This is a genomic window from Nocardia sp. NPDC005978 (genome assembly GCF_040614455.1).
Taxonomy (GTDB): domain Bacteria; phylum Actinomycetota; class Actinomycetes; order Mycobacteriales; family Mycobacteriaceae; genus Nocardia.
In genome coordinates this window covers 1-40,385 of sequence record NZ_JBEXUS010000074.1, presented here as the reverse complement: position 1 = coordinate 40,385, position 40,385 = coordinate 1, and the positions used below count along the sequence as shown (strand labels likewise).

The following is a 40,385-nucleotide window of genomic DNA, read 5'->3' as shown; positions in this document are numbered from 1 at the left end:
GGCTGGTACCGCGGAAGCGGTACCAGCCCCAATGTCGTTTTCGGGTTGGGGGATGCGGAAGGTGGGACTACGCGATCGGGACCGGTAACGGCGACCTGGGCGGCGTGGGCGCTCGGTGGTCGCGCCTCGCCGCGCCGCATGTGGGGAAATGTCGGCGGACGATCGTAACGTGTTCTCGTGCATAGGTGAAGGAGATGCGTAGTGGAACTGTTTCGTGAGCTGACCCACGACGAGCCGTTTCGTCGAGCGCAGCGGGACAATGCATCGGCAGCTAAGGACGCGGGAGATCTGTTCGGGTTGCGACCGAGCCCGCGGAAACTGCGTGTGCTCATCGATGTCGAAGCGATGGGCTCAGGGTCTAGCGGGGACGTCGAGGCACTGCTCATGGGGCTGTTGAAGTATGACAACCTCGACGTGCTCAGCGTCGAGATGAGCGAGGCGCGCAAGCCTGAGTTGGGAGGACGTACCCACCCGGCGCGGAAAGGCTTCGTGCAGGTGCGAGAAACGACAACCCAAAAAGGCAGGTCCGCCTACCCTGGTCGAGAATTTGCTGTGACCATCGAGGGAGAGCGGCGACACTACGACGGCAGTTCCACGATGCGATGGCACGGATCAGTTCGTCCGGACAAGGCGATGGTCGACGCGCTCCAGGCGTTTGCCAACCTGGACGGCGAGGCGAAAGCCGGTATGACGCAGGAGGATGTCGAGCGGGCGGTGATGCTGTCGGAGATCGCGCGCGCGATCGAGTTCGATCTGGTGATCTCGGAAACGGTCACAACAGGTCGTGTCGATCTGCCGCCAAACGATCGCGCCAACGTCGTCAGCCGGTTGACGGCGGTGCCCATCATCGCGCACTACCTCAGGCGTCAGCACCAATACATCATCAACCCACACAGCCGAGTGGTGATGAGCCGTAAGGACTTCTATCAGGAAGCGGTGAGTGTCGTCGCTCCCGGTGTTCGGCACTGGCTGGGCAAGGTACAGCGTGCCGCTATGCAGGACCTGGGTGCCTCCGCTGTGTATCTGGCCGAGGCCGATGCTTTGGTCGGCCGGCTCCTGCGTGCGTTGAAGGCCCGCGACGATCTGATCGCTTCGATCGGTGCCATTCAAACCACCGATGTCGCAGACGATGGAGCCGACGCGCTCGACCGGGTGCTCGTGTCGCTTTGCGGCGCAGTGGATGTCATCGCTCGGTCGTTGCACAAGGCACTTCGATTGCAGGGGTCGGAGCGCAACGCGAAATTTCACGCCGAGGATTGGTATCGGAACAAGTTCCGAGCTGCCTACGTGGGTGTCGAGGGCATCAACGACCTCGACCGCGTGCAGGGCTACCTGGCTGGAATATTCCGTCTGCGCAATACGATCCACAGCATCGCGCTCCAGGCTGTCGGTTCGGTCACCGCCGATCCGCAGGCGTTCGTCCGCGTTAACGTCGGCAGACTGGACATCGTTGTGCCGCAGGACGCTGTGGACATCCTCAAGACGACGGAGGGCGGCGGATTGGAGTACTGGGGCGCACGACCGTTCGGGTCGGTTGTGCTCGCAGACCTGGGCGCATTGATGGACACCGCGGTCCGAACGACCTTGGAGTTCATCGACCGGCTGTGTCTGATCGTTGCTCGGGAATCGATCACTGACAAGGAAGATGTCCTGTCCGAGAACATCATCGGAGTGAAGCCGGGCGGCGCGCCGTACAAGCCCAGAGATGTGCGTCTGTTAATCGGCCTTGCGAGTGACAGGGATTTGACATCATGACGTCACTTGCTGGTGGCCTGACGATCCATCTGAAGGGGCAGCTAGGCAAGCTCGAATGCTGGTTCGGATAGGCAACGCTCCAAAAACAATCCGCAGTTGAGGACCGTCAGATGGATACCCATATTTGACCTGCCGCCACATCGATCTAGCCGATTTGCTAGGCGCGGCGTGGGGCGTGCGGCATTTTCGTGCGTTCGGAGGCCGTCGACTACGAGCGTTCGGTCTCGCGAACGACGATGTCACTAGGCTCAAAGTCTGCCTTTCGAAGCTCACGGAAGATGAGCCTGATAGGTGCCGACTCGTCGTGGCACTGTCCGACCCTGCACGGCATATCTACTCCCACGCACGTGTCCGACGGACCGGGCCGGCCATCAGCGTGGACCACGCTGAGCCGATCACCCACGCTCTCAGTGCCTGACTCGACGTATCCCACGATTGCGGTCCTACGGGCCGTAAGCGTGAATCCGTCCTCAACCGGTAACCGAAACGACTCATCGGGTGGAACCTCATCCGCCATCGCTCGATAATGAACGCTCCCAGGTGAGGACCATCCTCGGCGCTCCGTGACCGTTTCGAACCGCGCGCTATTCGGCCTCACTGCGCGTTCGGACCGGAACCGGCGTGCAAGCCAAGGTCGCCCGAGTATGTCAGTGGATAGCAGTAGCCTGCGGTGCACACATCGGATGAGGGAGACAGGAGCAGGCAAGGATGCGAGGAGCGCCCAAACCCGGAGAATCGCTTGCGGACCTGTTTCCCGAGCAAGCCCGCGAGTGGCATCCACATCGGAACAGCGACTTGACATCCGCAGACCTACGTCCTGGCAGCAACCGAACGGTGTGGTGGCTCTGCTCCGAGTGTGGCGCCGAGTTCGAATCCATCGTTAACAACCGAACCGCCAATAATTCACATGGTTGTCGCTCATGTGCGACGGCGCGACGGACCGCAGCGATAAACGTCGCGAAACCTGGTGAATCACTTCTCGATAGATTTCCTGAAATCGCATCACAGGTACACCCGACCAAGAACATAGCGACGTCTGCAGCGACGATCCGGCCGAGCCTGCACAAAAAGATCTGGTGGCTCTGCACGAGCTGTGGAAACGAATGGGAGATGGCACCTCGAATTCGTACCTCGCCGCCATACAGCGGATGTCCGCCTTGTTCTTGGAGGCAAATGGGCGAGAATCTTCGCCGACCTGCGGAAGGACAATCGCTCCTCGACCTTCGGCCTGCCGTAGCCGCTCAATGGCACCCCACCAAGAATGCCCCACTACTGCCTGGGGCAGTCACGGTCAGCAGCGGAACACGTGCGTGGTGGCTCTGCAACGACCCCGCATGTGGATATGAATGGAAAACCTCCGTTGCCAACAGAACAACCGGAAAGAAGACCGGGTGCCCGAGATGTAGCCGTATCAAAGCAAACTTGCCATCGATCGGAGAGTCGTTAGCAGAGCATCCTTCCCAAGTGGTTGTCGAGTGGCACCCAACCAAGAACGGTGATCTCACGCCGGACAGGATTAGGGCCGGCTCATCGCGGAAGAAGGTCTGGTGGAGGTGCTCAACCTGTCACCACGAATGGGAGGCCACCCCAGCGTCGCGTACAAGTGCAGGAACCGGGTGCTGGCCGTGCAGCTATCGGACGCGCATCCCGCTCCGAGACATACCCAAGCCCGGCCAATCACTCGCCGAGCAGTTCCCCGAGCTCGTCGCCGAGTGGGACAGCGAACGGAATGAACGCCGACCCGAGGAGCTGATGACCGGTAGCGATATCAATGCATGGTGGATATGTATGGCCAAAGGTCACCGATGGCGAGCGCGGGTCTACACGCGAACCGGCCCAATGAAGACCGGGTGCCCACAGTGCGTTCACCTTCCTCGACCAGGTCGGTCGGTGGCACAACTTTATCCCCAATTGGTGGCCCAGTTCCACCCGACCAAGAATACTGGGCGGACGCTTCATGAATATACAGCTGGCAGCGCAGCGAAGATCTGGTGGAAATGCGAAGCGCAAGGCCATGTATGGCAAGCATCGATTTCCAACCGAACGTCGAAGGGTGGCACGGGGTGCCCCAAGTGCACCATGTGGGGCACCTCGGAACAAGAAATCCGACTTCGCTACGAACTCGCCGCGGCAGGCTGCCCCGTTGATCACGATCATCCACGAATCCAGGTGGATGGCCGAGCGCCGGTCAACGCTGACATCGTCATGCCCGAGTGGAAGATTGTAGTCGAATTCGACGGAAGCCTGTACCACGCGGGATCAGAGGCCAAGCAGTGCGACTTAAGGCAGACGAATGCGCTCGTTGCTGCTGGTTGGACGGTCATCCGAGTCAGGAGCGCTCCATTGACCCTGCTTACGTTAAACGATGTCGTTGTGGGTGGTAATGCTGATGCAAAAGAAGCGGCGCTCAGGGTTCTCGCCAAGATAGAATCGCTGGGCTTTCATCCTATTTTTCTCGATGACTATCGCCAGGATCTCGATCTTTGGGGCACCGCCGACGCTGATGCGGTGATATATCGACATCACACGCGAAGTCTCGCCGCCCTGTTTCCGAGTATCGCGACCGAGTGGCATCCCACCGAGAACGGAGACAGGCGACCAGAATTCACCAACCCAGGTAGCAAATCTCGTACATGGTGGATATGCACGAGATGCGCCTACGAATGGATAACTTCGGTGAAGCATCGAACATCCGACGGAACCTCTTGTCCGCGATGTGCTTGCGCAAAACGTTCGGCCGTAAGCCGCGTGCCCAAACCCGGTCAATCGGCAGCGGACGCAAATCCTCGACTTCTCGATATTTTCGATCCAATCCGAAACGGCTCCAGTACACTTTTCGATGTTAAGCCCTCGACATCCATGCAATTCTGGTGGCGTTGCCCTGAATGCGGTCACCGGTGGCAGGCGACCCCCAAGAAGCCAGGGTGTCGCCCATGTGCGGCCCGCATCCGTGGCGTTGCACGGAGCACTCCGCGGCCCGGACAGTCGTTTGCCGATCTATACCCCGAACTCGCCGTTCAGTGGCACCCAACCAGGAATAAGGATCTTGCCCCCACCAACTTTCAACCCGGTAGCGTCGCAGCTGTATGGTGGCTGTGCGAGCGGTGCGGGCGTTCATGGCGACGGTCCATTGCGGGTCGAACGGCCACAGGGTCTGGGTGTCGAGCATGCTCGTCCAAAGAACGCGGCAAACGCACTCGCACCCCGGGGCCGGGGCAGTCCCTGCTGGATACCCATGCCGTGCTAGCCGGTGAATGGGATCACGAACTCAATGGAACACTCTCGCCTTACGATCTCAAAGCCAGCAGTTCCGAGCGAGTGTGGTGGCGATGCGGTGCTTGTAACAACAGCTGGAAAGCTCTCATCAGGTCACGTGCCCGCGAGGGTCATGGTTGTCAGAAGTGCGCTGGACGGCAAACAAGTCTCCGTAGGTCGACGCCCGAACTGGGTGCTTCCCTCGCGGACCTTAAACCAGAACTAATAGAGAACCTTTGGCACAGAGGCAAGAATAAGAACATCGATCCACTCTGCCTTACGCCGAACAGTCACACTCGGGTTTGGTGGCAGTGCCCAGTTTGCGCCCACGAATGGCAAGCTACACCCGGTAACCCAGCGTGCAAGCCGTGCGGTGCGAAGAGAACTGGGGCCAAGCTCAGATCGGCTAAACGAGGAAACTCACTTACTGAGAAGGTGCCTGAAATCGCGGCACAATGGCATCCAACGCGCAATGACGGCCTTACACCAGATGGGATCAACGCCGGTTCCAGCAACGACTACTGGTGGCTTTGCGGCGACTGTGGGCACGAATGGAAAGCTAGACCAACAAACAGAATTCGTCAGGTCTTCCTCTGCCCAGCATGTAAGACTTTGATGTGACGGATCTAGGGGTCAATCTTCGAACATGCTCGCGTGATCGAAATTTCACGGTATACAATAAAGGAACTGAATGAAGCGAACCATAAACAGGCTCACCGTGTGAGTCTGGCTCAAGTGCTGCGGGCGCCCTGAACGTCTTATAATCGGTACGGGCCGATGCCAATAAATCCGACGTGCCGTCCGGCATCAGGAGTTCATCGACTACCGCTCTCAGGACTCTTTATCGTCGAGGTCGAGGTCGAGGTCGATGATGATGTCGTCGTCTGTGGAGGCTGTCTCGTCGTGAAGGTGCATGGCCGCAGCTGGATACGGGCTGGTGGGCTGTGGCTGATTGGTGAGGAACCGGTCGCGGATGGTCGGGTCGTCATGGTCGAAGGCGGCTTCGTTGTAGGGCTGGCCGGTGCTGGCGTGGTGGGAGATGCGTGGGCCGCGTTCGGGTAGCTCGACTAGCCGGAGCCGTTCGGTCGCGATGTCACTATTGGTGGCGGTCAGCAATGCCCAGACCGGGCCTGCGGGGCCGTCGGGGTGGGTGAGGTCGCGGGCGGTGGTCGCGATCACCAGGTCCGGATCGCGTTTGGTGAGGGTGTGGCGTAGGGCGGTGTGTAGCTCGGTTTCGCGGCGGGCTGGAGTGCAGCGAGAAGAGCAGGATTCCGAATCTGTCGGTGGAAAGTTCTGGTAGTCGGAGAGTTCGGCGGCGACGGTGGCCAGGGTTTCGGTGCCGGTGTCGTGTTCGAGGAAGAACCGCACCGTGCGTCCGTTTTCTTCCCAGCAGCCGTACCCGTCCGGGCGGATCGGGGTGGGCTCGATCGGTGAGGTCCAGAATTGGTCGGTGCATTGACGTTCCGACCACCACTGCGTCAACCGCTCCACATCCGCAGTATCGGGGTAACGGGCAGGGTTGCGGTGCGCGGCCAGCGCGGCGAAGAAACCGTTGACACCCAAGCGGTGCTCGAGGGTCGGCGAGCACTCTAGTCGTTCGAGCATCACTGCGTGCGCGGCCGGGGTCGGCGGCTTCTCGGCGCGCGCCGCGGCGATCATGCGTGCGCCGGAGTAGCCGAGAGCATGGCGTGTTTGGCTGGTGTCGCCGCCGTAGAGGGACTCGCGGAAGGCGAACAACATGCCTTCTCGCGCAGCTTGCGTATTCGGTCTTGGGCGCGGCGGATCGAGGTGAAATCCAGCGCCGCGATCTGGTCGGTCGTCAACACCTTGTGCTCGGCCAAAAGGTAGAGAAGACGACGGTCACGATCGAGTAGTCGGAACCAGGGACCGGCGTCGGGATGCCCGCCGCGGCGCACGCCACGACCGCGCCGCCGCCCCTCACGTGATGAACCCTCAGTATTGATACTGAGTCGGGATTTCGACCCCGCCCTCGGATTGTGGTGTTGAGCGGCGCGGATGCCAATGCCGTGTTCGGCGTTTGAGGTGGCGGTTATAGGACGCCGAGCAGACGCCGACCTATCCGCGCTGCCATCCGCCGACCCAAACGCAGCCTGTGTTCGTCGTCGCCGATCATCGGGCATCACCGCCGCGACCGGCCGGGCACCCACAGCCCGTCGACCAGCACCGCCCGGTTCGTATGCTGGTCCGTCAGCTCCACTCCAAAGGTCAGGCCCCGGGTTCCGCCAGGCCTGACCTTTTTCTTATGTCGTAGGCATCTGCCGGCGCTCGGATCGGCTCATGTCGTACCCGCTATCGGCGGTTCGGGGCGGCGACTGACCGTCTGATCCGTTCCGCGCACTCGCGCTGCCCGGCAGTTTTCCGGAAGTCTCGGGAGCCGATGAACAATCTGGTCGCGCGCCCAAATCAATTCCGATCAGCTCCGCCGTAACCCTTCGGGGACCCCGCGCCGCGTGGAACCCTGAAGGGCTGCGGCCGGACCGAGTTCCGCCGGCCCGGTCACGAAGGAGTTTGTCGTATGGGTGATCCGCACTTCCATTGGTATCTGCCGACCTCGGGGGACGGGCGGGAAGTGATCGGGGCTTTGCAGTCGGCGGGGGTTATCGGGACCGCGTCTGCGCATCGGCCGCCGAGCCTGGAGTACCTGACATTGGTGGCCAAGACCGCCGAGCAGCTGGGGTTCGAAGCCGTTTTGACGCCTACGGGGACCTGGTGCGCGGACGCCTGGATCACCACCGCGGCGTTGATTCCGCAGACCTCGCGGCTCAAGTTTCTGGTTGCCTTCCGGCCGGGGTTGATCACCCCGACCCTCGCCGCCCAGCAGGCGGCCACGTTCGCGCAATTGTCCGGCGGGCGAATCGCTTTGAACGTCGTGACCGGGGGCGACGCGGAGGAGCAGGCGCGGTTCGGGGACTACCTCTCCAAGGCCGAGCGGTATGCGCGGACCGACGAATTCATCCAGGTCGTGCGGAAGGCGTGGGTCGGGCAGCCGAGCGACTTCAAGGGCGAGTACTACGACGTGACCGGAACCATGGTGCTGCCCGCGCCCTCACCGGTGCCGGAGGTCTTCTTCGGCGGGGCGAGCGACGCGGCCAGAGAAGTCGCCGCCAAGAACGTCGACACCTATCTCACCTGGACCGAGCCGCCCGCCGCGGTGGGCGCGTTGATCGAAGATGTGCGCGCCCGCGCCGAGAAGTACGGCCGGAAACTGTCTTTCGGCATCCGGGCGCACGTGATCACCCGCGACACCCACGAGCAGGCTTGGGCCGAGGCGCGAAACCTGCTGTCCCGCATGGACCCGGCGATCATCGAACTGGCCCGGGCCCGGCTGAAGCAGGGCGAGTCCGAGGGGCAGCGCAGGCAGCTGGAGCTGAACGCCGACCGGGACAGCCTCGAGGTGTATCCGGGGCTGTGGGCCGGCTACGGCCTGGTGCGCCCGGGCGCGGGCACCGCCCTGGTCGGCAGTCACTCCGAGGTCGCCGACCTCATCGAGCAGTACCGCGCCGTCGGGGTCGACCACTTCATCCTCTCCGGCCAGCCGCACATCGAGGAGGCGTACTGGTTCGGCGAGGGCGTACTGCCGCTGGTCAAGAAGTAGCCGGCCGAGCACATCGAGCAGGCGTATCTGTTGTCCTTCCGCCGGTCGAGAAGTAACCGGCGGAAGGACTTTCGCGATGGTCAGCCGCCGTTGAACGCGGGCGCGTACGCCCGGCACGGCTGACCGCGCAACCCGTCGCAGGCGGGCAGCGGCGCGCCGGCCACGGCCCCGGAGATCACCGGCAGCACGAGGGCCGAGCCGCCCGCCCCGAGCTGAATCGTGTCCACGACGAGTCCGTTCGTGGCGGGGGTGTCGAATCGCCACGACGTGCGGTCACCGCCCGGCGCGGTGAGGGTGACGCGAATGCGGGAGCCGGCGCGGAACGCGTGCGCCATCGGGTCGATCGAGATACGCGCCCCGTTGAATCCGGGTGACAGGTCCGCCGGGTTGCGATAGGACCGGATCGGTTGCAGCTCGGTCGCATTCGCGTCCACGGCGCGGTAGGACGACCGGAGGTAGCCGGAGGCGACATAGGTCTCGCGTCCGTCCGGGCGCACCTCGGTGACGGTCGCCTGGAGATCGGTGACCGGCGCGGTGCTGGACAGCTGGAGATCAAGACTGGCGGGCCCGGCCGTCACCACGTCGTGGTCCAGTACCGGTGAGGTGAAACCGATTCCGGCGTCGCCGGGCAGCGGTGTCCAGTTGTACGGCGGAATCGGCTGCCAGGGAATATCCGACGGACCGACCACATCCAGCGTCCCGGCCGGGCGAGCCGCCGGATCGGGCCGGAACGAGATGCTCTCCACCGCCCCGGGCTCGGTCGACAGAGCGCCGCCCGCACCCAGATGCCAAGTGGTGGGCACGATCCGCGACGACGGCCAGCCGTCCAATCCCAGCGACCAAGGCGCAGCGAGTCCGCCGGCTCCCGCGGCCCCGGCGCCATTGTCATAGAAGACCTCGACCCGAGGTGAGTTCGCAAACGCCGCCTTGGCGGCCGATACCGACGGCGAACCCGCGAGCCGGGTGCTGTCGACCCGAACGGCAGGGGACCGGGTAATGGCCGCGTACATCACGGTACTGAGCGCCTCCAGCGCCGGGGACGGCGGCGGAACCCGTTCCGCCACGAAGATATTCAGGAACTCCCACCACTGACTCAGGATCTGCGGCCCGAGCGAGTCGAAGTGCGCGCCATTGATCATCCGCACCCACACGTCGGGATTCGCGTCGAACCTGTCGATGATGCGGGTCCACTGCGGGCCGACCTGCTCGTCCTGCAGCGCCCCGGTCAACAGGACCGGCACCCGCACCTTCGGCGCCCACGTCGAGGGGGAGCGGTGGTCGAACACCTCGGGATTGCGTTCGGGATTGTCGGCCACCAGCTGCCGCAGACTCGGGGTCTGCAGCCGCAGTGACTGATTCGCCGCGCATTCCTGATCACCACGCTGAATCAGCTGCCGCACATAGGGTTGCCCGCCGTCCGGCCCCGGCGTGGCATCGGCCTGCCGCTCGGTGAGCCAGGTGTCGGCGAAGCCGGTATTGAAGATGCCGCCCGGAAATCCGGTGGAGTGCAGATCCTCGGTCAGGCTCATGGGCGCGATGGCGGCCAGGCTCGGCGGCTCGGTGCCCGCGACGGCGATCTGCGAGATGCCCGAGTACGAGATGCCGACCAGGCCGACCTTGTGCCCCGCGACCCAGGGTTGGGCGGCAACGGTTTCCACGATGTCGTAGCCGTCGTACACGGTCGGGTAGTCGAACAGGTCGTACGCGCCGCCGGAGCATCCGCTGCCGCGCATCTGCACGCTGACCGACGCGAATCCGATATCCGGGGCGAGCTCGGCCCCCAGCACGAGGCCGTTCGCCGGGGCCAGCGGATCGCGCGCCTTGAGCAACCCGGTGGCCGCGCCCAGCACGAGTGGATTCGGCGCCGCGGTCTGATATCCGGAGTACTCGACGACGGTGGGAAAAGGCCCGTCCGCCAATGTTTTCCCGAACGGCAGCCGCACGAACGCCGCGAGCGTGATGCCGTCGCGCATGCGCACATAGTTCATCCCGGGCTGCAACCGCTGCTCGTCATACTGCGACTGCGGTGGCGCGGTCCCGTCCAGCACGCGAAAACTGTTGCCGCGCACGCCCTCGACCCGGAACCGGTAGCCGTCGCCCGGCCGCAGATCCCGCACCAGGAACGAGCCGAGCCGATCCACGCTGCCGCGCCCCACGATTCGCTCGTTCGCGTCGAGGAGTTCCACCCCCGCACCGGGTGTCGCTCCCCGGATGTACGCCGCGGTCACCGAGCCCTGCCCGGTGCCGGTATCGGGTGCCGCGTGCGCCGCGGGCACGGCGCCCAGCGCGATGAGGAGCAGTGCCAGCAGGGGGGTCAGCCGTCGATAGGGGCGCACGGTGCACACGGTAAAGGTCAACTGACCAGGAAGCGTCGCTTTCGGTCAGCCGGGTTCTTATCCGCAGGGCCGTAAGCTGTTTCGAATTGTTCAGGCAATCGAAACAATCAAGCTGAGCGAAACTCGGCCTGTTGGTCACACGTCCGGCATAGAGTTCGGTCTCGGTCGACGCCACCCGGGCGCTCGACGCGTTTCGGTGGGAGCCGCACGATGATCGAACGTCGGCCGAGCCCACCCGCGGGTGGGCTGAGCTGCCCGGATCTCACCGAACCTCTCACCCGTCGCAGGCTCACCACCTACGGCGTCGGCTCGGTCGGCACCGCGGTGTTCGCCACGGTCCCCGGCCTGCTGCTGCTCTACTACCTGACCGATGTGCTCGGCGTGGCCGCGGGATTGGCGGGGCTCGTAGTCGCGCTTCCGAAGCTCTGGGACGTGATCTTCAACCCCATCGTCGGCGCGGTCAGTGATCGCGAGGCGGTCCGCACCGGTCGCCGGACCGTGCTGCTGCTGTGGGGCGCGATATCGCTGCCCGTGCTCTTCACGGCCATGTTCCTCTCGCCGTTCACGGGGGCCGCCGGTGCGGCATGGGTCGCGGTCGTCTTCGTCCTGGCCTCCAGCGCCTACGCGCTGTTCCAGGTGCCCTATGTCGGGCTGCCGGCGGAAATGGCGGCGGGCGCGGACGCCAGGACCCGGGTGACAGCGCGTCGCGTCATTTACCTGACCATCGGCATCCTGCTCGGCGGCGGGATAGCCCCGGTGTTGGCGGCCACGGCAGGTGGTGGCCGCGGCGGCTACGTGGTGATGGGGGTGGTGGTCGGAGTGCTGATGCTGGGCGCGCTGGTCACCGCGGCCCTGGGCACCCGCTGGGTGCGGTCGAGTCCGGGGCAGTCGCTCAGGTTGATCGCCGCGGTGCGCTCGGCGCGGGGCAATCGGCCGTTCTTCGCGCTGCTGACCGTTTACATCACCCAGGCCGTCGCGGTGGCCATCATGTTGGCAGCCGCGCCGTATATCGCCACCTACTGGCTCGGCGGGCACGGCATGACCTCGGTCCTGTTCATCTGCCTGGTCGCCCCGAGCGCACTGGCCATCCCGGTCTGGGAGCGGCTCGCCCGCCGCTTCGGCAGGCTGCGCTGCTATGTCGCCGCCACCGTCGGCTACGCCGCCGGCGCGCTGCTGTTGCTGCCGGGCATCGCCCTCGGCGGGCCGATTCCGGCGCTGATCCTGATAGCCCTCCTCGGAATCGGCTACGCCGCACTGCAACTGCTGTCGCTGGCGCTGCTGCCCGATACCGTCCTGGCGGACGCCGACCGCACCGGACAGACGCAGGCGGGGACTTTCACCGGCCTCTGGACCGCGGGCGAGACGGCCGGCATGGCCATCGGTCCAGGGCTGTTCTCCGTGGCGCTCGCGGTCTCCGGATACGCCGCGACCACCTGGGATGCCCCGGTGGCCCAGTCCGGCGGAGCGAAACTGGGCATGCTGCTCGGATTCACCGTCGCCCCCGCCCTGCTGATGCTGGTCTCGCTCCCCGCCCTGCGCGCCTTCGCCCGCACCCGCACGCCCGAACCCGCAGCGCCACGGCTCGATTCGGCCCTCGAGGGCTAGGCACGGCGCGGGCGGCGGCCGCACCGCGCCGGATCCTCTGCCGTGCCGTGCAATTCCGTCGCCCCGAGCCCGTCTCGCCGCCCCGAGCCCGTCCCGCCGCCCCGAGCTCGTCCCGCCCCGAGCCCGTCCCGCCCCGAACTCGTCTCGCCGAATCGATCACCGGGAAGCCGCCACCCCGCGCCGGGCCGGAAACCCGTGTGCCCGGGCCGCACCGACGGCGACCGCCACCGGCACGAGCAGCGCCAGTACGCTCCAGGGCAGCGCGCCGGCGGTGAACCATCCGAGCAGTAGCCCGCCCACCACCCCGCCCAGTGCCATGGCCACATTCCAGAGCGTGACGAGCATGGCCTGCGCGGAATCGGCAGCGGGGCCACCCGCGTCGGCGACGGCCGTCTGCAGCAGCGTCGGCAGACCGCCCCAGCCCAGACCCCACAGCACCGCGGCGAAGTACACGAGTGCGGGGTTGCGGGCCAGTGCCGCAAGGATTCCCGCCGCTACCGCGACCAGCAGGACGCTGGCGATGGTCAGCGCGCGCAGCCGGCGGTCGATGTGCGCGCCGACGAACCAGATGCTCACCAGGGAGGCGGCGCCGAACGCCAGCAGTACCGCGCCGGTGGCGTCCTCCATCCCCGCGCGCGCCAGGAACGCCGCGATGTAGGTGTACAGAATCGTATGCGCCAGAACGAATATCAGCGTCACGAACAGCACCGGGCGCACGCCGGGAACGGTCAGGGCGCGCGTGATCGGGGTGTGCTCGCCAGAGGTCTGCCCGGGCCGATCGGGCACCCCGAACCGGATCCAGCCGAGCAGCAGGACCGTGAGCACGGACATCGACAGGAACGCCGCCCGCCACCCGACCGCCTGCCCGATGAACGCACCGGCGGGCACGCCCAGCGAGAGCGCGACCGGGATCCCGGCCATCGCGATGGCAACCGCCTTGCCCTGCAGATGATCCGGGGCGAGCCGCCGCGCGTACCCGGCCATCAGTGCCCAGGCCAGCCCCGCCGCCACCCCGGCCAGAAATCGCGCGGTCATGGTCAGCCCGTAGTTGGAGGACAGGGCCGTAACGGTATTGGCGACCGCGAACCCCGCCATCGCGGTCAGCAGCAATCTCTTGCGCCGCCAATGAGCGGTGGCGGCGGTCAGCGGAATGGCGGTCAGCGCCGTGCCGATCGCGTAGATCGTCACCGACTGTCCGGCGGCGGATTCGCCGACCCCCAGGTCGCCGCTGAGCGCGGGCAGCACTCCGGCCGGTAGCGTTTCGGTGAGGCTGGTGATGAATACGGCCGTGGCCAGTGCCAGCAGCGCACCGGCATCGAGCTTCGTGACCGGTCCCGGCGGCGCGGATGCGCTGGGCGGGAACGTGTTCGGTGTCGTCATGAACGGTATGGTCGAACCTTCACATTGATGTGAAGGTCAACCGGAGCACCTGTGAGGTACGACATATGCGCATCGGAGAGCTCGCCGAGCGAACCGGAACCTCCCGCCGCCTGCTGCGTTACTACGAGGAGCAGGGTCTGCTGGCCGCCGATCGCTGCGGCAACGGCTACCGCAGCTATGACGAGCGCTTCGTGGACCGCGTCGTCCAGATCCGCGGTCTGCTCGACGCCGGGCTGCCCACCCGCATCATCAAACAGATCCTGCCCTGCCTCGACAAGCCCCGCACCATCGTGTTCGGCGACGCCACCCCCGAGATGCTCGAGCTCCTGGAGACCGAACTGGCCCGCATGTCCCACCGCATCGACTGCCTCGCCCGCAACCGCGACGCGATCGCCGACTACCTCGAGGCCGTGCGCGCCCAGATCTGAGTGGCCCGAACCGGGCGAATCGCACCCCCGGGCCGCGTCCTGACCGACCGTGACGGAGGGTTCCCCTCACCGTGCGGAGTTGCTCGATGACCTCCGGCGCGCGGTGATAGCCGTGCCCGCGGACCCGAAACTCGCCGCCATCTGCGCCCGCCATGCCTCGCCCTCGCCGGATGGTGCGAGCTCGTGGCCGGCGCAGCGGCGAGAGGAGAGAGCGGGTACACATTCCCCGTCCCGGCGGCGGACGTGCAGTGCCAATCGGGCGACGTGCAGTGCCACTTGGTCCGGTCGAGTCGACGTTGTGCGTTCAACCGCGCGACACTTGCTGTGACCGGCGGAGATTCGCAAGCTCCTCGTGATTCTCCACCGGTCTGCTCCGGGCGTCATGGGTGTACCGCCAATGCACGCCGGTCGGGAATTGTCGGTAGTCGTGGCGTTCGAGCTCGGTCACGATTGCGGGTGTACCCGGTCGGGTGCCGGCGGGACATTGGATACGTGCATGGCGCCCGGAGTACGAAACGGCCCGGAGGTCCGCAGCTTCCGGGCCGTTGCCCATGCCCGGACCACCCCCCGACCAGCTGATTCGCCCGGGTCGGGCGGCCTGTCCCGATTCGGTCGCGGCGCGCACTCCGTGCGAGCGCCTATCGTGGATGCGTGGGCATCATGGGTGAACTGTTTCCGGGCCAGAAGCTGAACGACGAGAGCGGCCAGGACGCCGACGGCCAGACACACAAGCCGCGCGTCGAGCTCGACCTCGACGCGGGCGTGATCCGCCTCGCGCCCGCTCCCCGGCCCGAGCCGACCGAGCCGCCGGCCGCGGACTGAGCCTCAGGCGCAGGGGTCGCGCAGCGGGAAGCTTCGGATCGGCGGAATGCTCCGATCGTTGAGCACCGTGGTGACCGTCGACCATTCGGCCGCGTGATTGGCCGCCAGCATGGCGGCGATATCGGCGTTCGTGGTGCTCAGCTCGCGAATGGTGTCCGGTGCCGCGCGCGGCGCGGGCTCCAGACAGACGATCTTGTCGGCGTAGACGCTGAGCGTGTCCAGCTCGCGCGGATCCCCGACACTGACCGCCACCGCGATCCGGATCGCGCCCTGCAACCGCGCCATCCGGCAGGCATCGCGCAGCGCGGTGGCGTCGGTGACGAATTCCTCGGCGATGACCACCGTCCGATCGTCGAGGCTCACCCGTGGTCGATGGCCCCGCAGGTCGAAAGCGTTGTGGCGCAATATGTTCTCCTGCTCCTGCTCGGTGTGCACGCGTTCGGGGTCCGCTATGGCCCCGTCGGCGACGGCCGCTGTGTCGATGAGCAACGAGCGGTCCTCGCCGAGCAGCCCGTAGACGAGATCGGGCCGGCGCGGCACGCTCAGCGGCCGGATGAGAATGACGTCGAGCAGCACGCGCAGGGTGCTGGCGAGCGCGTAGGCGACCGGCACGCCCGCACCGGGTGGGCTGAGCACCACCACGTCGCGGCCGCGAAAGGCCGACAGCAGTCCGGCCAACTGCCGTCCCGCGTCATTGCGGTCCAAGTAAGGCGGCATACAGTCCCCGACTGTGCGTGTCAGCCTGGTGTCGACAGCACGCGCGCGGCGGGTGTCCTGCCGCCGGGCGCGGGCGTCGGCCAGTCACCGGTAATTCGAAGTAGTGCCGCATGGGTGCTGCGGAGTTGATGCTCGGCCAAGGGATTCGGCCGGATTCGGCGGCCCAGCGGGGTGCGGGCGAGACGGATGATCTGCTCAGCAACCATCGTCATCGCATGCCCTCTCCATTGAGCTGCCGCGGTTCATGAGTGTTGATGACAACGTCTCAGTCAGGCAGATCACCAGTGTACGCCAGGGCGACCTGCGGCTTCGCGGATCGGTAGCGAGCGGATTCCATTGTGCCGCCGCGCATTGCGGGCAATCTCTGGATCACTTGCCCAATTGCACGGACAAAACAGTCATATGGCCTGAAAGAGATCAGAAACACCGCCGAATCGCGAAGGCGTGCGTGCCTTTTCGGCGCACACGTCCTTCGCAATGCGTACTAGGTGCTGATGAGGGTGTGATCCTGTGCCGGATGCAGGCGTTCGCTGGGCGGCAATTCGGCATTTCGCCGCCGATTGCGCAGGTACGACCACTGCAGCAAACCCACGCCGGTCACGCCGATCCCCGCCGCGGCCAGGCTGATCTCCCAGCCGGGCGGCATCCAACTCACCTCGAGATCGGCGTTGGAGGTCCCGGCCGGAATGTCGACCGCGAGGAAGGTTTTGGCGACCTCGGTGTGCTCGAGCTCGCGCCCGTTCAGGGTGACCCGGTAGCCCGGCCACGCCAGCCGCGAGAACACGATGCGGCCGCCGTCGGCCGAGCTCACCCGGGCGCGGGTGCTCACCCCGTCGACCATGGTGGTCACCGCGCTCACGCCCCGGGTGTCCGCGATGGCCCCGTTCACGATGGAGGCGAGACCGCCTTCGCGCTCGAGCACCCGGATGTACTCCTCGTGCCCGGGCTGCTCGACCCACTTCCAGCCCTCGGGCGCCGCAGTGGCGTCGATGCCCGGGTACTGCGCGCTGTGCAGCACCACCCGATCCACCTTCATCAGGTCGGCGATCGTGCGGCCCGTGGATGGCTCGGCGGTGAAGACGCGCCGATACGCGTCCCCGCAGGTGCTGCCGTCCCAGGCGATGCAGAGCACGTCGCTGAACGCGGCGTGCCCGACCGGGGTGTAGCCGTTGACGTACTGCTGGCCGAGATTCTTGGCATAGCTGCCGATGGCGAGTGAGCCCCAGGCCCGCTCGACGCTCTTGTCCTCCGGGCGCAGCAGCGCGCGATCGGCCAATTGCAGTGTCAGTCCCGGGAAATGCGGGAAGGCATCGGTCATGGTGGAGCGGCGCTCGGGGAAGTTGTACGACATGGGCGTCGAGGGGGCGGCCTTCACCTGGGCGAAGGCGATCGGGAACATGGCCACGATGATCAGCGCGCTGGCCAGGGCCGGTCCGCGATGGCGCGCCAGCCACAGCACCCCGGCGCCCACCCCGACCACCGTCGCCACCGCCAGCAGATGCCGCAGGACCAATTCCGGTGCGGCCGAGAACGAGCGGATGAACAGGACGCCGGTCAGCGCCAGCCCCGCGATGGCCCGCCGGCGCGAGGATCCGAAATCGCCGTGCCTGCTGAGCAGCACGCACACCAGCACCAGCAACCCGATGGCCACCATGGGCAGCACGCGCGCGGGCCAGCGCAGCGGTCCCACCGCACCCGGCCCGGCCGTCCACATGAGCATGCCGCCGGCGAACAGCGCCATGCCGCTGAACTCGCGCGCCGAATGCCGCGCGGCCTTCCAGTCGATGAAGGCCAGCGCCGGAATCAGGAACCAGGCGATGTACACCATGGGCAGCGGCTGCACGTATCCCCACCAGGCGTGGAAGGCCGGTGTGGTGCTGGGCAGGCTGGCGTTGAGCGATTCGGACCACGGCACGGTCAGGAACGGCTCGTTGCGAATGCGGGCGTCCCCGCGCCAGGTCACCTGTGAGGACAGCAGCAGCGGCAGGTTGGCCACCAGTGCCGCGAGCGCCGCGCAGCCCGAGACCAGCACGAGCCGCCGTACCACGGCCCAATGCTGTTGATAGATGTACTCACCGGCGATGACCGCGAGCATCATCAGGCCCGCTTCCACCGCGGGGAAGACGTATTGGATGGTCAGCGCGAGCCACAGGAAGCCGAACACCGGGATCGGCCCGCCGCGCCCGCGCGCGTACAGCACCGCCGACGCCCACGCGTGCAGCAGCCACGCGGTGCCGGTCTGTGAGGTGAACCAGCTGGCCTGATCGAAGAACAGGAACCAGCCGCTGAGCGGGAAGGCCACGCCCGCGACCGCGCCCCAGGCGGGTTTGGCGCCGTAGGCCAGGCAGATTCGAAAGACGCCGAGGGCGGCGATGATCGCGAAGACCAGTTTCACCACGGTCGCGTACACGGCCAGGTTGTCCATGGACGGGGCCAGCAGATACACCAGCAACTGCGGCGGGTTGTAGATCGCGGCCTCTTCGAGCGAATAGTTGCCCGCCATCCATTCCCACGGCACCAGCGCGGGGAATCTGCCCTCTCGCAATTCGGCGCCGAGGAGCTGCCACATCGGCGCGTACTGGGCTTCGGTGTCGTCTGTATAGAAGTGACGTGGATCCGCAAGCAGTACCGCCAGATATCCGGCGATCACTCCGAGCGCGGTAACCGTCCCCCACACGCGTACATCTCTTCGCGGTTCGGTCTCCGCGCTAGTCCTCACGAGGATCGGAGGCTAAGGCAAGCGGGTGAACGGAACAAGACTTTGTCGTGACCGGATCCGTTTCGCCCCGTTTGCTCGAGGCGAAGGACGCCCCGTTTTCTCGAGGCGGGGGATCCGGTGTCACTTCGGATTCGGCCGAGTCCGCAGGGGTGGACCCGGCCGAATCCGGCTGTCGAGTGCTGCGGGGACTAGCCGGCGGTGCGGCCGTGTGGGGTCAGGGCCTCAGGAAACTCGCCGCGATGCTCCAGAAGCGACCGCGATCCACCGAGTGGAAATCCCATGTCTCGGCGATGGTGTGCGTCGCGCTGACGATGCCGTGCACGTCGAAATCATCTCTGGAGGCGGTGCCTTTGACCTCCAGGGCTGCGATCACGTAGGCAGTGGCGGTTTCCACGGTGTGGGACACGCATGGACTCCAATCTGTCGTCGGGATGGGCGGGCGGTACGGCATTGCACAGGGCGGTACTGCATGACGCGAGAGCGGGTACTGCATGACGCGAGAGCTGTGGGGTATGACGCGAGTGCTGTGGGTATGACGCGCGAGCGGTGGGACGACGAATCAGGAAGTGCTGTCGGTGAAAACGTCCTCGTAGCGATACTCGGTGGGAATGGGTGTTCCTGCCGCGTATGCCTGCTCCTCACGCTGGCGCAGGTCGACGCGGCGAATCTTGCCGGAAATGGTCTTCGGTAGCTCGGTGAACTCCAGGCGGCGTACGCGCAGGTACGGCGCCAGGTGATCGCGGGCGTATTCGAGTATGGCGCGGGCGGTTCCGCGATCGGGTTCCCATCCGGCGGCGAGCGAAACATATGCCTTGGGAATCGCCAGGCGCGTGTCGTCCGGTTGCGGCACAACGGCCGCCTCGACCACGGCCGGGTGCTCGATGAGCACGCTTTCGAGCTCGAAAGGTGACACCTTGTAGTCCGAGGACTTGAAGACGTCGTCGGTGCGGCCGATATAGGTGATATATCCGTGTTCGTCGCGAGTGGCGACATCACCGGAGTGGTAGAAGCCCCCCGCCGTGACAACGGCATTGCGTTCCGGATCGCCCAAATATCCGGTCATCAGGTTGACCGGATCATAGCCCAGGTCGAGGCAGATCTCGCCCTCGTCAGCGACATCTCCGGAGATCGGATCCACAAGCACCACCGGCACTCCGGGCGCCGGGCGGCCCATGGATCCGGGCTTGACCGGCTGCCCCGGAGTATTGCCGACCTGCAGCGTCGTCTCGGTCTGCCCGAAGCCGTCGCGAATGGTCAGTCCCCAGGCCTTCTCCACCCGCGCGATCACGTCGGGGTTGAGCGGCTCACCCGCGCCCAGGATCTCGCGCAGACCGGCCGGACGCTCGCCGAGGTCGGCCTGAATCAGCATGCGCCACACCGTCGGTGGCGCGCAGAACGTGTTCACCCCCGCGCGATGCAGTTCGCGCAGCAGCGCGGCGGCGTCGAAGCGCGCGTAGTTGTAGACGAAGATGGTGGCCTCGGCCAGCCACGGGGTGAAGAAACAGCTCCAGGCGTGCTTGGCCCAGCCCGGCGCGCTGATGGCCAGGTGGACGTCGCCGGGCCGCACGCCGATCCAGTACATGGTCGACAGGTGCCCGACCGGGTAGCTGATCTGCGAGTGCTGCACCATCTTCGGCCGGCTGGTGGTGCCGGAGGTGAAGTAGACGAGCAGCGGATCCTCGACGGTGGTGCCGGGGGTGAACGGCCCGGCGGACACGACGTCGTCGGCCGCGCGGTACGGGTGCCAGCCGATCACGGGTTCGCCCACCACGATTCGGGTGTACTCGCCCGGAACCTGTTCGAACTTGGCGGTGTCCGCGGTGTTCACGATGACGAAACTCGAGCCGCCGCGCGTGATTCGGTCGTGCAGGTCCTCCGGGCCCAGCGCGGCGGTGGTCGGCATGATGACCGCGCCCAGTTTGGCCACCGCCAGCATGGCCTCCCACAGTTCGGCCTGATTGCCGAGCATCAGCATGACCCGATCGCCCGTGCGCACGCCGAGCCCGGCCAGCCAGGTCGCGACCAGGTCCGAGCGGGTGGCCATGGCGTCGAAGGTGATTCGCCGTTCGCTGCCGTCCTCTTCGGCGATCCACAGCGCGAGGTTGTCGTTGCCGCGCGCGAAGCCGTCGAACCAGTCGGTGGCCCAGTTGAATTCGCCGCTCAGGCGCGGCCACTCGAAACCGGCTACGGCGGCGTCGTAATCGGTCGCGGTGGCCAGCAGGTGGTCGCGAGCGGCGCGGTAGGTCTCGATGTTGGCGGTCATGCCTGCTCCTCGGTGGTGTCGTCGAGCAGGCGCGCGGCGATCTCGCGCATCTCGATCTTGCGGATCTTGCCGGTGACGGTCATGGGGAACTCGTCGACCACGTGCACGTAGCGCGGAATCTTGAAGTGCGCGAGCCGCCCCAGGCAGAACTCGCGCAATGCCGCGGGGGTGAGCGCGGTCGCGCCTTCGCGCATGCGCACCCAGGCCATGAGCTCCTCACCGTATTTGGCGTCGGGGACGCCGATCACCTGCGCGTCGAGCACGTCCGGGTGGGTGTAGAGGAATTCTTCGATCTCGCGCGGGTAGATGTTCTCGCCGCCGCGGATCACCATGTCCTTGATGCGCCCGGTGATGGCGACGTAGCCGTCCGCGTCCATGGTCGCGAGGTCGCCGGTGTGCATCCAGCGCGCGGCGTCGATGGCCTCGGCGGTCTTGTCCGGGTCGTTCCAGTAGCCCAGCATCACCGAGTACCCGCGCGTGCACAGTTCCCCGGGCGCGCCCCGGGGCACGGTCAGGCCGGTGTCCGGGTCCACGATCTTGATCTCGATATGCGGGCCGGCCCGGCCGACGGTGGCGGTGCGCTGGATCAGACTGTCGTTCGCCCGGGTCTGGGTGGAGACCGGGGAGGTCTCGGTCATGCCGTAGCAGATGCTCACCTCGCGCATGCCCATGCGCTCTATGACCTGCTTCATGACCTGCTCCGGACATGGCGATCCGGCCATGATCCCGGTGCGCAGGCTGGACAGATCGAAGCTGTCGAAGTCCGGGTCCGCGAGTTCGGCGATGAACATGGTCGGCACCCCGTAGAGGGCGGTGCAGCGTTCGGCGGCAACGGCTTCCAGGGTCGCGTGCGGGTCGAACGCGGGGGCCGGAATGACCATGGCCGCACCGTGACTGGTGGCGGCCAGGTTCCCCATCACCATGCCGAAGCAGTGATAGAAGGGGACCGGTATGCACACGCGGTCGTGTTCGGTGTAGCCGCACAGCTCGCCGACGAAATAGCCGTTGTTCAGGATGTTGTGATGGCTGAGCGTGGCGCCCTTGGGGAAACCCGTTGTACCCGAGGTGTATTGGATGTTGATCGGGTCGTCGGCGGAGAGTCCGGCCTGCGCGCGGGCCAGCAGCTCCGGATCGCCCGCGCGCCCGGTGTCCAGCAGGGCGCGCCATTCGCCGCTCTCCAGCAGCACCACCTGCTCGAGCTCCGGGCACTCCGGCCGGACCTGTTCGATCATGGCCGCGTAGTCCGAGGTCTTGAAGGCGGGCGCGGCCACCAGGGCCCGAATTCCGGCCTGCCGCAGTACATACCGCAGCTCGTGGGATCGATAGGCCGGATTGATGTTGACCAGCACCGCCCCGATCTTGGCGGTGGCGTACTGCGTCAGGGTCCACTGCGGGCAGTTCGGCGCCCAGATCCCCACCCGATCGCCCTTGCCGATCCCGGCGGCCAGCAGCCCCAGCGCCAGCGCGTCCACCTCCGCCACGAACTCGCGATAGGTCCAGCGCAGGCCGGTGGGGTGGTCGATCAGCGCCTCGCGGTCGGGGAAGGCCGCCGCCGTCCGGTCCAGGTCGGCGCCGATGGTATCGCCGAGCAACGGCGCGTCCCAGACCCCGAAGGAATAGCTCACCGGCGGGAGCCGGTCCATGCTCATGCTCACACCGATAGGATCCACATCACACCCGCCGCTCGACTACCCCCGGAAAGGGGTATCCGATGACCCCTGTGGCCGATCCGCTGCTGCGCCCGCGCGACGCCGACGCCCTGCGTGCCGAACTGCGCCATATCGCCGCGATCTCCCGCCTGCCGGTGGTCTTCGGCGGTGAGGTCAGCGCGGGCACGCTGGTGCTCAGCGAGTTCGTGGGGACCCGGACCAACAGCATGCGCGGACTGGTGGTCGCGCCCAGCTCCGGGCTGGGCGGCAGCGCGGTCGCGACCGGGCGGCCGCGCGCGGTGGCGGACTATCGTTCGGCGTCCACCATCACCCACCACTACGACGGCCCGGTGCTGGGGGAGGGCCTGCGGGCGGTGACCGCGGTGCCGGTCGTGGTGGCCGGGCAGGCGCGCGCGGTGCTGTACGTGGCCACCCGCGAGTCCGGGCCCATCGGGGATCGCATCGCCGAGGAGATGGTGCGGGCCGGGCGGCGGCTGAGCGCGGAATTGGCGATCCGGGACGAGGTCGATCGGCGGCTGCGCCTGCGCGTCGAGGGCGGGTTCGGCACGGGTGCATCGGATGGCGTTGGCGCCGAGCAGCTTCGGGATCTGCACGCGGAGCTGCGCGAGATCGGCCAGAGCATCCCGGACGCCGTGGCGCGGGACAGGCTGCGGGCGGTCACCGATCGCCTGGCGGGTCTGGTCTCCGGAATCGCCGCGGCCGAGCAGCCGGTGGCCCTGGCCCCGCGCGAACTCGACGTGCTCGCTCAGATCGCGCTGGGCTGCACCAACGCCGAAGCGGCCCGGCGTCTTTCGCTGCGGGCGGAGACGGTGAAGAGCTACCTGCGCAGCGCCATGACCAAGCTCGGCGCGCACACCCGGCACGAGGCCGTGGTCCGCGCCCGCCGTTCGGGCCTGCTGCCCTAGGGCTTTCACGGCGCGCAGCACAATCTGGCGCGAAATCCGCTCCGCCGTAGCCGATCCGGACGGCAACGGCGGCCGCGTACGCGGCCGCCGTTCGGACGGATGGGAGTTACTTCTCGAAGTGTTCGAGGGCCCGCCGCGGGAGGGAGGACCGCGGCGGGCCGGTGCCCACCGTCAGTCGTCGGTGGGCAGGAATCGGATGGATTCGCCGCCCTTCGCGTGGTGCAGGCGGCCGAACTTGCTGTCCAGCAGATGAGCCATGCTCTCCGCAGCGCCCAGATAGGCCTCTTCGACGGTGGACGCCTTGTGATTGGTCGCCACCGGCGGCTGTCCCTTGGGACGGGCCTCGAGGCTACAGCGTTTGTCTTCGTGACCACTCTTGTGGCCGTTCACATCGGTGATGTGGGCTTCCACCCGCGTGAGGTGCTCGGCGAAACGGTCGAGGACCGACGCGATGCCGTCCTCCGCCCGCTCGATGAGTGTCGCGCCACCGCCGACGTGCTTGTCTGCGAAGACCTGGATTTGCATGGCATCTCCAATCTCTCGGGATTGCCGAGAACTTGCTGACATCCCCGACAGTACCCGTATTCCCACGGATCGGCTCGTCAAAAGCCGGTTGGAAAGATCACCCCCGCTGGACGCTCCCGGACGGTATTGTTCGCGCCCGATTTCTGAGAATCGGATGAGCGTGCGGCTCAGTCGCGGTGCGGATTCCGCTGCGGCGCTGCGGGAGTCGCGGTGAGCTCGTGTCCGGAGTCCGCGAGCAGATGGCCCTGTTCGCAACACAGCGCGGCGCGAACGGGTGCGCCGCAATCGGTGTGGGTGATGGCCAGCGGGGGGCCGGCGGGCCCGGCCAAGTGCTTGTCGCCCCACTGCATGAGCGCGGTGAGAACCGGCTGCAGTTCCCGGCCGGCATCGGTGAGCCGGTACTCCTGGCGGGTGCGCGCGCCGGGTTCGCGATAGTCGTGGCGTTCGAGCACCCCGGCCTCGACGAGGGTGTTCAGCCGGCGCACCAGCACCGCACGCGGTGCGCCGGTGGCGGTCTGGATGGCGTCGAAGCGGCGCACGCCCAGGAAGATCTCGCGCAGGGCGAGCAGCGCCCACTGCTCACCGACCACTTCGAGCGCGTTCGCCACCGAACAGATTCGTGCCATGTCCGACATTCTATCTACATTCACATTGTGAACTCAGGGTGTTAGGGTCGGGGCCATGACGATTACTTCCGAGTCCGCGGGCGCGCCCGAATCCTGGGGCGAGGTGCGCAGCAAGACGGTGCGGTGGCACGACCCGAAGGTGGCCCTCGAGGCCGCGCCCGGCCGTACCGGGCTCGAGTTCCTGACCGCCATGGCCGCGGGCGAGATTCCCGGTCCGCCCATCTCCGGGCTGCTGGGCATGCGGCCCATCAGCGCCGGGCCGGGCGACATCGTATTCGTCTGCACGCCGGACGAATCCATGTACAACCCGATCGGCATGGTGCACGGCGGCATCGCCTGCACCCTGCTCGATTCGGTGGCGGGCTGCGCCGTGCACACGACCCTGCCCGCCGGCGTCGGCTACACCTCGATCGAGATCAAGGTGAACTACCTGCGCCCGATCCACACCCACACCGGCGAGCTGACCGCCCACGGCTGGGTGACCAAACCCGGTAAGCGTGTCGCGTTCGCCGAGGCCGACCTCCGCGACGCCGACGGGGTACTGCTGGCCACCGCCACCAGCGCCTGCCTGATCATCGGCGCCTGAGCGAGCGGTCCGGCGTCCCGCCCCACCGGCATCCGTGCGGCTCGCTCCCGCCCTTCCGCCCCGGGGGCGAACAACGTCCGCCCGCGCGGCTCATCCGACCGCGAGGTCCAGGACCGTCAGGGCGAGCTGTTCGGCCGCGTCCGGGTGCCCCATGGCCTGTGCCGCCGCGCCGACGGCCTTGCGGGCCTCGGCGTCGGTGAGCAGATCGAACAGGGCGGCGCGCAGATTGGCGGGGGTGGCGTCGTCGCCGATCACCGCGCGGGCCGCCCCGTTCTCGGCCAGGATGCGGGCGTTGCGAATCTGTTCGCCGCCCACCGAGTGCGGGTAGGGGATCAGCACCGACGGCTTGCCGAGGGTGGTGAGCTCGGCGAGAGTGCCCGCCCCGGAACGGGATACGACCACGTCGGTGAGCGCGAGCACGTGCGGGAGTTCGGTCCCGAGGAAGTCGCGGACCAGGTAGCGCGGGCGCAGCTCGGCGGGCAGGGCCGCCGAGCGTTCGCGGACCTGATCGTAGGACCGCGCGCCGCACTGGTGAATCACGTTGGCGACGGCCAGCAATTCGGGCAGGAACTCGTTGATCAGATCGTTGATCTGCACCGCGCCCTGCGCACCGCCGGTGATGTACACCGTCGGCAGGCCGGGGGTGTACCCGTCCCAATTCAGCGCGGGCACAGCCTCTTCCGCGCGGCCGGTGGTCAGCGCGGGGCGGATCGGGTTGCCGGTCACCACGGCCCGGTCGCGCACCCGGGCGGGCAGCAGCTCCACCGAGGCATCCGAACTCAGGGCGATGCGTGTCGCGGCGCGGGCCAGCAGCTGGTTGGCCTTGCCGATGCCGGTGGTCTGCTCGTGGATCACCAGCGGCCGCCGGCGCAGCGCGGCCGCCATGCCGATGGGCGCGCACACGTATCCGCCGGTGCACAGCACGGCGTCCGGCCGGAAGCGCCGCACCACCGACTGCGCGGTGAGCACGCTCAGCGGTACCCGCACCGCGTCCTTGGCGTTGGCTGCGTTCAGCATCTTGAGCGGATTGCGATCGCGCCGCAGCTTGCCCGCTTTGATCCCGGTGAAGGCGATGTCGTTCTCGCCCGCCACCCGCTGTTCCAGGCTGTCCGGTGTGCCGACCCACAGCACCTCGACCTCGCTGCCCGCTTCGGCGACCAGGTCGCGCAGTGCTCGCATGGCCGAGACCGCCGGATAGGTGTGCCCGCCGGTGCCGCCGCCGGCGACGATGACGCGCACCTTCGCGTGTGCGCCGACCCGGCGCAGGATGGTGGCGCGGTCGAGGGCGGGACGTGGCATAGGACGAGCCTCCTGGGGCGGGGTCGGTCGGCTGACGGGGCGGGGCCGGGTCCGGCCGCGGCGCCCGGTTCAGGCTAGCGCGCGGCCGGCGGGCGGGCATGAGAGCCCGCGCGGTGCGTACGGCGCGGTCGGTACTGGTCGGTCGGCGAAGATTGCGGGGTGTTGGCTATCGGTCGATTGGCCTCTACCATGGTTGTGATTCGGAACACCGTGCAGCCGTGTGTGTTCCGATGCCGGCGCCGGGTGCGCCGGTGTGCCGCCGGGCGTTCGCGCCGTCGAATCGGGGAGAGGGGCTCATTATGCCGCCCCGTTCCCATCCGGCGCTCGATTCGCCTGTGCGGCAGCACTTCTCGCTCTCGGTAGCTCCCGCCCCGCCTCGCTGTCCGGGTGCCTCGGGCGGGCTCCTCGGCCCTGTGCTCCGCATCCCCGCGACGTCGTATCGCGCACCCGTGCGCAACCGATAGTCGCGATACATGACCCGGCGAGTAATTGGAGGTAGCCATGAGTTCGTCGACCGCGGCAGATCCCGCATCCGGCTCCGAATCGGAGTGGGACGGCGGGTGGGGAACGCTCGTCGGCCCGGACGGGAAAGGGCTGGATCCGCTCGAGCGGGCACAGCGCCTGACCGCCCCGATCCTGCGCGGGGCGGTGGACAATCTACCCGGCGAACTGCGCCTCATGGCGGGCTACCACCTGGGCTGGTGGGACGCCGAGGGTGTTCCCGCCGCCTCCGCCCCGGGCAAGGGCCTGCGACCGGCCCTGGTGCTGGCCGCCGCGCGAGCGCTGGGTGCGGGCCCGGACGCCGCGTTGCACGCCGCCGCGGCAATCGAATTGGTGCACAACTTCACCCTCGTGCACGACGACGTCATGGATGGCGACGTCCTGCGGCGCGGTCGCCCGACCGTGTGGCGGGTATGGGGCGTGGACGACGCGGTGCTGGTCGGCGACGCCCTGCACGGTCTGGCCATCTGGACCCTGGCCGACGCCCCGCGCGCGGCGCAGACCGGCATGGGCAGGCTCGCCGAGGCGGTGATCGAACTCTGCCTCGGCCAGCATTTCGACTGTGCCGAAACGAGTCTCGGACTCACGGTGGAGGACTGCATGCAGACCCTGCGCTACAAGACCGGGGCGTTGCTCGGCTGTGCGTGCGCGCTGGGCGCGGTATGCGCCGAAGCCGCACCGGAGGCCATCGCCGCCATGGACGGGTTCGGCCGGGAGCTGGGTGTGGCGTTCCAGCTGGCCGACGATCTGCTCGGCATCTGGGGTGATCCGGCGCTGACCGGCAAGCCCAGGGGCAGTGATCTGTTGCGGCACAAGATGACTCTGCCGATGCTGGCCGCGCTGGAATCCGATACGCCGGCCGGGCGCGAGTTCGCCGAGCTCTATTCCGCGGATCGTCCGCTGGACGCCGCGTCTGCCGCGCACGCCGCCGACCTCGTCGAGCGGGCCGGCGGCAAGGGCTGGGCGCAATCGGAATCGGCACGGCATGTGCGCGCGGCCAAAGCGTATTTGTCCGAGCTGGGCGGTAGAAGTGATCCGCGCGAGCTGATCGAACTGGCGGACGGTGCGGTCGATCGGCAACGCTGACACGGCATTTCGGGCAAATTGGAATTGAAATTCGACCGCCCGGTACCGGTAGGGACTTTGGTAATCAATTGATCGGAGTCCATTGCTCCAAAACCGCTGTGCTGTCAGGATTACTTGCGAGCGGTGGTTCGGAAGCTCGAACCGCCGCCGAAAGTTCAAGCAGGCGTAGCTCTTTCGCAATCTTTCGTGTGCCCTCGCGAATACGCCTGTCTCAGTGCGGTTATTCCCAGGAGTGCCAACATGACGACGGGGCCATTCGCCGAGTCGGGGCGGTTGCTGGCACTCGGTCGAGAGTCCATCCGGGAATTGGTGGCGGAGCTGGTGCGCGCCGCCTCCACCGCACGCACCGGAGTATTGCGCGTATCCGGTGAACCCGGCGGCGACCTCTATATCGTGCACGGCCAGGTCGTCGCCATCGAAACACCCGGTGCTCCCGGTGTGCGCGAATTGCTTTCGCGTCCCGGACGTACCCGCGGAGGCGCCGCCGACCTGCGCGTGGTCGCCCTGATGGCCACGCTCGACGGCGCCTTCGCACTCACCTCTGGCTGGATCGGCTCCTGTACCTGGCAGGAGCTGCCATCCGGCCAGAGGTGGCCGGACCACCCTGTCCCGCCTGTTCCCGGTGTGGAACCCGGCTGGTTGCTGTCGGAGACCGAGCGGCGGCTGCGCGCCCTGGCGCACGGCCGGGTCTCCCCGCATCGCAATCAACTGGTGCTCACCGATCCGGGCCGCGCCCTTCTCCGCGGCCCGGACGGTGGGCAGTGGGCGGACATCCTGCTCTGGGTGAACGGCAGGCACAGCTGCCGGGATATCTCGATGCTGTTGTGCCGCAGCCTGTATGGGGTGACCGTCGAAGTCGTGCGCCTTCTCGACAACGACCTGGTCGCCATCGCGCCGCCCGTGCGGGCGCCGGCTCGCGAACCCTCGCGCGACGCCGAACCCGCACGGGGCGGTCCGGATCGCTCCGCACTGCCGCGCCGCCGGCGGGGCGCCAGCGGCATCAACGACACTCTGCTGCCGCGTGCTCCACAGCCGGTCATTCGCATTTAGCCGCGCGCCCGAAAGTCAGCCGCGCGCCCGAAAGGACGTCATGAGTTCTCCCACTGGATCCGGTGCGGCCAGTCTGGCCGATCGAATCGGGTTGCTGGTCAAGGATTTACGCACCGAGGTGCCCGAGTGCCTGGCCTCGGGCGCGATCGACATGTCGACGGGCATGCTGCTGGCGGTCGAGACGGTCGACAATCATCCCCAGGAGGTCCTGGATCTGCTCGCCGCCGCGACGCTGGATCTGTTCCAGGGCCGCAATGTGGTGATGATCGAGGACATCTGGAAGGAACGCCGCGGTATTCGGCAGGAGCGGCACTACTTTCAGGAGATACTCGTCAACTCCGACAACCTCACCCACCTGTTCATTCGCACCGAGAGCCGCGACGATGTCGTGATCGTGGTGGTGTGCCGCAAGGCGGTGAATGTCGGCATGCTGTTCGCGCAGGCCCGCCGCGTGCTCAAGGACATCGGCAGGCTCTGAACTCCCGCGCTAGGGAATGTGCGCGACCGCGCCGAGCATGGACACGGCCTCGGCCCGGGGATGCGGCCGCCAGACCTCGGGTCGCCACGCGGTGACCGCGCTGATGCCCGGGGCCACCATCTCGAAGCCGGTGAAGAAATTCGCGAACTCCGCGCTCGAACGCAGCTGGAAGGGGACCCCACTGCGCTGGTTGGCCTCGGTGGTGCGGGCCAGATCCTCCGCGTCCAGGTAGTCGCTGGTGGCGTGGGTCATGAGCAGGTAGCTGCCCGAGGGCAGCGCCGCGGACAGCCGCCGGACCAGCTCGTACGGCTGCTGGTCGTCGGGCAGGAAGTGCAGTACCGCGACCAGCATGAGCGCCACCGGCTCGGTGAGGTCCAGGGTGGCCAGCAGGTCCGGGTGGGTGAGGATGCGGTCGGGATCGCGGAGGTCGGCGTCCAGATAGGCGGTCTTGCCCTCCGGCGAGCTGTTCAGCAGCGCGCGGGCGTGTGCCAGCACGATCGGGTCGTTGTCGACGTAGACGATGCGCGATTCCGGGGCGATGCCCTGGGCGATCTCGTGCACGTTGCCCGCGGTGGGCAGGCCGGTGCCGATGTCGAGGAACTGGCGGATGCCGGCTTCCCGTGCCAGATAGCCGGTGGCCCGGCGCAGGAAGTTGCGGTTCTCGACCGCGGCCAGGCGCACGGTGGGGAACGCCTCGGCGACCGCGTCCGCGGATTCCCGGTCCGCCGGGTAGTTGTCCTTGCCGCCGAGCCAGTAGTCGTACCGGCGAGCGGGATGCGGTTTCGTGGTGTCGATCCGTACCATTGCCGACTCCGAGTTCACAACGCCCCCAATCCATCTCGACTACTGTTTCGATCATGCTGCCGAGCTACAGCCCGTATGACTTCGATGTGCACGCCGATCCGTACCCTTACTATGCCAGTCTTCGTTCGCAGGCCCCGGTCTACCGTAACGAGACCGACGACTTCTGGGCGTTCTCGCGGCACGCCGACGTCCTCGCCGCCCTTCGTGATTCCGATCGTTTCTCCAGCGTGAACGGCATTCGGATGGAACCCGCGTTCTGGGGTCCGCAGGCCGAACACTTCTTCTCCTTCGTCGCCATGGACGCGCCCAAGCACACCCGCCTGCGCGGGCTGGTGCTGCGTGCGTTCACCGCACACCGGGTGCAGGGCCTGGCGCCGCGACTACGCGAGATCGCGCGCGGAATTCTCACGCCGCTGCTCGAACGCGGCAGCTTCGATCTGATGACCGATTTCGCCGGGCCCTTCCCGACCGACGTGATCTCCGAACTGGTCGGGGTGCCCGAGGCGGATCGGGAGATGATCCGCAAGCTCGGCATGGAGATCATGTACACCGACGCGGAGTCCACCGATCTGCGGCCCGAGGCGATGGCGGCCATCGGCGCACTGGTCGGGTACTACACCGAACTGACCATCGAGCGGGCCAAATCGCCGCGCGAGGATCTGCTGTCCGGGCTGCTGGGCGCGGAAGACGGTGCGGACAAGCTCACGCCGGAGGAGATCGTCGGCATTCTGATTCTGCTGGTAGGGGCGGGCATCGAGACCGCGATGCTGACCTTCGGCAACACCTGGCACGCGGGGTGGCTGCATCCGGACGCGCGGCGCGCGGCGCTGGACGGGCGGGTGGACGACTGGATCGCGGAGTCCATGCGGTGGGATCCGTCCTCGCAGGGCCAGTTGCGGACCACGACCGAGGCGCTGGACCTGCACGGCGTCGCCATTCCGGCCGGGGCGCGGATTCTGCTGCTCACCGGCGCGGCGAATCGTGATCCCGAGGTTTTCGCGGACCCCGACGCCTTCGACCTGGATCGCGACACGAGTGCCTCGCTGGTGTTCGGCAGCGGCCGGCACCACTGCCTGGGCTCGAATCTGGCGCTGCTGGAACTGCGTATCGCCCTGGGTGAGATCGCGGCCGCGGTCGCCGACTACGACATCGACACCGCCGGACTGCGGCGAATCCACTCGTCGAACAATCGCGGCTTCGCGAGTCTGCCGACCACGGTGACCTTGCGCTGAGTGCCCGCTTCCTCCGGTAGCGGCGGGACGCCCGGCTGTCCGTCCGCTCGGGGGTCACGCGATGACACGGCCCGGTTCGGTGCACGCTGCGCCGGGCCGTGATTCGCTCGCCTACTTCAGGCTGAGGGTGATGACCAGCGTCTCGTCCTCGATGCTGGCCACGACCTGCCCGGGCGCTCCGCCCGCGATGCCGTCGAGGTCGAGGACCGCGCCGACCGTCCCGGCCGTCAGCTCCACCAGGGTCCCGCGCCGCCCGGACCCGGCGACGTAGGTGATGGAGTCGTCTCCGCTATTACCCGGCTGCGGGAAGTTGATGTCGTCCGCGGACTTGCCGTTGTTCAGATCCAGCTGCCGCAGATGCCCGCCCGCGCTCTCGAACGCGGGGAACTCACCCTCCTGGTACCGCACCTCGTACCGCAGCTCGGTCCCGAACCCGAAGTCGAGCTCCCGCCCCTCCGCTCCCCACAGCACTTCCCTGATCTGCAACGACCGGTACTTGTTCCGAACCTCGAGAAACTTGACACTGCCCGGCTGAAAGTCCGACACGACCCCGCCCCTTCCTGATAACCCGCCGGCCCAAGTACCGGCACCGAGCCGAACTTTACCACCGCCCCACCCCAATCCCCCTGCCCCGGAACAGTTTTCAGCAACCACTCCGCAACTCGAACCCGTCAGTCGTCCGCGCTGTCCCCGGCCTGCTCGGCCTGCCTCGGCGCGGCGGGAACCCAACTGCGCAGCGGCTGCACGACGGCGCCGTAGAACCCGTCGGTCGCGGCCTTCACGCTGGTGATGAAACTCGCCGCCGTTCCGGATCGGCCCTTGCCCATGGTGAAGGTCTGTTGCAGGGCGAACGAGGTGATCTCGCCGGTGCGTCCGGCCGTCGGTGACTTCGGATCCGAGCGCAGGCTGTCGAGCAGCTCGCACGCCTCGGTGCCCTTCTCGGAGAACACCGCTTCGACCTGGAGCTCGCCGGGCGCGCCCTCGAGTTGCTTGAGCAGCCAGGACACCCGGCGGCCCGCGGTGCCCTCGTTCGGCGCGTCCAGGGTGGTCCGGCAGCGCACCCGGTTCGTGCGCAGATCGGCGCAGACGGTCAGATCGCCCGCGGTGTCCGGGATCTGGAACACCGCCTCGAAACTGCCGTCGGCGGCGAGGCGCTCGGCCACGGCGGCATTGCGGGCGACCGGATCGGTGCGATGGCGCCGTGGCAGGACATGTTTCACGGTGACGCCGAGTTCGGCGGTCAGCCGCAGCGCCAGATGCCGGGACAGCGATACCCAGGTATCGGCGACCGCGAGCGCCTTCTGATCGCTCGCGCGCAGGGTCCCGGCGCCCACGGCGTCGCGGACCGCCACCCAGTGCCGCCCCATGTCCACGAATTCCACCGCCCCGGACCGGGGATGGTCGAGATAGCGCAGGAACTCACCGAGCATCCAGGCCTGTAGCGGGTCTTCGATACCGCCGTGCGCGAGCAGCATGCGCGCCTCGTGGGCCACCTCCGCCCAGGACAGATGGCGCAGCGCGACCTTGGTCAGCTTGCGGCGATCGACCTGAACGGGCAGCTCGCCCGCGCTGGCGGGCACGTCGTTGGACAGGCTGACGACCACGTCGTACTTCTGCCTGCGCGCGATGTCCAGATAGTTCTCGAGCTGCTCGCGCCGGAGCTTGCCGTTGCCGGTCTTGACCTCGAGCAGCCCGGTCCACATGCGGCTACCCCGCGAGACCTTCAGCACCGCGTCGGGAATGACCTTCGACTCGCCCTTCGTGTACTGCACCTCGACGTAACCTTCGAAAGTTCCCGCCGGAGCCCCGATTCGAGCGCACACCGCGCGCGCGAACGGACGCACCGCCTGCATGGTGGCGATCAGCGCGGAGGTGGCACGGCCCTCCTGCTCCTCACCCGCGCCGACGCCGACGACGGAGAACAGCCGGGCGGGCTGCCAGGAATCGAGTTCGGCAAACTTGAACTCGATCGGCTTGATCTTCTTCGGCGGCTGCTTGGCGGTGCGCACCCCGCGCGGCTTCGCGGCGGTCCTGCCGGACGTCCGTTCCGGTTGCTCCGCAACGGGTTCCAGCGCGATCGCGGCACCGGTATCGGCCGGGACGGTGGCGATGAAGTTCTCGGCCTCGACCGGAAACTCGGCCGATGCCTCCGCACCGTCGTCGTCGACGGTGACCCCGAAATCCGTTGCCAGCCCGGCGAGTCCGGAGTCCCAGCCCTGCCCGATCGCGCGCACCTTCCACGCGCCGTCACGGCGATAGACCTCACCGAACAGGAACGCCGATTCGGTGGTGGCATCGGCGGTGGCGTATTCGACCAGGGAATCGCCTGCCGCGTCGACGACCCGCAGGGCGAGCTTGCCGAGATCGCCGAAGCTGCCGGTGGTCAGGCTGCCGACCAGGGCGACGGTGTGCACCTTGTCGGGCACCTCGGCGAGGTCGATCGAAATCCGCGCCTGAGCACCTTCCTCGGTGGCGCTGCGACCCAGGAAGCGCACCGAGCCATCCGGGGATTCGGGCTGGTTGTAGAAGATGAAGTCCTCGTCCGAGCCGACCGTGCGATCGGCCCCCAGCAGCAAAGCGGAGGCGTCGACCTCTATCTCCGATTCGGTCCACCCCAGGACCACGTCGATGCGGAGCGCATCGTCCGGCAGCGGCAGATTCTGACCTTTGACCAACATCGACGTCACAGCGCTTGCCCTCCCGGCAATTCGGCACTCGGAACCGCAGGCAATGACGAACCGACCGGTCCCGATACCGCCCCCGATTGTCTGCGCGCCACGCGTGGCGTGGCGCCGCAAAGTGTGTCGAGGAGCGATGCGGAGGTGTTACACGTCTCACATCTGATTACCTTCGCGCACAATCGATTCGGGCAAATCGACGCACACCCGGTGCTCCGGGAACTCGGTTGCGTCAGAAGCTGAAGCGTTTGCGGCGGGGTTTCGGCGGGGCGGGGAGGGGTTGCAGGCGTGGGGGGTGGGCGGCGGCGGGGTCGAGGGTCAGGAGGTCGGCCACGCGGTGGGGGAGGTTCAGGTGCTGGCGGAGGTGGGGCCAGGCGGGGGTCAGGAGCTCCACCAGGGCGGGGGAGTCCAGGTCCAGGGCGCAGGCCGCGCGCATCAGGGCGTGGGGGTTGATGTCGGGGTGGGCGGCGCAGGCGGTGATCAGGGCGGGGAGGCGGTCGTGGGGAGCGTTGACCAGGACCTGGGCCAGGATCGCCGCGCCGGTGGGTGCTTGGGAGCGCTCGGCCATGCAGCCGGCCACGTAGTCGATGTCGGCGGCTATGGCGGCGTTGAGGATCTCGAAGTGCTCATCGATGACCAGGCGATCATCGACGGCCGCGCGCAGGATGCCCGCCACCTCCGCTTTGCTCCACAGGCCGTTGTCGCGGGTGCGGCCGAAGCGGTTGAGCAGCAACGCGAATCGAGCGCCTCCGGAGGCGGGCGTGGCAGCCGCGGCGTCAAGGGTGGTCACCACCTCCAGCGCCTCGGGCAGACCCAGGGAGCGGCGCAGCTGACGCCACGCGGGCTTCAGGGCGGCCGCGAGTTCCTCGGGTTCGGCCTTGACCAGGGTCACGGCTTTCATCAGCTCGAACGCGTCCACGGCCTGGTATTTCGAGCACTCCGCCACGAGCCGGGGCAGTTGATCGTCGGGAGCGCACGCCAGAATCTGTTCCAGCACATAGCGATCGCGACTGTTGCAGGAGATGTTCACCAGCAGCTGCGCGATGATCGGCAGGTGCGAGTGCATGGCCGAGCGCAGCAGCTGACTGGATCCGGTGTGCACGGCCGGATCGCCGATCTCGGCGCGAATGGTCTCGTACACCAGGAAACGATCGGGCGAGGCGATGCTGTGCTCGCGCAGCGCGCGATGCCGCCGCACGTGCTCCAGGATCTGGTTCCGCTCCTCGTTCTCCCCGGTGGTCCAGCTCTTCTTCAGTTGCGGCCACACGGTTTTGGCGTCGGTCGCGGACAGGGTCCCGTTCTCCAGCCGCCGGAAGGACGACTCGACCACCACCGCGCTGATGTCGAACCCGAGCTGCTCGGCGACCCGCGTCGCGCGCGAGTGCCCGCGCGCATCGGCGAGCACGTAGTCGGTCAGTGTTCGTTCGAAGGTGTTCCGCACGACCGCGTGGTGGTCGATGGCCGCCAAAGCCGTTGCCACCTCCGAGTTGTCGATCGCCAGGTGCACGGCCCGGCGCGCCACGGTCTCGTCGACGAACCAGTCCGGGCTCAGCGTCGGATCGGTGATCACCCGCGCGAGCTGGCCGTCGTCCAGCAGTGCGGGTTCGACAGTCCGCAAATGCTGTTGGTAGCACCACTGCCGGAGATCGTGCACACTCCGCAGCGTCGCGGGCACCGCGAGCCCGGCCCGGCGGTGCGCGACGATGTCGCGGCCCAGCCGCGGATAGGTCTCGGTGCTCGCCTCGATCGCACTGTCGGGATTGATCGCGTGCCGCCCCCCGGGCAGCGGCGTTTCCCACCCGACCACCGTGGTGATCGCCGGCGTCTCGGATGACAGCTCGGGACCGGTGGAGAACGTCAACTCCCGCAGCAGATTTCGCGGCAGCACCCCGTACAGCGCCTTCAACATGGTGACCGCGTCCCGCACCTGCTCCACGTGCAACGCGATCGGCGGCCCCTGCTCGGCCAGCCGTGCGAGCACCGCCCCGACCAGTACCGGCAACCACGGCTGGTCGATCGACGCCGTCGCGGCCCCGGCGAACAACTGCCCGTCCGGCTCCACGTCGGCCGCCGGCCAGTGCTCGGTCGGCGACACCCCGTCCTGCAGCGAGGTCACCAGCGCCCCGGATTCGAAGAGCTGCAACGCGATCGACCCGTCGAGCGCCCCGCGATCACCCGCCACCAGATGCGTGACACAGGTCCCCGGCCGCACCTCGGACGGCGTCTTGAGCCCGGCGACCGCGAGCCCGCGCGCCAGCGTGAACTCCAGCACGAATCCCGGTGCGTTCTCGACCGGTGTGACGAGCGGCCCGAGTTCGCGCACCGTGGAACCCAGTGCGGCGGGCCAGTTCCCGGAGCGCGCCACCACCCCGACCCCCGCGCCCGAGGACTCGAGGTTCACCAGGGCCCAGCCGCACACAAGCTGCGCGAATCCCGTCATGCGCGCACCCGCAGGTCCTCGATCATGTCCAGCATGTACACCACCGGATCGGCCGCGCCGTAGGGCTTGAACACGGGATAGGTTCCGTCACCGCGCTTTCCGCACCCCACCGCCGACACCGGGAAGTACATGTTCCACGGGAAGTGAATGCTCAAGGCCGAATCCACCGCCGGGAACAATCTGCGCACCAGTCCGCGCGTGATCTCACCCCGGTGCATGATCTGCGCCGGGTCATAGGAGTTCCCCGCCCCATTGGCGCTCACCGGACTGTCCGCCCAGTTGGCGGGCGGCGCCACCATGTTCACCTCCGGCAGCGGAATCAGGGACAGCAGATCGGTTTTGGCGATGATCGTGGACACGTGCACGCGCGGCGGCTCGATCTGCCGGTCGATGGGGAACGAGTTCGCGGCCCGCCACAGCTTGGCGATCTGATCGATCATCAGCGTGGTTCGCCCCACGGTCTGCGAATGCTCCACGGCATTGGTCAGACTCTCCTGATCGTCGGCGTCGGCGTGCTCGCGCATGAGCGCAAGGTACTGCTTGTTGAGGGTGGAAGGCACCACGAACCAGAGAAAATCCGCCACCGTGAGATGCGGGCTCACCCGCGCCGCCACCGCCCCGTCGGCGATGTCCTCACCCGCGACATCGATGAAGGCCAGGTTCACCGCCCGCGCCGAATGCAGTGAATACGCCGTCACCAGGATGGGTTTGCGCTGCTCCAGCCCCGCCCACACGTGCCCCTGGGTCTGGCGCTGGGCCTGCACGGTGATGCCGTCCGAGCGCTGGGTCATATCCATGGACATGCGCCGCGGCCCGGTGGCGTCGAGCGCGCGCCGATCCAGCAGTCGCGCCTCGAGCTGGGTCCACAGGCTCGCGGACTTGGGCGAGACGATGAACGAGTACCGGCTCGCGAGATTCGGGTCGTTCATCATGGAGTGGATCATCGACACGATGAGATGGCTCTTGGACGACGCGGATTCGCCGACGAAGCCGATGACCTTCGTCGGATGGTCCAGGGTCACCGGATCGAGTTCGCAGCCGCGCGGGCAGCGCAGATTCAGCTTGTCGAAATAGGTTTCGATCTGCTTCGCGTGCCCGCTGTTGCGCTGGCGGATCACGGTGTACCAGCGATTGTGCTCGCGGTCGTACGTGAATTCGGTGAGGCAGTTCAGGCAGACGGTTCGCATCGGCCGCATCTCAGCTCAGCACGGCGATGGTGAGCAGCACGATCGTGCACCCGAAGGCGACCGCGCCCACGCGGAACGCGCGGCGCAGCCACGTCGAGGCCCGGGAGCCCGGAAAGACGTAGAGCTGCCACCCGGTGCCGGTCGGACGATTCATTCCTCAGCCTCCCACGAAATTCGCGACCTGCACGCACAACCAGGTGAGCAGGATGAATGCCAGTCCGCCCGTGAGGATTCCCACGGTGACGGCGGTGGCCAGCACGCCGCCGATGATGCGGTAGTCGTTGCGGTGCAGCCCGGCCAGAATCCGCTGGCGCGATTCGATCATCGGCGCGGTCAGGAACTGCCAGGTGGTGTGGGTCGGCAGTGCGGGACGCTGCGGATCGGGTTCGAGATAGCCGGTTTCGCTGGGCGTCAGCAGGGTGGTCTGCATGCGCTTGGTGGTCTCGAGTTCGGGCGGCGGATTGCGCACCGGCCGCATGGCCCGGTCGATCGCCTGCCGGAACTGATGCTGGAATTCCGCCGCGGAGCGATGCCGCAGCGCGGGATCCAGCGAGCGGGCGCGATCGAGTTCGAAGCGCAGATCGGTGGGGACGGGCTCGGCGCCGTAGGCGAATTCGAGCGCTTCGGCGCAGACCACGGCGAATGAGTACACGTCGCTGAGGTGGGTGATCTCGCCGTGGTGCAGGTACTCCGGGGCCGCGTAGGGCTGGGTGCCCAGGGCGCGCTGATCGTGGGTGAGCCGGCGCATGGTGGCGCGCATCTCGATCGCGATGCCGAAGTCGGCGAGCTTGGCCGGGCCGTCGCGGCAGATCATGATGTTCTCGGGTTTGATGTCGCGGTGCACGACGTGTTTGGCGTGCGCGTAGACCAGGCCCTCTAGTGCGTCGGTGAGAATGCGGAAAAGCGCAGGCAGGGAAGTGTTCTCCCGATCGCGCAAATACTGGCGCAGGTTTCTGCCGTGAATGAATTCCATGACAAGGAACGGGTAGCGCCTGCCGTTCTCGGCGAAGATGCCGGAGTCGTGGACCATCACGATATTGCGGCAGTTCATCTGCGCGGCGATATGGGCTTCCTGTTCGAAGCGCTGCCGCTGTATTCGCTCATCCTGCTCGAGCGGCGGCAAACTCCCGGAATCGAGTACTTTGACCGCGACTTGGCGGCGCAACTGTCTGTCCCATGCGCCCCAGACCTCGGCCATGCCTCCTCTGCCGACGAGTTCGCGGAGCTCATAGCGGTTAATGATCAGCCTCAAGCGCGTGCGATCCCTCCACCCCGGATGGTTCGCTGGCCGGCCCCTTCGGACGGCTTGTCGGACGAACCAGAATCACCGCCGAGTGTACGCGGGCCTCAGAACGGCCGCCCCGCTATTTTCCTCCGCCCCAAGTCATCTGACGGCAATTCACCGACGGTTCATACCGTCCGTCTGGTTCGGTGCCGGCCCGTCACCGTTATTGCCCGGCGGGGTCCTTCGTGCGGTGTCAGCCAGCGGTTTTTCACCCGCTGTCACGATGTCCACCGGGCCGGTCCCGGGCGCCTTCCCGAATCGCGGTCGCCAATGGGCCTGCGCCACCGCGGCAATGGCGACCGCGGTGCCGCCGAGAATGGTGCCGCCCACCACATCGGTGAGCCAGTGCACCCCGAGGTATAGCCGCGTGAGGCACATGGTGATGACCAACACCGCCCCCAATACAACTGCGCCCCAACCGCGCAAGCGCCCCGGCCTGCTGCTCAGATACGTCAGCAGCACCACCCCCACCAGCGCGGTGGTGGCCCCGGCATGCCCCGAGGGAAACGACATGTTGGTCACGACCGTCATCCGGGTGCCGGCCGGCGGCCGCGGCCGGTCGAGCACCTGCTTGAGAATCGCCCCCGCGAACGCGGCTCCCGCCACCGTGCCCGCGATCAACACCGCCGCCCGCCAGTCCCTCGCCCGCCACCCCACGAACCCCGCGACGGCCGCCGCGACAACGGTGGCCCGCCCCGGGTTCCCGAAGAACGTGAATTCCCGAGCCGCGGTACTCCACCCGTCACTCCGGTGCGCGACGAACCACTCCAAAGTCCCCACGTCCCACGTGGTCAGCCACCCACCCGCAACCACCTGCGCGGCGACGATGACGAACAGCCCGGTCCCCAAAAGGACCCACCGAAGCCGAAGTACGGCTCCAACGACCCGCTCGCCCCGCATACGTCCCATGTAGCCCAATGTTAACCAACTCTCCGCCGGGCTCCCGCTCCCCGACGAAGGCTCCCCTTCCCGGTGTCGCGATTTGCGGTAACCCCCAGGTGATGGTGTAACTTCATCCCCGCACTCGGGACACCGAGCGCACAGTTCGGGGCTATGGCGCAGCTGGTAGCGCACCACACTGGCAGTGTGGGGGTCAGGGGTTCGAGTCCCCTTAGCTCCACTCCACGTGTATTTACA

Annotated in this window: 31 protein-coding genes, 1 tRNA gene and 1 pseudogene; 13 read left to right on the top strand and 20 right to left on the bottom strand. The window is 67.3% G+C overall.

Annotated elements, in window-relative coordinates:
• Nucleotides 1-201: 201 nt before the first annotated feature.
• Together ABZ319_RS27780 and ABZ319_RS27775 are read left to right on the top strand one after the other, a co-directional pair.
• Nucleotides 202-1,755: a hypothetical protein gene (locus ABZ319_RS27780; protein WP_354989438.1), complete on the top strand. Its 1,554-nt coding sequence runs from the start codon at nt 202-204 to the stop codon at nt 1,753-1,755.
• Nucleotides 1,756-2,463: 708 nt separating this feature from the next.
• Nucleotides 2,464-5,631, top strand: a complete 3,168-nt coding sequence (locus tag ABZ319_RS27775) for a zinc-ribbon domain-containing protein (protein ID WP_354989437.1) — start codon at nt 2,464-2,466, stop codon at nt 5,629-5,631.
• 210 nt (nt 5,632-5,841) lie between these two features.
• Here the strand turns inward: ABZ319_RS27775 and ABZ319_RS27770 are convergent.
• Nucleotides 5,842-7,151, bottom strand: a pseudogene (locus ABZ319_RS27770) (replication-relaxation family protein).
• 395 nt (nt 7,152-7,546) lie between these two features.
• On the opposite strand from ABZ319_RS27770, the gene ABZ319_RS27765 reads away from it, so the two are divergent.
• Nucleotides 7,547-8,626 carry an LLM class flavin-dependent oxidoreductase gene (locus ABZ319_RS27765; RefSeq protein WP_354989436.1) on the top strand — a complete coding sequence of 360 codons (1,080 nt, stop codon included), beginning with the start codon at nt 7,547-7,549 and terminating at the stop codon, nt 8,624-8,626.
• Nucleotides 8,627-8,706: 80 nt separating this feature from the next.
• Here the strand turns inward: ABZ319_RS27765 and ABZ319_RS27760 are convergent, their stop codons facing one another.
• On the bottom strand, nt 8,707-10,962 hold the full coding sequence (locus ABZ319_RS27760; protein ID WP_354989435.1) for a CocE/NonD family hydrolase: 2,256 nt from the start codon (nt 10,960-10,962) through the stop codon (nt 8,707-8,709).
• Between the two features lie 210 nt (nt 10,963-11,172).
• On the opposite strand from ABZ319_RS27760, the gene ABZ319_RS27755 reads away from it, so the two are divergent.
• The gene (locus ABZ319_RS27755; protein WP_354989434.1) at nt 11,173-12,567 is read left to right on the top strand and encodes an MFS transporter; all 1,395 of its coding nucleotides are present in this window, start codon (nt 11,173-11,175) and stop codon (nt 12,565-12,567) included.
• A gap of 156 nt (nt 12,568-12,723) precedes the next feature.
• On the opposite strand, the gene ABZ319_RS27750 is transcribed toward ABZ319_RS27755, so the two are convergent.
• Nucleotides 12,724-13,947 carry an MFS transporter gene (locus ABZ319_RS27750; protein WP_354989433.1) on the bottom strand — a complete coding sequence of 408 codons (1,224 nt, stop codon included), beginning with the start codon at nt 13,945-13,947 and terminating at the stop codon, nt 12,724-12,726.
• 65 nt (nt 13,948-14,012) lie between these two features.
• Here ABZ319_RS27750 and ABZ319_RS27745 point away from each other — a divergent pair, with 65 nt between their 5' ends.
• Together ABZ319_RS27745 and ABZ319_RS27740 are read left to right on the top strand one after the other, a co-directional pair.
• The gene (locus ABZ319_RS27745; RefSeq protein WP_354989432.1) at nt 14,013-14,375 is read left to right on the top strand and encodes a MerR family transcriptional regulator; all 363 of its coding nucleotides are present in this window, start codon (nt 14,013-14,015) and stop codon (nt 14,373-14,375) included.
• Nucleotides 14,376-15,026: 651 nt separating this feature from the next.
• Complete coding sequence (locus ABZ319_RS27740; protein ID WP_354989440.1) at nt 15,027-15,197, top strand: hypothetical protein; 171 nt, start codon at nt 15,027-15,029, stop codon at nt 15,195-15,197.
• A gap of 3 nt (nt 15,198-15,200) precedes the next feature.
• Here ABZ319_RS27740 and ABZ319_RS27735 read toward each other — a convergent pair whose 3' ends face one another.
• The 6 genes from ABZ319_RS27735 to ABZ319_RS27710 form a co-directional block, all read right to left on the bottom strand.
• Nucleotides 15,201-15,914 carry a phosphoribosyltransferase family protein gene (locus ABZ319_RS27735; RefSeq protein WP_354989431.1) on the bottom strand — a complete coding sequence of 238 codons (714 nt, stop codon included), beginning with the start codon at nt 15,912-15,914 and terminating at the stop codon, nt 15,201-15,203.
• A 20-nt stretch (nt 15,915-15,934) separates the two neighbouring features.
• Nucleotides 15,935-16,126, bottom strand: coding sequence for a hypothetical protein (locus ABZ319_RS27730; RefSeq protein ID WP_354989430.1), 192 nt, complete (start codon nt 16,124-16,126; stop codon nt 15,935-15,937).
• Nucleotides 16,127-16,398: 272 nt separating this feature from the next.
• Complete coding sequence (locus ABZ319_RS27725; protein WP_354989429.1) at nt 16,399-18,591, bottom strand: hypothetical protein; 2,193 nt, start codon at nt 18,589-18,591, stop codon at nt 16,399-16,401.
• A gap of 256 nt (nt 18,592-18,847) precedes the next feature.
• Nucleotides 18,848-19,039, bottom strand: a complete 192-nt coding sequence (locus ABZ319_RS27720) for a hypothetical protein (protein WP_354989428.1) — start codon at nt 19,037-19,039, stop codon at nt 18,848-18,850.
• A 153-nt stretch (nt 19,040-19,192) separates the two neighbouring features.
• On the bottom strand, nt 19,193-20,896 hold the full coding sequence (locus tag ABZ319_RS27715) for an AMP-binding protein (RefSeq protein ID WP_354989427.1): 1,704 nt from the start codon (nt 20,894-20,896) through the stop codon (nt 19,193-19,195).
• The gene (locus ABZ319_RS27710) at nt 20,893-22,545 is read right to left on the bottom strand and encodes an AMP-binding protein (protein WP_354989439.1); all 1,653 of its coding nucleotides are present in this window, start codon (nt 22,543-22,545) and stop codon (nt 20,893-20,895) included. Before ABZ319_RS27710 ends, ABZ319_RS27715 begins: the two co-directional genes overlap by 4 nt.
• Before the next feature lie 62 nt (nt 22,546-22,607).
• On the opposite strand from ABZ319_RS27710, the gene ABZ319_RS27705 reads away from it, so the two are divergent.
• Nucleotides 22,608-23,471 carry a LuxR C-terminal-related transcriptional regulator gene (locus ABZ319_RS27705; protein WP_354989426.1) on the top strand — a complete coding sequence of 288 codons (864 nt, stop codon included), beginning with the start codon at nt 22,608-22,610 and terminating at the stop codon, nt 23,469-23,471.
• 171 nt (nt 23,472-23,642) lie between these two features.
• Here ABZ319_RS27705 and ABZ319_RS27700 read toward each other — a convergent pair whose 3' ends face one another.
• Together ABZ319_RS27700 and ABZ319_RS27695 are read right to left on the bottom strand one after the other, a co-directional pair.
• Nucleotides 23,643-23,996 carry a ribosomal subunit interface protein gene (locus ABZ319_RS27700; RefSeq protein WP_354989425.1) on the bottom strand — a complete coding sequence of 118 codons (354 nt, stop codon included), beginning with the start codon at nt 23,994-23,996 and terminating at the stop codon, nt 23,643-23,645.
• A 167-nt stretch (nt 23,997-24,163) separates the two neighbouring features.
• On the bottom strand, nt 24,164-24,622 hold the full coding sequence (locus tag ABZ319_RS27695; protein WP_354989424.1) for a helix-turn-helix domain-containing protein: 459 nt from the start codon (nt 24,620-24,622) through the stop codon (nt 24,164-24,166).
• Nucleotides 24,623-24,677: 55 nt separating this feature from the next.
• On the opposite strand from ABZ319_RS27695, the gene ABZ319_RS27690 reads away from it, so the two are divergent.
• A complete protein-coding gene (locus tag ABZ319_RS27690) occupies nt 24,678-25,208 on the top strand; it encodes a PaaI family thioesterase (protein WP_354989423.1) in 531 nt (176 codons plus the stop codon).
• 90 nt (nt 25,209-25,298) lie between these two features.
• Here the strand turns inward: ABZ319_RS27690 and ABZ319_RS27685 are convergent, their stop codons facing one another.
• Nucleotides 25,299-26,507, bottom strand: coding sequence for a UDP-N-acetylglucosamine--N-acetylmuramyl-(pentapeptide) pyrophosphoryl-undecaprenol N-acetylglucosamine transferase (locus ABZ319_RS27685; protein WP_354989422.1), 1,209 nt, complete (start codon nt 26,505-26,507; stop codon nt 25,299-25,301).
• Between the two features lie 501 nt (nt 26,508-27,008).
• Between ABZ319_RS27685 and ABZ319_RS27680 the strand changes: the two genes are divergently transcribed.
• The 3 genes from ABZ319_RS27680 (at nt 27,009) to ABZ319_RS27670 (ending at nt 29,622) form a co-directional block, all read left to right on the top strand.
• Nucleotides 27,009-28,094: a polyprenyl synthetase family protein gene (locus ABZ319_RS27680; protein WP_354989421.1), complete on the top strand. Its 1,086-nt coding sequence runs from the start codon at nt 27,009-27,011 to the stop codon at nt 28,092-28,094.
• 240 nt (nt 28,095-28,334) lie between these two features.
• A complete protein-coding gene (locus ABZ319_RS27675) occupies nt 28,335-29,144 on the top strand; it encodes a hypothetical protein (protein WP_354989420.1) in 810 nt (269 codons plus the stop codon).
• 40 nt (nt 29,145-29,184) lie between these two features.
• Nucleotides 29,185-29,622 (top strand): hypothetical protein, encoded by a 438-nt coding sequence (locus ABZ319_RS27670; protein WP_354989419.1) that lies wholly within the window; start codon nt 29,185-29,187, stop codon nt 29,620-29,622.
• Between the two features lie 9 nt (nt 29,623-29,631).
• On the opposite strand, the gene ABZ319_RS27665 is transcribed toward ABZ319_RS27670, so the two are convergent.
• Nucleotides 29,632-30,426 carry an SAM-dependent methyltransferase gene (locus ABZ319_RS27665; protein WP_354989418.1) on the bottom strand — a complete coding sequence of 265 codons (795 nt, stop codon included), beginning with the start codon at nt 30,424-30,426 and terminating at the stop codon, nt 29,632-29,634.
• A 53-nt stretch (nt 30,427-30,479) separates the two neighbouring features.
• Here ABZ319_RS27665 and ABZ319_RS27660 point away from each other — a divergent pair, with 53 nt between their 5' ends.
• The gene (locus ABZ319_RS27660) at nt 30,480-31,658 is read left to right on the top strand and encodes a cytochrome P450 (protein ID WP_354989417.1); all 1,179 of its coding nucleotides are present in this window, start codon (nt 30,480-30,482) and stop codon (nt 31,656-31,658) included.
• A 111-nt stretch (nt 31,659-31,769) separates the two neighbouring features.
• Here the strand turns inward: ABZ319_RS27660 and ABZ319_RS27655 are convergent, their stop codons facing one another.
• From ABZ319_RS27655 to ABZ319_RS27625, 7 genes are all read right to left on the bottom strand, one after another.
• A complete protein-coding gene (locus ABZ319_RS27655; RefSeq protein ID WP_354989416.1) occupies nt 31,770-32,204 on the bottom strand; it encodes a hypothetical protein in 435 nt (144 codons plus the stop codon).
• Between the two features lie 125 nt (nt 32,205-32,329).
• Complete coding sequence (locus ABZ319_RS27650; protein ID WP_354989415.1) at nt 32,330-34,336, bottom strand: TerD family protein; 2,007 nt, start codon at nt 34,334-34,336, stop codon at nt 32,330-32,332.
• Nucleotides 34,337-34,568: 232 nt separating this feature from the next.
• Complete coding sequence (locus ABZ319_RS27645; RefSeq protein ID WP_354989414.1) at nt 34,569-36,776, bottom strand: hypothetical protein; 2,208 nt, start codon at nt 36,774-36,776, stop codon at nt 34,569-34,571.
• A complete protein-coding gene (locus tag ABZ319_RS27640) occupies nt 36,773-37,963 on the bottom strand; it encodes a hypothetical protein (protein ID WP_354989413.1) in 1,191 nt (396 codons plus the stop codon). The genes ABZ319_RS27645 and ABZ319_RS27640 overlap by 4 nt, the downstream gene beginning before the upstream one ends.
• A 10-nt stretch (nt 37,964-37,973) precedes the next feature.
• On the bottom strand, nt 37,974-38,117 hold the full coding sequence (locus tag ABZ319_RS27635) for a hypothetical protein (protein ID WP_354989412.1): 144 nt from the start codon (nt 38,115-38,117) through the stop codon (nt 37,974-37,976).
• A 3-nt stretch (nt 38,118-38,120) separates the two neighbouring features.
• Nucleotides 38,121-39,215, bottom strand: coding sequence for a serine/threonine-protein kinase (locus ABZ319_RS27630; protein ID WP_354989411.1), 1,095 nt, complete (start codon nt 39,213-39,215; stop codon nt 38,121-38,123).
• A gap of 147 nt (nt 39,216-39,362) precedes the next feature.
• Nucleotides 39,363-40,148 carry a phosphatase PAP2 family protein gene (locus ABZ319_RS27625; RefSeq protein WP_354989410.1) on the bottom strand — a complete coding sequence of 262 codons (786 nt, stop codon included), beginning with the start codon at nt 40,146-40,148 and terminating at the stop codon, nt 39,363-39,365.
• 147 nt (nt 40,149-40,295) lie between these two features.
• Between ABZ319_RS27625 and ABZ319_RS27620 the strand changes: the two genes are divergently transcribed.
• Nucleotides 40,296-40,368: transfer RNA gene (locus ABZ319_RS27620), tRNA-Ala, on the top strand.
• Nucleotides 40,369-40,385 lie beyond the last annotated feature (17 nt).

Excerpts from the sequence above, each read along its gene's own strand:
- ABZ319_RS27775 (WP_354989437.1), top strand. The coding sequence starts at position 2,464 with ATGCGAGGAGCGCCCAAACCCGGAGAATCGCTTGCGGACCTGTTTCCC.
- ABZ319_RS27765 (WP_354989436.1), top strand. The coding sequence starts at position 7,547 with ATGGGTGATCCGCACTTCCATTGGTATCTGCCGACCTCGGGGGACGGG.
- ABZ319_RS27755 (WP_354989434.1), top strand. The coding sequence starts at position 11,173 with ATGATCGAACGTCGGCCGAGCCCACCCGCGGGTGGGCTGAGCTGCCCG.
- ABZ319_RS27750 (WP_354989433.1), bottom strand. The coding sequence starts at position 13,947 with ATGACGACACCGAACACGTTCCCGCCCAGCGCATCCGCGCCGCCGGGA.
- ABZ319_RS27745 (WP_354989432.1), top strand. The coding sequence starts at position 14,013 with ATGCGCATCGGAGAGCTCGCCGAGCGAACCGGAACCTCCCGCCGCCTG.
- ABZ319_RS27735 (WP_354989431.1), bottom strand. The coding sequence starts at position 15,914 with ATGCCGCCTTACTTGGACCGCAATGACGCGGGACGGCAGTTGGCCGGA.
- ABZ319_RS27730 (WP_354989430.1), bottom strand. The coding sequence starts at position 16,126 with ATGACGATGGTTGCTGAGCAGATCATCCGTCTCGCCCGCACCCCGCTG.
- ABZ319_RS27715 (WP_354989427.1), bottom strand. The coding sequence starts at position 20,896 with ATGACCGCCAACATCGAGACCTACCGCGCCGCTCGCGACCACCTGCTG.
- ABZ319_RS27710 (WP_354989439.1), bottom strand. The coding sequence starts at position 22,545 with ATGAGCATGGACCGGCTCCCGCCGGTGAGCTATTCCTTCGGGGTCTGG.
- ABZ319_RS27705 (WP_354989426.1), top strand. The coding sequence starts at position 22,608 with ATGACCCCTGTGGCCGATCCGCTGCTGCGCCCGCGCGACGCCGACGCC.
- ABZ319_RS27700 (WP_354989425.1), bottom strand. The coding sequence starts at position 23,996 with ATGCAAATCCAGGTCTTCGCAGACAAGCACGTCGGCGGTGGCGCGACA.
- ABZ319_RS27695 (WP_354989424.1), bottom strand. The coding sequence starts at position 24,622 with ATGGCACGAATCTGTTCGGTGGCGAACGCGCTCGAAGTGGTCGGTGAG.
- ABZ319_RS27690 (WP_354989423.1), top strand. The coding sequence starts at position 24,678 with ATGACGATTACTTCCGAGTCCGCGGGCGCGCCCGAATCCTGGGGCGAG.
- ABZ319_RS27685 (WP_354989422.1), bottom strand. The coding sequence starts at position 26,507 with ATGCCACGTCCCGCCCTCGACCGCGCCACCATCCTGCGCCGGGTCGGC.
- ABZ319_RS27680 (WP_354989421.1), top strand. The coding sequence starts at position 27,009 with ATGAGTTCGTCGACCGCGGCAGATCCCGCATCCGGCTCCGAATCGGAG.
- ABZ319_RS27675 (WP_354989420.1), top strand. The coding sequence starts at position 28,335 with ATGACGACGGGGCCATTCGCCGAGTCGGGGCGGTTGCTGGCACTCGGT.
- ABZ319_RS27670 (WP_354989419.1), top strand. The coding sequence starts at position 29,185 with ATGAGTTCTCCCACTGGATCCGGTGCGGCCAGTCTGGCCGATCGAATC.
- ABZ319_RS27665 (WP_354989418.1), bottom strand. The coding sequence starts at position 30,426 with ATGGTACGGATCGACACCACGAAACCGCATCCCGCTCGCCGGTACGAC.
- ABZ319_RS27660 (WP_354989417.1), top strand. The coding sequence starts at position 30,480 with ATGCTGCCGAGCTACAGCCCGTATGACTTCGATGTGCACGCCGATCCG.
- ABZ319_RS27650 (WP_354989415.1), bottom strand. The coding sequence starts at position 34,336 with ATGTTGGTCAAAGGTCAGAATCTGCCGCTGCCGGACGATGCGCTCCGC.
- ABZ319_RS27645 (WP_354989414.1), bottom strand. The coding sequence starts at position 36,776 with ATGACGGGATTCGCGCAGCTTGTGTGCGGCTGGGCCCTGGTGAACCTC.
- ABZ319_RS27640 (WP_354989413.1), bottom strand. The coding sequence starts at position 37,963 with ATGCGAACCGTCTGCCTGAACTGCCTCACCGAATTCACGTACGACCGC.
- ABZ319_RS27635 (WP_354989412.1), bottom strand. The coding sequence starts at position 38,117 with ATGAATCGTCCGACCGGCACCGGGTGGCAGCTCTACGTCTTTCCGGGC.
- ABZ319_RS27625 (WP_354989410.1), bottom strand. The coding sequence starts at position 40,148 with ATGCGGGGCGAGCGGGTCGTTGGAGCCGTACTTCGGCTTCGGTGGGTC.